At 70.6% G+C, this 54,964-nt stretch carries 57 protein-coding genes (2 of these 57 cut by a window edge); 26 read left to right on the plus strand and 31 right to left on the minus strand.

Features of this window, described 5'->3' with window-relative positions; genetic code table 11:
• Nucleotides 1-310, minus strand: partial view of a MarR family winged helix-turn-helix transcriptional regulator gene (locus tag WA670_RS12555; RefSeq protein WP_336157768.1) — the 5' portion only. The gene continues 173 nt to the left of window position 1, outside the view; only the first 310 of its 483 coding nucleotides appear in the window; it begins with the start codon at nt 308-310; its stop codon lies beyond the left edge, outside the window.
• Nucleotides 311-361: 51 nt separating this feature from the next.
• Here WA670_RS12555 and WA670_RS12560 point away from each other — a divergent pair, with 51 nt between their 5' ends.
• Complete coding sequence (locus tag WA670_RS12560) at nt 362-775, plus strand: nuclear transport factor 2 family protein (protein ID WP_336157769.1); 414 nt, start codon at nt 362-364, stop codon at nt 773-775.
• 4 nt (nt 776-779) lie between these two features.
• On the opposite strand, the gene WA670_RS12565 is transcribed toward WA670_RS12560, so the two are convergent.
• Nucleotides 780-1,637, minus strand: coding sequence for a sigma-70 family RNA polymerase sigma factor (locus WA670_RS12565; RefSeq protein WP_336157770.1), 858 nt, complete (start codon nt 1,635-1,637; stop codon nt 780-782).
• Between the two features lie 72 nt (nt 1,638-1,709).
• On the opposite strand from WA670_RS12565, the gene WA670_RS12570 reads away from it, so the two are divergent.
• Nucleotides 1,710-2,393, plus strand: a complete 684-nt coding sequence (locus WA670_RS12570; RefSeq protein WP_336157771.1) for an FMN-dependent NADH-azoreductase — start codon at nt 1,710-1,712, stop codon at nt 2,391-2,393.
• On the opposite strand, the gene WA670_RS12575 is transcribed toward WA670_RS12570, so the two are convergent.
• Nucleotides 2,383-5,022, minus strand: coding sequence for a glycoside hydrolase family 3 protein (locus tag WA670_RS12575; protein WP_336157772.1), 2,640 nt, complete (start codon nt 5,020-5,022; stop codon nt 2,383-2,385). The two genes, WA670_RS12570 and WA670_RS12575, sit on opposite strands and share 11 nt — an antisense overlap.
• Before the next feature lie 189 nt (nt 5,023-5,211).
• Between WA670_RS12575 and WA670_RS12580 the strand changes: the two genes are divergently transcribed.
• From WA670_RS12580 to WA670_RS12590, 3 genes are all read left to right on the plus strand, one after another.
• On the plus strand, nt 5,212-5,955 hold the full coding sequence (locus tag WA670_RS12580; RefSeq protein WP_037811449.1) for a dienelactone hydrolase family protein: 744 nt from the start codon (nt 5,212-5,214) through the stop codon (nt 5,953-5,955).
• Nucleotides 5,956-6,043: 88 nt separating this feature from the next.
• A complete protein-coding gene (locus WA670_RS12585; RefSeq protein WP_037811451.1) occupies nt 6,044-6,400 on the plus strand; it encodes a hypothetical protein in 357 nt (118 codons plus the stop codon).
• A gap of 11 nt (nt 6,401-6,411) precedes the next feature.
• Nucleotides 6,412-7,056 (plus strand): phosphate signaling complex PhoU family protein, encoded by a 645-nt coding sequence (locus WA670_RS12590; protein WP_134661742.1) that lies wholly within the window; start codon nt 6,412-6,414, stop codon nt 7,054-7,056.
• Here the strand turns inward: WA670_RS12590 and WA670_RS12595 are convergent.
• The 4 genes from WA670_RS12595 to WA670_RS12610 all read right to left on the minus strand — a co-directional run bounded on the left by WA670_RS12595 (nt 6,968) and on the right by WA670_RS12610 (nt 10,363).
• Nucleotides 6,968-8,224 (minus strand): phosphatase PAP2 family protein, encoded by a 1,257-nt coding sequence (locus WA670_RS12595; protein WP_336157773.1) that lies wholly within the window; start codon nt 8,222-8,224, stop codon nt 6,968-6,970. The genes WA670_RS12590 and WA670_RS12595 overlap by 89 nt on opposite strands.
• A 128-nt stretch (nt 8,225-8,352) precedes the next feature.
• Complete coding sequence (locus WA670_RS12600) at nt 8,353-8,739, minus strand: hypothetical protein (RefSeq protein WP_037811455.1); 387 nt, start codon at nt 8,737-8,739, stop codon at nt 8,353-8,355.
• Nucleotides 8,736-9,929 carry a putative lipid II flippase FtsW gene (gene ftsW / locus WA670_RS12605; RefSeq protein WP_336157774.1) on the minus strand — a complete coding sequence of 398 codons (1,194 nt, stop codon included), beginning with the start codon at nt 9,927-9,929 and terminating at the stop codon, nt 8,736-8,738. The genes WA670_RS12600 and ftsW overlap by 4 nt, the downstream gene beginning before the upstream one ends.
• A 62-nt stretch (nt 9,930-9,991) precedes the next feature.
• Nucleotides 9,992-10,363, minus strand: coding sequence for a winged helix-turn-helix transcriptional regulator (locus WA670_RS12610; protein WP_134727368.1), 372 nt, complete (start codon nt 10,361-10,363; stop codon nt 9,992-9,994).
• Nucleotides 10,364-10,459: 96 nt separating this feature from the next.
• Between WA670_RS12610 and WA670_RS12615 the strand changes: the two genes are divergently transcribed.
• Nucleotides 10,460-11,287, plus strand: coding sequence for an alpha/beta fold hydrolase (locus tag WA670_RS12615; protein ID WP_336157775.1), 828 nt, complete (start codon nt 10,460-10,462; stop codon nt 11,285-11,287).
• Complete coding sequence (locus tag WA670_RS12620; RefSeq protein ID WP_336157776.1) at nt 11,278-12,402, plus strand: hypothetical protein; 1,125 nt, start codon at nt 11,278-11,280, stop codon at nt 12,400-12,402. The genes WA670_RS12615 and WA670_RS12620 overlap by 10 nt, the downstream gene beginning before the upstream one ends.
• Here the strand turns inward: WA670_RS12620 and WA670_RS12625 are convergent.
• A complete protein-coding gene (locus WA670_RS12625; RefSeq protein ID WP_336157777.1) occupies nt 12,327-13,325 on the minus strand; it encodes a DMT family transporter in 999 nt (332 codons plus the stop codon). The two genes, WA670_RS12620 and WA670_RS12625, sit on opposite strands and share 76 nt — an antisense overlap.
• A 92-nt stretch (nt 13,326-13,417) precedes the next feature.
• On the opposite strand from WA670_RS12625, the gene WA670_RS12630 reads away from it, so the two are divergent.
• The 4 genes from WA670_RS12630 (at nt 13,418) to WA670_RS12645 (ending at nt 16,880) form a co-directional block, all read left to right on the plus strand.
• Nucleotides 13,418-14,308 (plus strand): LysR family transcriptional regulator, encoded by an 891-nt coding sequence (locus WA670_RS12630; RefSeq protein WP_240015261.1) that lies wholly within the window; start codon nt 13,418-13,420, stop codon nt 14,306-14,308.
• A gap of 72 nt (nt 14,309-14,380) precedes the next feature.
• Nucleotides 14,381-15,694: an FAD-binding oxidoreductase gene (locus WA670_RS12635; protein WP_336157778.1), complete on the plus strand. Its 1,314-nt coding sequence runs from the start codon at nt 14,381-14,383 to the stop codon at nt 15,692-15,694.
• Nucleotides 15,695-15,743: 49 nt separating this feature from the next.
• Entirely contained in the window at nt 15,744-16,100 is a 357-nt protein-coding gene (gene fdxA, locus WA670_RS12640; RefSeq protein WP_336157779.1) for a ferredoxin, read from the plus strand.
• An 87-nt stretch (nt 16,101-16,187) separates the two neighbouring features.
• Complete coding sequence (locus WA670_RS12645; RefSeq protein WP_037811472.1) at nt 16,188-16,880, plus strand: helix-turn-helix domain-containing protein; 693 nt, start codon at nt 16,188-16,190, stop codon at nt 16,878-16,880.
• 352 nt (nt 16,881-17,232) lie between these two features.
• Here WA670_RS12645 and WA670_RS12650 read toward each other — a convergent pair whose 3' ends face one another.
• Entirely contained in the window at nt 17,233-17,976 is a 744-nt protein-coding gene (locus WA670_RS12650) for a DUF2249 domain-containing protein (protein WP_037811473.1), read from the minus strand.
• 72 nt (nt 17,977-18,048) lie between these two features.
• Nucleotides 18,049-18,516 (minus strand): hypothetical protein, encoded by a 468-nt coding sequence (locus WA670_RS12655; RefSeq protein ID WP_336157780.1) that lies wholly within the window; start codon nt 18,514-18,516, stop codon nt 18,049-18,051.
• A gap of 136 nt (nt 18,517-18,652) precedes the next feature.
• On the opposite strand from WA670_RS12655, the gene WA670_RS12660 reads away from it, so the two are divergent.
• The 4 genes from WA670_RS12660 (at nt 18,653) to WA670_RS12675 (ending at nt 21,557) form a co-directional block, all read left to right on the plus strand.
• Entirely contained in the window at nt 18,653-19,651 is a 999-nt protein-coding gene (locus WA670_RS12660; protein WP_336157782.1) for a zinc-binding dehydrogenase, read from the plus strand.
• A gap of 65 nt (nt 19,652-19,716) precedes the next feature.
• On the plus strand, nt 19,717-20,124 hold the full coding sequence (locus WA670_RS12665; RefSeq protein WP_037811476.1) for a RidA family protein: 408 nt from the start codon (nt 19,717-19,719) through the stop codon (nt 20,122-20,124).
• Nucleotides 20,121-20,975, plus strand: a complete 855-nt coding sequence (locus WA670_RS12670) for an MBL fold metallo-hydrolase (RefSeq protein ID WP_336157783.1) — start codon at nt 20,121-20,123, stop codon at nt 20,973-20,975. The genes WA670_RS12665 and WA670_RS12670 overlap by 4 nt, the downstream gene beginning before the upstream one ends.
• A gap of 54 nt (nt 20,976-21,029) precedes the next feature.
• Nucleotides 21,030-21,557 (plus strand): pyridoxamine 5'-phosphate oxidase family protein, encoded by a 528-nt coding sequence (locus tag WA670_RS12675; RefSeq protein ID WP_336157784.1) that lies wholly within the window; start codon nt 21,030-21,032, stop codon nt 21,555-21,557.
• A 798-nt stretch (nt 21,558-22,355) separates the two neighbouring features.
• Here the strand turns inward: WA670_RS12675 and WA670_RS12680 are convergent.
• Nucleotides 22,356-22,865 carry a MarR family winged helix-turn-helix transcriptional regulator gene (locus WA670_RS12680; RefSeq protein ID WP_037811479.1) on the minus strand — a complete coding sequence of 170 codons (510 nt, stop codon included), beginning with the start codon at nt 22,863-22,865 and terminating at the stop codon, nt 22,356-22,358.
• A 55-nt stretch (nt 22,866-22,920) separates the two neighbouring features.
• On the opposite strand from WA670_RS12680, the gene WA670_RS12685 reads away from it, so the two are divergent.
• The gene (locus WA670_RS12685; protein ID WP_336157785.1) at nt 22,921-24,870 is read left to right on the plus strand and encodes an MFS transporter; all 1,950 of its coding nucleotides are present in this window, start codon (nt 22,921-22,923) and stop codon (nt 24,868-24,870) included.
• On the opposite strand, the gene WA670_RS12690 is transcribed toward WA670_RS12685, so the two are convergent.
• From WA670_RS12690 to WA670_RS12740, 11 genes are all read right to left on the minus strand, one after another.
• Nucleotides 24,867-25,691, minus strand: a complete 825-nt coding sequence (locus tag WA670_RS12690; RefSeq protein ID WP_238605826.1) for an HpcH/HpaI aldolase/citrate lyase family protein — start codon at nt 25,689-25,691, stop codon at nt 24,867-24,869. The two genes, WA670_RS12685 and WA670_RS12690, sit on opposite strands and share 4 nt — an antisense overlap.
• Nucleotides 25,688-26,896 carry a CaiB/BaiF CoA transferase family protein gene (locus tag WA670_RS12695; RefSeq protein ID WP_336157786.1) on the minus strand — a complete coding sequence of 403 codons (1,209 nt, stop codon included), beginning with the start codon at nt 26,894-26,896 and terminating at the stop codon, nt 25,688-25,690. Before WA670_RS12695 ends, WA670_RS12690 begins: the two co-directional genes overlap by 4 nt.
• On the minus strand, nt 26,893-28,842 hold the full coding sequence (locus WA670_RS12700) for an SUMF1/EgtB/PvdO family nonheme iron enzyme (protein WP_336157787.1): 1,950 nt from the start codon (nt 28,840-28,842) through the stop codon (nt 26,893-26,895). Before WA670_RS12700 ends, WA670_RS12695 begins: the two co-directional genes overlap by 4 nt.
• Nucleotides 28,839-29,732: a ribokinase gene (locus WA670_RS12705; RefSeq protein ID WP_275292052.1), complete on the minus strand. Its 894-nt coding sequence runs from the start codon at nt 29,730-29,732 to the stop codon at nt 28,839-28,841. Before WA670_RS12705 ends, WA670_RS12700 begins: the two co-directional genes overlap by 4 nt.
• Entirely contained in the window at nt 29,729-31,048 is a 1,320-nt protein-coding gene (locus WA670_RS12710) for an ADP-ribosylglycohydrolase family protein (protein WP_336157788.1), read from the minus strand. Before WA670_RS12710 ends, WA670_RS12705 begins: the two co-directional genes overlap by 4 nt.
• Entirely contained in the window at nt 31,045-32,205 is a 1,161-nt protein-coding gene (locus WA670_RS12715; protein ID WP_043828766.1) for an ADP-ribosylglycohydrolase family protein, read from the minus strand. The genes WA670_RS12710 and WA670_RS12715 overlap by 4 nt, the downstream gene beginning before the upstream one ends.
• A gap of 92 nt (nt 32,206-32,297) precedes the next feature.
• Nucleotides 32,298-33,578, minus strand: coding sequence for an ABC transporter substrate-binding protein (locus WA670_RS12720; RefSeq protein WP_336157789.1), 1,281 nt, complete (start codon nt 33,576-33,578; stop codon nt 32,298-32,300).
• A gap of 38 nt (nt 33,579-33,616) precedes the next feature.
• Nucleotides 33,617-34,444, minus strand: a complete 828-nt coding sequence (locus WA670_RS12725; protein ID WP_043828767.1) for a carbohydrate ABC transporter permease — start codon at nt 34,442-34,444, stop codon at nt 33,617-33,619.
• Nucleotides 34,445-34,447: 3 nt separating this feature from the next.
• A complete protein-coding gene (locus WA670_RS12730; RefSeq protein ID WP_134661721.1) occupies nt 34,448-35,398 on the minus strand; it encodes a carbohydrate ABC transporter permease in 951 nt (316 codons plus the stop codon).
• Nucleotides 35,395-36,432 (minus strand): LacI family DNA-binding transcriptional regulator, encoded by a 1,038-nt coding sequence (locus WA670_RS12735; RefSeq protein ID WP_336157790.1) that lies wholly within the window; start codon nt 36,430-36,432, stop codon nt 35,395-35,397. Before WA670_RS12735 ends, WA670_RS12730 begins: the two co-directional genes overlap by 4 nt.
• Nucleotides 36,433-36,743: 311 nt before the next feature.
• A complete protein-coding gene (locus tag WA670_RS12740) occupies nt 36,744-37,295 on the minus strand; it encodes a TetR/AcrR family transcriptional regulator (RefSeq protein WP_037811501.1) in 552 nt (183 codons plus the stop codon).
• A gap of 65 nt (nt 37,296-37,360) precedes the next feature.
• Here WA670_RS12740 and WA670_RS12745 point away from each other — a divergent pair, with 65 nt between their 5' ends.
• From WA670_RS12745 to WA670_RS12755, 3 genes are read left to right on the plus strand one after another with little or no spacing between them, the layout of a single operon-like run.
• Nucleotides 37,361-38,122: an ABC transporter ATP-binding protein gene (locus WA670_RS12745; protein ID WP_336157791.1), complete on the plus strand. Its 762-nt coding sequence runs from the start codon at nt 37,361-37,363 to the stop codon at nt 38,120-38,122.
• Between the two features lie 48 nt (nt 38,123-38,170).
• The gene (locus tag WA670_RS12750; RefSeq protein WP_336157792.1) at nt 38,171-39,499 is read left to right on the plus strand and encodes an FtsX-like permease family protein; all 1,329 of its coding nucleotides are present in this window, start codon (nt 38,171-38,173) and stop codon (nt 39,497-39,499) included.
• Nucleotides 39,500-39,523: 24 nt separating this feature from the next.
• Nucleotides 39,524-39,850, plus strand: coding sequence for a putative quinol monooxygenase (locus WA670_RS12755; protein WP_134661716.1), 327 nt, complete (start codon nt 39,524-39,526; stop codon nt 39,848-39,850).
• A gap of 75 nt (nt 39,851-39,925) precedes the next feature.
• On the opposite strand, the gene WA670_RS12760 is transcribed toward WA670_RS12755, so the two are convergent.
• From WA670_RS12760 to WA670_RS12770, 3 genes are all read right to left on the minus strand, one after another.
• Nucleotides 39,926-40,237 carry a transcriptional regulator gene (locus WA670_RS12760; protein ID WP_336157793.1) on the minus strand — a complete coding sequence of 104 codons (312 nt, stop codon included), beginning with the start codon at nt 40,235-40,237 and terminating at the stop codon, nt 39,926-39,928.
• Nucleotides 40,224-40,721: a hypothetical protein gene (locus tag WA670_RS12765; protein WP_134661714.1), complete on the minus strand. Its 498-nt coding sequence runs from the start codon at nt 40,719-40,721 to the stop codon at nt 40,224-40,226. Before WA670_RS12765 ends, WA670_RS12760 begins: the two co-directional genes overlap by 14 nt.
• Before the next feature lie 571 nt (nt 40,722-41,292).
• The gene (locus WA670_RS12770) at nt 41,293-42,318 is read right to left on the minus strand and encodes a LacI family DNA-binding transcriptional regulator (protein ID WP_336157794.1); all 1,026 of its coding nucleotides are present in this window, start codon (nt 42,316-42,318) and stop codon (nt 41,293-41,295) included.
• A gap of 138 nt (nt 42,319-42,456) precedes the next feature.
• Here WA670_RS12770 and WA670_RS12775 point away from each other — a divergent pair, with 138 nt between their 5' ends.
• Genes WA670_RS12775 through WA670_RS12785 form a run of 3 tightly spaced genes read left to right on the plus strand, consistent with a single transcriptional unit; the run spans nt 42,457 to nt 47,452 of the window.
• Nucleotides 42,457-43,791, plus strand: a complete 1,335-nt coding sequence (locus WA670_RS12775; RefSeq protein ID WP_037811512.1) for an MFS transporter — start codon at nt 42,457-42,459, stop codon at nt 43,789-43,791.
• A gap of 26 nt (nt 43,792-43,817) precedes the next feature.
• A complete protein-coding gene (locus tag WA670_RS12780) occupies nt 43,818-45,875 on the plus strand; it encodes a hydantoinase/oxoprolinase family protein (RefSeq protein ID WP_336157795.1) in 2,058 nt (685 codons plus the stop codon).
• The gene (locus WA670_RS12785) at nt 45,872-47,452 is read left to right on the plus strand and encodes a hydantoinase B/oxoprolinase family protein (RefSeq protein WP_238605838.1); all 1,581 of its coding nucleotides are present in this window, start codon (nt 45,872-45,874) and stop codon (nt 47,450-47,452) included. Before WA670_RS12780 ends, WA670_RS12785 begins: the two co-directional genes overlap by 4 nt.
• A gap of 36 nt (nt 47,453-47,488) precedes the next feature.
• On the opposite strand, the gene WA670_RS12790 is transcribed toward WA670_RS12785, so the two are convergent.
• Nucleotides 47,489-47,899, minus strand: a complete 411-nt coding sequence (locus WA670_RS12790; RefSeq protein WP_336157796.1) for an NUDIX hydrolase — start codon at nt 47,897-47,899, stop codon at nt 47,489-47,491.
• A 73-nt stretch (nt 47,900-47,972) separates the two neighbouring features.
• On the opposite strand from WA670_RS12790, the gene WA670_RS12795 reads away from it, so the two are divergent.
• Complete coding sequence (locus WA670_RS12795; protein WP_336157797.1) at nt 47,973-48,458, plus strand: HAD domain-containing protein; 486 nt, start codon at nt 47,973-47,975, stop codon at nt 48,456-48,458.
• Nucleotides 48,459-48,751: 293 nt separating this feature from the next.
• A complete protein-coding gene (locus WA670_RS12800; RefSeq protein ID WP_336157798.1) occupies nt 48,752-49,285 on the plus strand; it encodes an AAA family ATPase in 534 nt (177 codons plus the stop codon).
• Nucleotides 49,286-49,291: 6 nt separating this feature from the next.
• Here the strand turns inward: WA670_RS12800 and WA670_RS12805 are convergent, their stop codons facing one another.
• The 4 genes from WA670_RS12805 to WA670_RS12820 form a co-directional block, all read right to left on the minus strand.
• On the minus strand, nt 49,292-49,843 hold the full coding sequence (locus WA670_RS12805) for a hypothetical protein (protein WP_336157799.1): 552 nt from the start codon (nt 49,841-49,843) through the stop codon (nt 49,292-49,294).
• A 94-nt stretch (nt 49,844-49,937) separates the two neighbouring features.
• Entirely contained in the window at nt 49,938-51,098 is a 1,161-nt protein-coding gene (locus WA670_RS12810; RefSeq protein ID WP_134727391.1) for a sulfotransferase family protein, read from the minus strand.
• A gap of 10 nt (nt 51,099-51,108) precedes the next feature.
• The gene (locus tag WA670_RS12815; protein WP_336157800.1) at nt 51,109-51,888 is read right to left on the minus strand and encodes an SDR family oxidoreductase; all 780 of its coding nucleotides are present in this window, start codon (nt 51,886-51,888) and stop codon (nt 51,109-51,111) included.
• A gap of 3 nt (nt 51,889-51,891) precedes the next feature.
• Nucleotides 51,892-53,061, minus strand: a complete 1,170-nt coding sequence (locus tag WA670_RS12820; protein WP_238605846.1) for a hypothetical protein — start codon at nt 53,059-53,061, stop codon at nt 51,892-51,894.
• 85 nt (nt 53,062-53,146) lie between these two features.
• Between WA670_RS12820 and WA670_RS12825 the strand changes: the two genes are divergently transcribed.
• On the plus strand, nt 53,147-54,037 hold the full coding sequence (locus WA670_RS12825) for a helix-turn-helix domain-containing protein (RefSeq protein ID WP_336157802.1): 891 nt from the start codon (nt 53,147-53,149) through the stop codon (nt 54,035-54,037).
• On the opposite strand, the gene WA670_RS12830 is transcribed toward WA670_RS12825, so the two are convergent.
• A complete protein-coding gene (locus tag WA670_RS12830; protein WP_336157803.1) occupies nt 54,025-54,498 on the minus strand; it encodes a nuclear transport factor 2 family protein in 474 nt (157 codons plus the stop codon). The genes WA670_RS12825 and WA670_RS12830 overlap by 13 nt on opposite strands.
• 82 nt (nt 54,499-54,580) lie before the next feature.
• On the opposite strand from WA670_RS12830, the gene cysD reads away from it, so the two are divergent.
• Nucleotides 54,581-54,964, plus strand: the beginning of a protein-coding gene (gene cysD / locus WA670_RS12835) for a sulfate adenylyltransferase subunit CysD (RefSeq protein WP_336157804.1). The gene runs 534 nt beyond the window's last position; the window shows 384 of its 918 coding nt (coding positions 1-384); the start codon lies at nt 54,581-54,583; its stop codon lies beyond the right edge, outside the window.

Consider the following 54,964-nt stretch of genomic DNA (forward strand, 5'->3'; position numbering starts at 1 on the left):
AACCGCGGTCGGTGAGCTGGGCCCGGCGCACCCGGCTGTCGGCGGGATCCGGCACTCGCGCGACATAGCCGAGCCGCTCCAGTTCGAGAAGGTGCTTCGAGGCCGCCTGCTGGGTGACGCCGAGAAGACCGGCTAGTTCGGAAACGGTGGGCGACCGGTCGATCAGGTGCTGGATCACGTACCCGTGGGAGTTGCGCACGCCGGGGTGGCCCGCCTCGTGCAGTTCCTCCAGGATCGCCCGGTTCGCGGAACTGCCCGCCAGCCAGGCGAGGGTGGCGAGGTCGAGATCGGCCAGGTCCAGGGGGGTCACGGTGCCTACCATGCAATTGACAACCAATGTTGTACAATTATAGTTGTTCTTATGGCCAGCGACCCGGTTGCCCTTGCGACGTCTCTGCTGCGGGCGCTCGAGGCCGGGCAGTGCGGCGAGAATCTCCGGAAGTACTTCGCCCCGACGGCGTCGACCGTCGAGCATCCGAACCTGCTCAAGCCCGCGGGCGCTCGCGCCACCCTGGATCAGATGCTCGCGGCGTCGGAGTTCGGTGCCGGATTGATGTCGAGCCAGCGGTACGACGTGCGCTCGGCCGCGGCGGTGGGGGACACCGCGATCCTTCGCCTCACCTGGAGCGGGGTGATCGCGCGTGCCGCGGGCCCGTTCCGTCGCGGCGACGAACTCGTCGCGCACATCGCCCAGTTCGTCGAGACCGCCGACGGCCTGATCACCTCGATCGAGACCTTCGACTGCTACGAACCGTTCGACACCCAAGTCGTATAACGCCCTATACGCCATCGCAGGAGAGCGTAGCGATCTCCATCCCCGCCAACCGCTCGGCGCTCACCACTACCTCATACGCGCAGAGAAGACCCGCGCGAACCTCGATCCTCAGCACCCCTACCAACCGTCCGGCGGGAGCGAGCACCAGCCCGACATCCCCGTCGATCAGCGCGAGTTCAGCCAACCGCGCAGTCCCGGCGAACAGCTTCGTCCCCTGCGCGACCTCGTCCGCCCCGCGCAACACCGCGGCAGCTCCCGGCGGCAGCATCGCCGGATCGGTGCGCCGCACGACATCCGGAGCGAGCACGGTCAGCAACGTCGCCATGTCCCCGCCCCGGGCCGCTGCCAAGAACGCCGTCACCACTTCTCGGTGCTCAGCCAGCTCCGCCACCGCCACGACAGGTTCCCCGCGCACCCGCAATCGCGCGCGGCTGGCGAGTTTCTTGGCGGTCGCGGGCGTCCGGTCGAGGATCGGGCCGACCGCGTCGAACGGCACCGCGAACAGGTCGTGCAGCACGAACGCCACCCGTTCGGGCGGGGCGAGCCGGTCCAGGACCACCAGCAGCGCCCGCCCGACCTCGCCGGCCAGCAGGATCTCGTCCTCGGGCACAGCGCCGCCGGCGGCGTCAGGCACCGCGGAGACGGGCGTTTCGCGGCGGGCGCGCAGGGCGTCCAGGCACAGCCGGGACACCGCCGTGGTGAGCCAGCCGCCGAGGTTGTCGACGCCGGACGTGCGATTCAGCCGCAGCCACGACTCCTGCACGACGTCCTCGGCCTCGGCCGCGGAACCCAGCATGCGGTAGGCCAGGGCGTGCAGCCGCGGGCGCTCGTCCTCGAAGCGCCGCGCCAGTGCGTCGTCCATCGGTCACCTTTTCCCGTCTCGATCCGTCATGGGAGTGCCGGCCCGAGGACCAAGGACGAGGAGAGGAACCGGATGACCGTCATGCTAGCGCCCTTGCTGCACGTCGATTCGAGCGCCGACCGCGAGGCGTCGGTGAGCAGGCAGCTGGGCGCGTTGTTCGCCGACGAGTGGCGGAGCGGCGGCGGGACCGTGCGGCACCGCGACGTGTCCGCCGAACCCGTGCCGCCGCTGCGCGAGGCGTACGCGCGGCTCGGCCGCCGGGTGGAACGCAAGGGAGTGCTGTCGCTGGAAGACATCGCGACGCTGATCGCGGACGCCGACGAACAGCGCGAATGGGACCTGACGCTGCCGCTGGTGAACGAGGTGCGCGAAGCCCGCGCCGTGCTGATCGGGGTGCCGATGTACAACTTCGGCGTGCCCGCGACGCTCAAGGCGTGGATCGACCGGATCAGCTTCCCCGGCGTGTTCGCCGATCCGGAAACCGGCCGGAAACTGCTGGCGGACAAGGACTTCGTGGTCGTGAATGCTCGCGGCGGCGGATACGGGCCCGGCACGCCGCGCGAGGCGTTCGAGTTCCAGGAGTCGTATCTGCGCGCCTACCTCGCCGACAAGGGCGTGGAGCGGCTGACGTTCGTGTCCCAGGAGTTCACCCGGGTCGGCGACGTCCCCGCGCTGGACGGGCTCGAGGACCTGGCCGCCGCGTCGCGCGCGGCGGCCAGGTCCCGGGTCGTCGAGCTGGCGCGGGCTATCCGGTGAGGTCGGAGCACTTCCGCGCGTCCGGATCCTTCGCCCCGCCGGGCGACCACCGCACGTTCGCGAACGACGCGGAGAACGGGCCGTCGGTGTAGACGAGGAACGGCGTGTCGATGCTCTCGAAGTCCAGCCCGCTCGCGAAGCAGGACAACGGGATCTTCACCGTCGACTTCTGCCCGGCGGGCAGATCGCCGAACAGCTTCGTCGCGTTGACCTCCGACGAGCACGGATAGACGCAGTGCAGGCTGACGACGGTCCGGTTCACCGGCGGCGAATGCACGATCACGTCGAACTCGAGCGCGCCGTCGGCGTTGGGGTATCCGCGCAGGTCGTCAGTGCCGCCGGGATGCTGCGAATACAGCTGTGCCGCGCCGGTGCCGGTCCACGTCGCCTTCAGACCGTCGCCCTGGACGTTGACGTCGGCCGGGACCACGGTGATCTCCGGATGCGAAGCGGTGCCGTCCGCGCCGATCTCGGTGCCGCCCCAGTTCGACGCCGAACCGATGAAACTCTTGTACGGCGCGACATCCGTGCGGTCGTAGATCGGCAGGTCCTCGGTCGCGGTGCCGCCGCCGTCGGTCGCACCGCAGCGGGCCGGGCCCTCGGTCTCGTCGAGTTTGCCGACGGTGGTCCGCTGGTTCGAGGTGAGGCCGTAGCCGAGCTTGAACAGCGGGTCGTAGCCGGGACTCCACGGGTTGAGCGGCGTCTGGCAGGCACTCTTCGGCCACGAGTAGGACAGCTTGCCGCGGTATCCGCCGTGGTCCTTGCCGCGCACCAGCATGTCCGCGACGCCGCCGCCTTCAGTGCCGGGCAGCCAGGCGGCGACGAACGCGTCGGAACGGTTGAGTTCCTTGTTGACGTACAGCGGGCGGCCGCTGACGTACACCGTCACCACCGGAGTGCCCTTGCCGCTGACTTTGTCCAGCACCGCAAGGTCTTCCGGATACAGCTTCGCCGCTTCAAGGCTCTTCCGCTGCAGATCGCCGACGCCTTCCGCGTACGGAGTCTCGCCGACAACAGCGATGACCGCGTCATAACCCTTGGGGTCGACGGTGCCTGTGGGGTCGAAGGTGACGTTGGCGAGATCCTCCTTGAGCCCAGCGAGGATCGAGGTCGCTCCGGGGAAGTCCGCGTTGGTGTTCCCGGTGCCCTGCCAGGTCAGCGTCCAGCCGCCGGTCTGGTTCGAGATGCTGTCCGCGCTCTTGCCGACCACGAGCACCTTCGCGTTGCGCGCCAAGGGAAGCACGTTGCCGTTGTTCTTGAGCAGCGTCTGCGACTTCCGCACCGCGTCGCGCGCGAGTGCCTTGTCCGTCAACGCGTCCGGCGAACCGGCGTACCAGCGCTGCGAAGGCTTGCGCTCCTCGAACAGCCCAGCGCGCATTTTGACCCGCAGGATCCGGGTGACCGCGTCGTCGATGCGGGACATCGGGATCTCGCCCCCGCGCACCTGCGCGACCGTGGTGGCGATGAAGTCTTTCCAGTCGTTCGGGACCATCACGACGTCGATGCCCGCGTTGATCGCGCGCGGGCAGCTGGAGTTGGTGCAGCCGGTCACCTGGCCGATGCCGTTCCAGTCCGACACGACGAGGCCGTCGAAGCCCATCTTGCCCTTGAGGATCTGGTTGAGGACCTTGTCGCTGCCGTGGATCTTGCCCTCGTTGATGCCGAGGTCGGGGTTGGTCCAGCTGTTGAACGACGCCATGACCGTCTGCGCGCCCGCGGCGAGCGCGCCGTAGTAGCCCTGGCCGTGCAGGTTGATCATGTCCGCTTCCGACGAAGCGTTCACGCCCTGGTCCTGGCCGTTGGTCGTGCCGCCGTCGCCGATGAAGTGCTTGGCGGTGCCGATCACGCCGTTCGCGCCGATGCGCAGGCGGGCCCCGGCTTGCAGACCGTTCATGGCCTCGTACCCGTAGGCGCGGGTGATGCGCGGGTCCTCGGAGAAGCCTTCGTACGTACGGCCCCAGCGGTCGTCCTGCACGACGGCGAGAGTCGGCGCGAACGCCCAGTCCTGGCCGGTCGCGCGGATCTGCCGTGCGGTCGAGTTCTCGACATCGCGCACCAGGCACGGATCGTGCGCCGCGCCGAGCGCGATGTTCTGCGGGAAAACAGTGGAGCCGTACACATTGTTATTCCCGTGCACGGCATCTATGCCCCAAATTACCGGAATCTTTGTCCTCGTGGCCTTGGCCGCGTCCCAATAGGAATCCGCGAGCTTGAGCCAGTCCTGCTGGCCGGCGTGCTTGTTCCCGCCCGGCCACGAGCCGCCGCCGTTGAGCACCGACCCGATCGAGTACTGGGTGACCTCGGCCGGCGTGATCGCGGCGATCTCGGGCTGGGTCATCTGCCCGACTTTTTCCTCCAGCGACATGCCGGAGACGATCTGCCTGATCCGCCATTCGTCGACCGGGTTCTTCGGCATCGCGCTGCGCACCTTGGGCCAGTCGGCCAGCTGGGGCAGCGAGTCTTCGATGCGGGCGCACCCGTTGCGGTCGAGCGCGGGACGGCCGATCTCCGGCTGGCGCGGGGGAGGGGCGGCCTGGGCGGTCTGGGCGGGAACGAGCCCGCCCAGGAGGACGAGCGCGGCGAGCGCGACCCGGTTCCGGGCGCGCGGGGAACGTGGAGGTCTGGCCATCGACAGTCCGTTCTGCGGAGGGCGGCCCGGAGCGGGCCCGGTGATCCTGACCGGGCAAACCGGACTCCGTCAATCCGCCGACCGCAGTGGTTCAGTCCAATAACCGGACAGGAAACGGGACATTCGCGCGGCGCGGGCGCAGGGATAGATTGATCTCGTACGCACTGCAATCAATGGAGGACAAAGCGGATGCGCAAGGAAAAGCCAGACGTTCCGGCCGCTGACGGGACCGCGGACGCGTACTTGGCCGTGCCGGACGGCGGGCCGCATCCCGGGGTGCTGCTCTTCCCGGACGCGTTCGGGCTGCGGCCGCGGATCGAGGAGATGGCCGACCGCATCGCCGAGAAGGGCTATGCCGTGCTCGCGCCGAACCTGCTCTACCGCGGCGGCCGGACGCCGCTGGTGGACTTCGCCGCTCTGGAAGACCCGGAGCGACGGGGCGAGGTCTTCGGCAAGCTGATGCCCATGATCGAGGCCTTGGACACCGAGGCGATCACTCGCGACGCGGAGAAGTACCTGGACTGGTTCGCCGCGCAGGACGGCGTCGCGCCGGGACCGGTCGTGATCACCGGGTACTGCATGGGCGGCACGAACGCGCTGCGCGTGATCGAGGCGTTCCCGGACCGGGTCAAGGCGATCGCGTCGTTCCACGGCGGACGCCTCGCCACCGACCAGCCGGACAGCCCGCACCTGCGGGTCGGCTCGATCACCGGCGAGGTGTACTTCGGGCACGCCGACCAGGACCCGTCGGCCACCGCCGAGCAGATCAAGACGCTCGAGCACGCGCTCGACGAGGCCGGGGTGACCTACCGGTCGGAGGTGTACGAGGGCGCGTCGCACGGGTTCACGATGTCGGACACGGCCGCGTACCACGCCGAGGGCGAGAAGCGGCACTGGGAGAACCTGTTCGCGCTCCTGGAGCGGGTGCGCTGACCTGCGGAAGAGCAGGGCCCGGCACGCGGGACGCGCGCGCGGCCGGGCCCTGCGCGCGGAATCGGCGGCGGCCGTTTACGCTGGCCGCATGGCCGAAGGTGCGCTGTGCCGCGAACCGGTGGAGCTGACCGGGCGCGAGCGCTCGGTCCTGCGGAGCGTCGCGGTCCGCGGGACGGAGCCCGAGCTGTTCTGCGAGCTGGAGGCCGGGCACGGCCACGAGCACGCGACGCCCGTCGGCGGACGCGGCGAGGAGCCGCTGATGTGGCTGCGCTGGTGGCCCGGCCGCCGCGTGCTGGAGACCCGCGCGCGATGCGGCGCGGAGTCCGACGAGGGCGTTTTCTGCCGGGTGCCCGGCGGGCACGAGGGCAGCCACAGCTACGAGCTGGCCGAGCCCGAGGAGGCCTGGCCGCTGGCCGACGCGGGCCTGTTCGCCGGCCGCCGGTAAAGTCGCTCGACATGCGCGAAGGCTTCCAGGACGACCTGAAACAGCTCGACGGGCGTCTGGCGGCGATGGCCGAGGCGGCGGCGGAGGCGATGCGCCGGGCCACCCGGGCGCTGCTGACCATGGACCTGCCGCTGGCCGAGCAGGTGCTCAGCGGCGATGCCGACCTCGACGACCAGCGCGCCACCTGCGAGGACGAGGCGTATTCGCTGCTCGCCCTGCAAGCCCCGGTGGCCGGCGACCTGCGCGCCGTGCTGGCCGCGGTGTACTGCGCGGAGAAGCTCGAGCGGATGGGCGATCTCGCCGCGCACATCGCGGGCACCGCGCGCCGCGGCCACCCGGAGCCGACCGTTCCCGCCGACCTGGAGGCGGTGTTCGCGGAACTGGGCGAGGTCACCTCGGCGATGGCCGAACGGCTCGCCGACCTCGTGCACGGCGAGGCCCGCGGCGGCTACGCCGAACTGAGCCGCGCCGACGAGCGCGTGGACGAACTGCACGCCCGCGTGATGGCGACGGTCACCGCCCCGGACTGGACGCAGGACCAGCGGATCGCGGTCGCGCTGAGCCTGCTCACCCGTTTCTACGAGCGTTTCGCCGACCAGGCGGTGTCGGTCGCGAAGCGCCTGGAGTTCGCCGCGACGGGCGATCTCCCGGGCTGACCTCCGGCGGCGGACCGGCCTGGGCCTGGTTCGACGGACGCGGCGGCGGCGAACCCGCGGCGCGGCCCTGCGGCGGACCGGCCGGACGCGGCTGCTGCCGAGCCGGACGGACCGGCGGCTGCGCGGGCGGACGGTTCTGCGGCGGGCCGTCGACGGGCCGGGCCTGGGGCATCGGCTGCGAGTTCTGCCGCCCCGGAGCGGGTGCGTCCGTTCCACGAGGCGGCGGAGTCATGCGGGGCGGCTGGGGGTTTTGCCGTCCGGGAACCGGGACGTCCGCCGCACGGGGCTGGGGCGCGGCCGTGCGGATCGGCTGGGAGTTCTGCCGTCGCGGCGCCGGTGCGTCCGCCGCGCCCGGTTGTGGCGCGGCGGTGCGGAGGGGCTGCGAATTCTGCCGCCGGGGCGGCCGGACGGGGCGACCGCTGGCGTCGCGGGCTTCGGGCGGGCTGACGCGGCGAGTGGGAGGCGCACCCGCGTCGCGAGCACCCGGCCGAGCACCTGCGGCCTGGCCTGGCGAAGCGTCGCCGTCCGGATCGGGCCGGGCCGTCGCAGCCTCCGCACCTTCCGGTGCCACGCCCAGCAACCCGAACGGCACTTTGCCCGCGAACCGCCGCACGAGTCCGGCGGCCGGACCCAGCGCGTATCGCTGCAGCAGCAACGCCATCCCGGCCCCGAGCGCGAGCCCGATCAGGACGTCGTGCGGGTAGTGCGCCCCCACGAACACCCGCGAGAAGCCCATCGTCGCCGCGAAGGCCGCGAGCCACGGCGCGCCCTTGTGCCAGGCGAAAGCCCCGCCGAGCGCGACCGCGGCCGCGATGGTGGAGTGGTTGCTCGGGAACGACCAGTCGCCCGGCGGCGGGCAGGCGCCGACGATCGCGTCCGGCGGAAGTCCCCGGCAGGGCCGCTGCTCGTGGACGAAGGCCTTGATGATCTCGCTGAGCACGTAGGCGACCACGGTGGCCGCCGGAACGAGCAGCGCCGCGGCCATCCGCTCGGGCGAGCCGGTCCCGCGCGCCCGCCACCAGAGCCACGCGAAGAACGGGGCCACGAGGACCAGGCCGTAGTGCGTGTACGCCAGCACGAGAGACTGCACCCAGCCCGGCATGGCGTGGGCGAAGTGGGTGATCGCGTCGTACGTCTCGCTGCTGGAAGCTCCGGCCGTGGTCGCCATACAACCCCTCTCCGGTCCGCCGGTTCGCCTGGCGGCCATCTCGCGTTCACCCGAAGGTCACGAGCGTACCGAGCGGCGGAGGGGAGCCGGCGACGCCCCGCGAGTCCGCGGGGACGCTCCGGGACGGGTCAGGAGTCGGTGGTGTGCTCGCAGGTCACCGGCTTGCCGGGACCGGGAGCGCTCGCCTTGGCGAGTTCCTTCGTCTTGTCCAGCAGGATCCGGCAGCGCAGCGTCGCGGCGGTCGACGGCGTGGCGGTGACCGAGGCTTTCTGTCCGGCGCTGACCACGACGTCCTGTTTCCACGGCAGCCCGAGCGGGCCGGTGAGCTGGTGCGGCGCGACCTTGTCCTCGTAGCGGTTGCCGGATTCGCCGTAGGCGACGCCGGTGGCCGTGGTCTGCTGGTCGGAGGTGATCTCGTAGGTGATCGCCCACGACTTGCCGGTCGGGTTGGAGCACGCGGCGAGCCCGGCGAGCGCGACGGCCGCGCAGGTGGCGGAGAGTGCCTTGGTGATCACGCTGGGACTGTACCGGAGCCCTTCTTCCGCAGCCCGGCGAGGAACGTCCGCGCGGCCGGTTCCTCCCGCGCGGCCTGGGCGAGGATGCCGAACTGCAGCATGGTGACCACGAGCGACGTGCCGCCCGCGGACACCAGCGGCAGCGTCACGCCGGTCACCGGCAGCGCGCCCGCGACGTAGCCGATGTTGATCAGCGCCTGCGCCACCAACAGCAGGGTGGTGGTCCCGGCGACGAGCCGCACCCACGGATCGGCGACCCGCGCCGCGGTGCGCAGGCCGATCACCGCCAGGTAGCCGAACAGGCCCAGCACCACGAGACAACCGGCGAACCCTAGTTCCTCGCCGACGAGCGCGAAGACGAAGTCGTTCTGGACGTCCGGCAGATAGCTCCACTTCGCCGCGCCGCGGCCGAGGCCGACGCCGAACCAGCCGCCGTCGGCGAGGGCGTATTGCGCCTGCTGTGCCTGGTAGCCGCTGCCGCTCGCGTCGGGATTCGGCGAAAGAAAAGAAAGGATGCGCGCGAGACGATAACTGGCGAAAAGGGCGAGTGCGACGATTCCGGCGACCCCGCCGGCGAGAATGGCGGCGAACAACCGCTTCGGCGCGTCGGCGAACCACAGCAAGCCCAAGGTGATCAGCGCGAGCGTGACTGTGCCGCTGAGATTCGGCTGGGCCAGCAGCAGTGCGCACAACGCGAGCGTCACCGGGATCAGCGGCACCAGCAGATGCCGCCAATGGTGCAGCACCTTCTCTTTTGACACGAGCAAATGCGCGCCCCAGAACACCAGCGCGACCTTCGCGATTTCCACCGGCTGCAGGGTGAACGGCCCGGCGGAAAGCCAGCGTTGCGCGCCGCCGTGATCGGAACCCAGCGGGGTCAGCACCAGAAGCAGCAGCACCACCGCGGCGGCGAGCGCCGGGGTGGCGGCCTTGCGCAGCCGGGAAAACGGGACGCGCAGTCCGAGCACGAAGGCGACGACGCCGAACGCGACGAACGTCAAATGCCGGAGAAAGGCTTGGTACACCCCGGTTCCAGGGGCAGGGGAGGACGACAGCGCCATCACCGCGCCGAGCAGCGTCAGCAGCGCCCAGATTCCGACGATGATGCGGAACGACGCGAGCGGATGCGCGAAAAACTGCCCGATTGCGTGCCGTGCCGGTTTGCGGTCCCGTTCGGTTGGCGATTCCACTTGCGCGAGTGTGTGCCGTATCCGCTTCGCGGTGGCCGACCGACTCGCCGGTGTGCGGAAAATTACCGCTCCGATTTCCGATTGGCCTCGTCGACCTCGGCCATGTGTTCTTCCGCCCACGTGCGCAGCGCCGCGAGCGCGGATTCCAGCGACGTGCCCAGGGCGGTAAGCCGGTAATGCACCCGCGGCGGCACCGTGTCCTCGACCCGCCGCGTGGCGAGGCCGTCGCGGACGAGGCTTTGCAGCGTCACCGAGAGCATTTTCTGCGACACCCCGGGGATGCGGCGGCGAAGATCCGCGAAGCGCACCTCGTCCGGCGCGGCCTCGGCAAGGATCTTGACCGTCATCGACGTCCACTTCGTCCCGATCCGGTCGAGCAGTCGCCGCGTCGGGCAGGCCGGGTCGAACAGATCGCCGCGGGCGGAGGGGGTCACCTCGGGCTCACCACCTGTCGGGAAAGTGCCGTCTTGGCGGCATCCTTGGAGTTACCTACCGTGTGCTGGTAACCAATGGTAACCACAGGAGGCACGATGAACGCGGTGCGGCAGGTCGAAGCGAACGGGGTCCGGCTGAACGTCGCCGTCGGCGGGAGCGGGCCAGCGCTGGTGCTGCTGCACGGATTCCCGCACACCTGGCAGCTGTGGAGCAAGGTCATCCCGACCCTCGCCGAGCGGTACCGGGTGCTCGCGCCGGACCTGCGCGGGCTGGGTGCGAGCAGCCGTCCCGAGAGCGGCTTCGACGCTGGGGCGGTCGCCGCTGACGTCGCGGGCCTGCTCGACGCGCTGGGGGAGCCGGATGCCGAGGTGGTGGCCATCGATCTGGCGGTTTCGAGCGCGTTGCTGCTGGCGTTGCGGCAGCCGGAGCGAGTGCGCCGTCTGGTGCTGATGGAGTCGCTGCCCTGGGGTTTCCCGGCGAGCCCGCCGTGGTGGTTCGGTTTCCACGCGGTGCCGGGACTGGCCGAGACTGTCCTTAATGGACACGAGGCGGAGTACGTCGGCTGGTTTCTCGAGCAGGGCACGCTCGGCCGCGGTGTTCCGGCGGAGGTCCAAGCGGCCTTCGCCGAGGCGTACACCGGCACCGACGCGCTCCGTTGCGCCTTCGAGTACTACCGCGCGATGCCGGAAAGCGCCCGGCAGCTGACCGAAGCGGCAGCCAAGCGGCTGACCGTCCCGACGATGGCGATCGGCGCGAACCCCGTGGGCGATGCGCTGGAGCAGCAGTTGCGCCCGATCGCCGACGACCTCACCGGGCACGTGCTGGCGGACTGCGGGCACCTGATTCCGCTGGACCGTCCGCGCGAGTTCCTCGATCTCCTGCTGCCGTTCCTGTCCCGGGAGATACTGGCCGGGTGTCGTTGACGTCCGAACTGGCCGACCCGCGCGGGAAACTCTCGCGTTGGTGCGCCCGCGTCTTCACCGGCACCGCAGCGGCCGCGCGCCGGGTCGAGGAGGCGACGAACGGCGTCCGCCCGGTCCGTCCGGCGCTCGCGCGGCCGCCGCGGCAGCACTGGGCCGAGATCGGCGGTGCGTTCGGCCAGCGGATCGCGGATCTCGTGCAGCCCGCGCCGCCGTACTACGCGCTGCTCGGCATGGTGCGGGCGCAGTGGGGCAGCGGCCCGTGGGCGCACGCGCAAGCCGCCCAGTACCCGACGCACGACGAGCTTCCGCCGGAGTACCAGGCGCGGGCGCTCGGGATCCGTCCGGCGGCGGCGACCTGGCTCGACCTCGGCGACGGGCTGCCGGACGGCGGTGCGCTCCCGGGCGCCGAGGAGCTGTGGGGCGAACTGCTGGGACGCGCGCGCCGCTACCAGGCGCAGCACGCCCCGCCCGGCATGCTCGGCGGACCGGGCGCGGAAGCCGGACTGGCGCGGACGAACTGGGTGCTGTCGGCGTGCGAGGACATCTACCGCTCCGGCCGCATCGACCCTCGCCTCGCCCGGGTCGTCGACGGCGGCGGCACGATCGCGGACCTGCGCGCCCTGCCCGCCGACGCACAGGTGACCGAGCTGGCGGAACTCGCGAAACGCTTACACGACAACGGCGCGCTGTGGGAACTGCGGCGGCTCGGTGGTGCCCCGCCGGAGGGCTATCCGCTCGGGATCGCCGGGCCGACCATCGTGCCCGGCTGGGCCGACGGCGACCTCTTGCTCGGGAAGCTCGACCCCGAAGCGGGGATCGCCGACGGCACGCTGCTGGACGTGAAGACCGTGCTGACCGTCGGCGATCCGGACCGCGCCGGGCGCTGGCTGTGGCAGATCCTGCTGTATGCCTGGCTCGACGTCGCCGACCTCTACCGGATCCGGGAGGTCGGGCTGCTGCTCGGGCGGCACGGCAAGCTGGTCTGCTGGCCGGTCGACGAGCTGGCGGCGGACCTGCTCGGCGGCGACGGCCTGGTCGATCACCGCCGCGACGAGTTCAGGGACATGGCGCGCGGGCTGCTCGACTCGGCCGGGCTGAGCTTGGCCGACGGCTGAACCGCGGGCTTCTTCCCCGCGCCGCGGCCGGCGAAGCACACCGCGCCGAGCACGATCACGCAGCCGACGAGCTGCAGCGGGCCCGGCCGTTCGCTCAGCAGCAGGAAGCCGAACGCGACCGCGCCGACCGGCTGCAGCAGCATCATCGTCGCGCCGGTCGAGGCCGCCAGCCGCGGCAGCGCCCCGGCGATCAGCAGCCACCCGACGACCTGGCCGACCAGGGCGAGCGCGGCGAACCAGCCGAGCGAGGGCAGGCTCGGCGCCAGGTCGAGGCGGCCGAACGGCAGCCCGAGCACGACGGAGACGAAGCCCGCCGACACGGTGGCCAGCGACAGCGAGCGGACCTGCGTCGCGGGGGTGCTGCTGAGCCGGAGCAACAGCAGGTACGCCGAGTAGCCCGCTCCCGCGGCGAGCGCGAAAACCATGCCCAGCACCGGGTTCGAGCCGGTCATCGACGAGCCGAACACGCCGCCGGCGAGCACGATCCCGCCGATGAGCGTCGGCGCGACGAACTTGAACCGCGGGTCCGGCCGCTCCTTGAGGAACACGAACGCCAGCAGCGGCACGATCACCACCTGCACCGAAAGCAGCATGGTCGCGACGCCCGCGCCGACGCGCGGGATCGCCTCGCCCCACAGGACGAAGTCGAGCCCGAGGCCGAGCCCGGCCAGCAGCGGCAGCAGGATCTTCGCGCGCTTGCGGGTCCGCCGCGCCTCGCTGAACGCCAGGACCGCGAGCAGCGGCAGCGCGAGGGCGCAGCGCCAGAACGCGCTGGTCGCGCCGCTGGCCCCGGAAACCTTGATGAGCACCGAGGTCAGCGCGATGCAGAGGCAGCCCGCCGCGGCCAGCAGCCGGGGGTCGGCGCGGCCGGTGAGCGCGGCGATCGGGCCGGCGGCAGGCAACGAGGCGGATTCGGTGGTCATGCCTTCTATGGTGGGGGCGCTAACTATCAAGGACAAGTGAATGTTCCTGCGGAAAATCCGGTAGCATCACTACCGTGTTCAGTGTGGATCGGATGCGCGCCCTGCACGCGGTCGCGCAGCACGGCTCGGTCGCCCGCGCGGCGGCCGCGCTGCACGTCACGCCGTCCGGGGTGTCGCAGCAACTGGCGAAGCTCGAACGGGAAGCGGGGCTGGCGCTTTTGGAGCCGCGCGGCCGGACTGTGCGGCTCACGCGCGCCGGGCAGGTGCTGGTCGGGCATGCCGAACGCGTGCTGGCTCAGCTGGCCGAAGCGCGCACGGATCTCGAGCGGCTGCGCGAGGACGTCTTCGGGCCGTTGCGGATCGGGTCGATCGCGACGTGCGTGCACGCGCTGCTGCCGCCCGCGCTCGCCATGCTCACCGAACAGCACCCGCGGCTGAACGTGACGCTGGGCGAGGGCGAAGCCGAACAGACGCTGCCGAAGGTGCTCGCCGGGGACCTCGACGTGGCGGTGTTCGAAAGCTGGGCGGACCGGCCGACCGTGGTGCCGGCGGGGATCACGCAGGTCACGCTGTTCTCCGACGTCGCCGATCTCGCGCTGCCCGCCGGGCACCGGCTCGCGCACCGCCGCACGGTCGATCTCTCCGAGGTGGACGATGTGTCGTGGATCAGCTGGACCGGCCGTTCGGGCTGCTACGAATGGCTCGTGCACGTGCTCCGTTCGCAGGATCTGGAGCCGCGGATCAGTTGCACCATCGGGAGTTACGTGACGCAGCTGGCGCTCGTCGCGGGCAACGTCGGCGCCGCGCTCGTCCCGCGGCTCGCCCGCGGACCGGTGCCGGACGGCGTCCGGATGCTCGCGACGCGGCCGGTGCTGAACCGCACGATCATCGCCGCGTGCCGGTCCGGCGAGGAGGCGCACGGCGGGGTCCGGGCGGCGCTGGAGGCGCTCGGCGAGGCGTCGGCGGCTTATGTGAACCGCTGAATCTCGGTGCGCGGCTGCCTTTTCCGGCCGGTTCGGCCCTAGAGTCGGAATCGACGAGCAGGGGAGCCGCCCATGACTGCCGAGGATGCCGCCCGTGCCTTGCGGGCCCGACTGCCCGCCGGGCAGGTGCACACGTCCGGCCCTCAGTACGAATCGGCGGCGGCGGTCTGGAACGCCGCCGTCGTCGCGCGTCCGGCGGTGGTGGTCGAATGCCGGCGCACGGCGGATGTCCAGGCTTCGGTGCGTGCTGCGCGCGAGCTGGGTCTGCCGCTGTCGGTGCGCAGCGGCGGACACGACTGGGCCGGACGCGCGATCGCGGACGGCGGGATCACGCTCGATCTGCGTCCGCTGAACCGGGTCTCGGTCGATCCAGGACGGCGCGCCGCGGTGGTCGGCGGCGGCGCCCGGGCCAACGATGTGCTGGCGGGAGCGGAGGCGCACGGCCTGACCGCCGTCGTGGGCACGATCGGCACGGTCGGGTTCGCGGGGCTCGCGCTCGGCGGCGGATACGGTCCTTTTCTGGGCAAGTACGGGCTCGCCTCGGACAATCTGCTCGGCGCCGAGGTCGTGCTCGCGGACGGCGAAGTCGTGGTCGCCAACGCTTCGCGGCTGCCGGACCTGTGGTGGGCGCTGCGGGGCGGTGGCGGGAATTTCGGCGTGGTGACCGCGCTCGGCGTGCGCTTGCACGAGGCGCCGCAGATCACGACCGGCCCGGTCTGGTACCCGGCTTCGGACGCGGCCCGGGTTTTCGCTGCGGTAGCCGAAATTCAGGCCGACGCGCCGGACGAACTCACCGTCCAGACCGGTGTCCTCGCCGGTGCCGACGGCTCGCTGTGCGTGCTGGTCTGGCCCACCTGGTGCGGGGCCGCGGATCCCGAGGGCTTCCTCGCCCGCCTCGGACCCCCGCTCGCCTCGCAAATCGAGCCGGTGTCGTCCTATGCGGCGGAGATCGCGCGACGGGACGCGATGTTCCCCGACGGCCGTTCAGTCACCATCCGCACGCGGTCGCTTGCGGCGTTCACTCCCGAGGCTGCGGCAGTGCTCGCCTCGGCCGAGGAAGTCCGGACCTCGCCGATGTCCGGACTGTCGATCCACCACTTCCACGGCCTGGCCGCCCGGATTCCGGCCGCGGACACGGCGTTCCCCGTGCGGGAGGACCACCTCATGGTCGAGATCCTCGGGCTGGGGGAGGGCAACGACGACCGAGCCTGGGCGGATGCCACCTCGGCGGCGTTGGCTCCCCACGCGTTGCCCGGCGCGTACGCGAACCTGCTGGGCCCGGACGTCCCTTCGGCGAACGTCTTCGGCCCCAACTCGGCCCGGCTGCGGGACGTCAAACACCGCTACGACCCGGACGGGGTTTTCCGCGCCATTCCGCTGGGCTGACCTTTTTGCCGAGTACATTGGTGAAAAAGACGGCGGAAGGAGGCGGGCCGTGGCGTATGTGATCGCGGAGCCGTGCGTGGACGTGATGGACCGGGCGTGCGTGGACGAGTGCCCGGTGGACTGCATCTACGTCGGCGAACGCTCGCTCTACATCCATCCGGACGAGTGCGTCGACTGCGGCGCGTGCGAACCGGTGTGCCCGGTCGAGGCGATCTATTACGAGGACGACCTTCCGGACCGCTGGCGCATCTACGCCGAGGACAACGCCCGGTTCTTCAGCGAAACCCTGCCCGGCCGCGACGCGCCCCTCGACAGCCCCGGCGGCGCGGTGAAGCTCGGCGACCTCGGGGTGGACACGCCCTTGGTCGCCGGGCAGCCACGACCGGACCTTTCCGCCCAGCAGTAGTTCGCCCCGCACGCTTCTGCGGGATCGACCCGCCGTACCCCGCTTCTGGCGGAGAAAACCTCATTCAACTCGGTTAAACTGGTCCGCATGAGCGAGCAGACGCTGACCGATCCGCCCGCCTCCCGCGCACTGGGCGAGAGCCGGGCCCGGGTGCTGGCCGCACTGCGGTCGGCGGACGCTCCCGTAGCGGTGCAGGACGTCGCCGAACAGGTCGGCCTGCACGCCAACACCGCGCGGTTCCACCTGGACGGCCTCGTCGAATCCGGCCTCGCCGAACGCCGAACGGAAGACCGCACCCGCCCCGGCCGCCCGCGGACGGTCTACGCCGCGATCGCCGAGGAAGCAGCCGAGGGCCGCCGCAGCTACCGCCTGCTCGCCGAAATGCTGACCGGCCTGATCGCGGAAAACGTCGCCGACCCCGGGAAAGCCGCGGAATCCGCAGGCGAAGCGTGGGGCCGCTACCTGGCCGACCGCCCGCCCCCGACCCGCCGCGTCGACGAGGCCGAAGGGATCCGCCGACTGTCCGCTGTGCTGAGTGACGCCGGTTTCGCTCCGGCCCCGTCGGGCTCTCCGGAGCAGCCGGTGATCCGGCTGCGGCACTGCCCGTTCCGAGAGATCGCGGAAGAACGCCGGGACGTGGTGTGCGGCCTGCATCTCGGGCTGATGCGCGGGGTGCTGGAGGAGGTACGAGCGCCGTTGACGGCGGAGCGGTTGGAGGCGTTTGTCGAGCCGTCGTTGTGTTTGGCGCATTTGAAGCCTGTTGGTAAGCGTCGTCGCTGACCATGCGCACTGTTTGCCGGTTCGACGCTGGATTTTCCGCGGCGGGTCGCAGATTCGCGGCGGCCGGATGACCGTTTTCTGTTGCACGGCAATCAGTTCGCGATGGCCATGGGCTTTCCGTCCGAGTGTCGTGGCTGGGCGGGGGTTTCTGATGCACCAGCAAGCCCGTCCGCACCGGCCAGTTAGGCGCGAGGCACCAATTCGCGGCAGCCAACGCAATTCCGCCCGCAAAGCGCAGCAGCCGGGTGCGCGTTTCCCGTTGCGCAGCAAGCCGGTCCGCGGCGGCCGGGGCGGGGGAGACCGGCCGCCGCGGGGAGGCGCGCCGAAGGGGGGTCGGCGCGGGTATCGGGGGTCAGGCCGGGACCGCGGCGCGGCCGATCCGGACCTGCCACTTCTCCGGCCCGGATTCCACGTACTCCCACGTGAAATCCTCGCCGTGCGTGGCGGTGAACTCGCGGCGCAGCGGCTTCGGGTCGTGGTTGTTGACGAGCACGAACGATTCCCCGGGCGCGAGCCGCGCGTAGCGGCCGAAGATGCGCGGATGCCGGGTGCCGTGCGGGATTTCGCGGACGTCGAGGACTTCCGCGCGGTCCAGTTCGCCGCCGTCGAGGAGGGTGCGGAGGTCGTTGACCAGGATGGGGACGTCGGCGCCGGGGAGATCGGCCAGCGCGGGCAGCAGGACGCTGGTTTCGGCGTCGAGATAAGCGCCGAGAAGCGCGTCCAATGCCTGCGCGGCATGGCTGACCTGGGCCGAGGTGTCGGATTCCCGCAGTTCCTCGACGGTGCGGAGCACGGCGTCCTGAATCCGCCGCAAGGCGCGGACCAGCAGGCGCGTCGCGGGGGCGCCGGCGGCGGTCGCGTTGAGGACGCGGTCCGCGGCGGACAGGTACTCGGTCAACCGGCCCGTCGCGAACTCGATCAGCCGGGCGTTGGCCTCCTCGCGGGCGCTGCCGTCGAGCTGAAGTTCCGTGACCACGGCGGCTTTTTCCCGGTACTGGGCCAGCACCCGGCCGGATTCGGCGCGGAGGGCTTCGCTGGCGCGGAACGCGGGGTCGGTGCTGGTGCCGCTGATGTACACCTCGGACGAGCCGGTCACGGGAACCTCCCGGAAAGAGTATTTACGAGAATACTAGTGCAAAAGAACGGGCTTGCGGGCGTGACCTGGGACTCAGGTCGGGCCGATCCGCGCGAGGACGAGTCCGACCGGGATGCTGACGAGCAGCAGCACGACGAGCGCCTGGAAACCGTGCCGGACCCACCGGGTGCGACCGTCCGGCGAACTGCCGCGCACGCCGAGAACCAGCAGTGCCAAGCCGACGACCAGAACCGCGCCGCCGACGTCCACCACGGGCGTCACCCCGGAGAGCGTTCCGCCTAGTACGACGGCATTTCCAAGATTCCAAGCCGCGACCTGGGCGGCGACTAGCCGACGGGACGGCAGCGCCGGGGCGAGCAATGCCTGCCCGACCCCGAGTCCGAGTTGGGCGATCCCGCCAACGAGGACCAGATAAGCGACCGCCCACGCACCATGCGGCGTCGGCTGCGGGGCGATGACCGCGGACGCCAGCCCGCCAGCGATCGCGCACCCGAGGCCGAGCACGGCGAACGGGGCCGCGGCGGCGGTGCGAGGAGTCATAGATCCAAGTTAGCCTAGTGAAAAAAGAACGGCTCGGACCGGTCGGCGTACTGCGGGCTGGACCGGAAAATTCCCTGCTGTGACGGGATTCGCGCCAGGTCGGCAGCGGGTGCGGGCGGCTGTTAGGTTCGCGGACGTGACAACAAACGCGATGCGGGCAGTCGTCCACGAGGGCGCGGCGGGAGTCGGCGGGGTGCGGGTCGCGGAGGTTCCGGCACCGGCGCCCGGTCCGGATGAAGTGCTGGTCCGGCTGAAGGCGGCCGGGCTGAACCACCGGGATCTGTTCATCGTGGACAGTCGCGGCCCGGCTGACCCCTGGGCCGTGCTGGGCTCGGACGGTGCCGGAGTGGTCGCCGCCGCGGGGGCGGACGCCGCCGTCGAGGTCGGCGCCGAGGTCGTCATCAACCCGTCTCTCGACTGGGCGGAGCCGGACGTGGTCCCGGAAATCCCCGCCATTCTCGGAGTGCCGACGAATGGCACGCTGGCCGAATACGTCGTCGTCCCGGCGGGCAACGTCGTGCCGAAACCCGAGCACCTGAGCCGGACCGAAGCCGCCGCCCTCCCGTTGGCCGCGCTCACCGCCTACCGGGCGCTGTTCACTCGCGGCGGGCTGACCGCAGGGGAACACGTGCTGCTGCCGGGCATCGGCAGCGGAGTCGCGACGTTCGCCCTCGCCATGGCGAAAGCTGCGGGCGCGACGGTCAGCGTCACCTCCCGCAGCCCCGAAAAGCTCGCCAGGGCAACGGAACTGGGCACCGACCGCGCGATCGGCAGCAGCGGCGACTGGGCCGCCGAACTTGGCGCACCAGTGGACCTGGTCGTGGACAGCATCGGTTCGGCGACCTTCGACGCCTGCCTCTCCGTCCTCCGCTCCGGCGGCCGGATGGTGACGCTCGGCGCGACCACCGGCCCGGACGTCGAGCTGTCGCTGCGCAATCTTTTCTTCCGGCAGATCAGCCTGCTGGGCACGTCGATGGGCAGCGCGCGGGAGTTCGCGCAGATGGTCGCGCTGGTTGCGGAACACCGCGTACGTCCGGTGGTGCACCACGTCTACGACCTGGCCGACGGGCCGCGTGCGCTGGCCGATCTGGCGTCGGGGGACCAGTTCGGCAAGCTGGTGGTCGCGATCGGCTGACCTCGGCCGTTTTTGTCGGTGCCTCGTGGTGAACTGTGGGCACGAACCAAGGGAGGGGAACCCTGATGAGCAAGCGCTGGAATCCCGAGACGGTCGCGGGCCCGGTCGGCCGCTACAGCCACCTCGCGCAGATTCCTGCTGATCACGAGCTGGTCGTGGTGGCCGGGCAGATCGGCGCACGACCGGACGGCACGCTCGCCGGGCCGGACGCGGAAGCACAGACGCGCGAGGCGCTGGCGAACATCGAACGCGTGCTCGCCGCGGCCGGCGCCGGGCCGGAGCATCTGGTGAAGATTTTCAGCATGGTCGCCGGCACCGAGCACCTGCCCGGTTTCCGCGCCGCGACGGGGGACGTGTTCAGCCGCTGGTTCCCGGAGAGCGACTGGCCGACGCAGTCGCTGATCGTGGTGTCCGCGCTCGCGAAACCGGAGCTGGCCGTGGAAATCGAGGCGATGGCCGCGGTGCCCCGATGACCGTCACGCTCGGGCCGCTGCGAATCGATGCGGTCACCGAACTGGACCACTGGCCCTTCGCCCCAGCGGAACTGTTCCCGGCTGTCACGCCCGAACAACTGGGGGACCACCGCGGCGACCTCGACCTGTCGATCACCACGTACCTGGTGCGCACGCCGGACCAGACGGTGCTTCTCGACGCCGGGAACGGCAATGCGAAGGAACGCCCAGTCCTGCTGGCACATCACCAGTTCGACACGCCGTACCTGGACCGCCTGGCCGCGACGGGTGTCATGCCGGAGGACGTCGACGTCGTCATCGCGACCCACCTGCACCCAGACCACTGCGGCGGCTTCACCCAGCTGGTCGACGGTTCGTGGGACCCGGCTTTCCCGCGCGCCCGGTACCTGATCGCGGCCGACGAATACGGCTGGCTGCAAGAGGTGCACGCCGCGGCCCCCGAAGGCGGGGTTGCTGCCGACCTGGCGAGGACATTCGAAGACAGTGTCCTCCCGGTAGTGGAGGCAGGCCTGGTCGAACTGATCGACCTCCCATACGAGGTAACGGAGGGAATCACCCTGCGCTCCCTGCCCGGGCACACCACCGCCCACCTGATCGCCGAACTCAGCGGCGGCGGTCAGCACGCGCTGGTGAGCGGGGATGTGCTGCACCACCCGTTCCAGTTCTCGGACCTGACACTGGCCCAAGGTGGCGACGTAGACCCAGTCGCTGCCGCGGAGTCCCGACGGACCCTGTGCGAACTGGCCGTCGAACGGGACGCCCTTCTCCTGCCCGCGCACTTCGGGCCCGGACGAATCGACCGAGCCGGCGACGGTTTCCGCTACCACCCCGCCTCGTTAGGGGCCGCCTGACCTTTTGCTCGCGGGGCCGTGTCGATTAGATGCCGCCCCGTTCGACGCATAGGCATGACTGACTACGAACCGACCTCGACCCGCAACCTCGACCGCTACGGGAACGCCCCGCTGCCGTGGAGCCGAGCCCGCGATGTCCTGGCCACCGACACCCCGACCGCCGACCTGACGTTTTTCGTCGCGACCGTCCGCCCAGACGGCCGCCCCCACTCGGCGGGCGTAGGCGCGGTCTGGGTGGACGACGCCCTGTACTTCGTCGGCGGCCCGGGCACGCGCCGCTCGCGGAACCTCGCGGCCAATCCGGCATGCAGCATCTCAGTACGCGTGCGCGGCCTGGACCTGGTCCTCGAGGGCGACGCCCACCGCGTCGTGGACACCGGCACCGTGGCGCATCTAGCCGAGGTCTACCGCTCCGGTGGCTGGCCAGCGACGGCGTCCGGGGACGCTCTGACGGCACCCTTCAGCGCTCCGAGCGCAGGCCCGCCGCCGTGGCACCTGTACCGGCTCACCCTGCGCCGCGCGGTGGGAGTCGCTTCGGAGGAACCACACGGGGCGACGTGCTGGGAGTTCGCCGGAGCTTGAGGCCGCAGCCCGACCCCGCGGCGGGTGTCGTCGGCGGAGCTGTCTACCGGGAGTTCGCGGGCGCCGACGGGCGTCTGCCGGACGACGAGCCGTCGCCGACTTGGTTGCTGCCGTGTGCAGGGAACCTGTCTGACGGCGAGGCTGACACAGTCCGCGCGCGAGACCGCGGTGGCGTTGGCCGGTCCCGTGCGCGGCGAGTCTGCCGGGTGCCGAGAGCCGCGTGCGGGGAGTCTGCGGGACACGGAAGCGCGCCGCGGCAGGCGGGCTGTGGCCGCGTGCGCGTGACGATGAGTCTGTCGTGACGGTGATGGCGGCTGCCGCGTGCGAAGTGGCCGTGGCGGGGCGGGCTGCCGTGGCGTGCGGGTGGCGGCGAGTCTGTCGTGGCGGCGATGGCGGCTGTCGCGTGCGGAGTCTGCCGGGTCGGGAGGTTGGCCGTGGCGGGGTGAGTTGCCGTGGCGTGCGGGTGGCGGCGAGTCTGTCGTGGCGGCGATGGCGGCTGTCGCGTGCGGAGTCTGCCGGGTCGGGAGGTTGGCCGTGGCGGGGTGAGTTGCCGTCGCGTGCGGGTGGCGGCGAGTCTGCCGTGGCGGCGATGGCTGCCGCCGCGTGCGGAAGCCTGCCGGGTGAGGGACTTCGCGCTAGCGGGTGCGCTGCCATCGTGTGCAGGGGAGTGCGCGTGGCGGCGATGGCTGCCGCGGCGTGCGGAAGTCTGCCCGGCTGGGAGCTTCGCGGCACCGGGTGCAGGTGAGCGCGCGTGACGGCGCATCCGCCGTGGCGACGATGGCTGCGGCCCCCAACCGATCACCCCCGCCCGTCAGGTCCTTCCCAGTCCAGCAGCAACTCCCGCAGCCCGGCATTCATCCGCTCCTGCTCCGCGCGCGGCAAAACCCCCAGCAACCGTGCCTCCGTCTGCGTCTTCATCCCGAACACCTCCTGCGCCCGCGCCAGTCCCTCGTCGGTGAGGCTCACCAGGATCTGCCGTCGGTCGGCCGGGTCGATGTCGCGGCGGACCCAGCCTTTGCGTTCGAGTCCGGCGACGCGTTTGGTGACCCCGCCGGACGTCAGGCGCATGCTGTCCAGCAGTTGCCCGGCCGAGAGCCGGTACGGGGGACCGGCTCGTTTGAGGGCGCCCAGCAGTTCCACTTCCCACAGGCCGACCCCGAAGGCGTCGAATTCGCGGCGCAGTTCCGTTTCCAGCAGCCGGGCGGCGCGCAGCAGGCGGAAGCTCAGCGCCTTGCTCACCCGGTCTTCCTCGCGCACGCCGGTGATCTGCGCCATGACTCCGTCGACGTGGTCCCGCTCCGCTGGCATGGGCGAGTATTCTAACACCAGTAATTATCTTACCGGTCTCGAATCAGGACGGTCCGTGCACGCTTCGCCTTCATCCGAGCCCGATCCGCAGCGCTGGCGCGCCTTGTGGGTGTGCCTCATCGCGGGGTTCATGACGCTGCTCGACGTCAGCATCGTCAACGTCGCGCTGCCCTCGATGGAGCACGGGATCGGCGCGACGCCCGCGGATGTCTCGTGGGTCGTGTCCGGCTACGCGCTCACGTTCGGGCTCGCGCTGGTGCCGTCGGGGCGGCTCGGCGACGACTACGGGCGCCGCCGGATGTTCCTGCTCGGGCTGGCGTTGTTCGTGGCTACCAGCGTGCTCTGCGGGGCGGCCCCGAACGCGACCTGGCTCGTCGTCGCGCGGCTGGGGCAGGGCGTCGCGGGCGGGTTGCTGAACCCGCAGATCATCGGCCTGATGCAGCAGCTGTTCTCCGGGCGCGAGCGGGGCAAGGCGTTCGGCGCGTTCGGGGCGACGGTCGGGCTTTCCACCGCGATCGGGCCGGTGCTCGGCGGGTTGCTGATCCAGGGCATCGGCGTCGACCAGGGGTGGCGCTGGGTCTTCTACGTCAACCTGCCGATCGGGATCCTCGCGATCCTGTTCGGGCTCCGCCTGCTGCCCAAGGACGCGCGCAGCGGCCGGAAACGGACGCCGGACCTGGTCGGCAGCGTGCTGCTCGGCGTGGCGGTCGTGCTGGTGATGCTGCCGCTGATCGAGGAAGAGGAACAGGCGGCCGCGCCGCGCTGGTGGCTGATGGGCGTCGCGGCCGGGCTGCTCGTGCTGTTCGTGCTGTGGGAGCGCTGGCTCGGCAACCGCGGCAAGCAGCCGCTGGTGAACCTGAAGCTGCTGACCGTGCGCAGCTACTCGATGGGTTCCGCGCTCGGCATGGTCTATTTCGCCGGATTCACCGGGATTTTCCTGGTCCTGACGCTCTTCTTCCAGCAGGGCCTCGGCTACACGGCACTGCAGGCCGGCTCGGCGATGCTCGCGTTCGCGATCGGTTCGGCGATCTCGCCGACCATCGGCGGGCGGCTCGTGCACCGGTTCGGCAGGCCGATGGTCGTGCTCGGCACGCTGCTCGTGGCGATCGGGCTCGCCGCGACCGCGTGGCTCGTCCGCGACTACTCCGGCGCGAACACCGCGTTCGTGCTGGCCGGGCCGTTGTTCGTCGGCGGGTTCGGCAGCGGGCTGGTGATTTCGCCGAACTCGACGCTCGCCCTGGAAGAAGTCCCGCCCGCGGAAGGCGGCACCGCGGCCGGCGTCCTGCAGACCGGTCAGCGGATCGGTTCCGCGGTCGGCACCGCGCTCGGCGGGTCGCTGTTCTTCGGCGAGCTCGGGCGTTCGCACGGGGACTACCACTCCGCGACCGCGCTCGGGCTGATCGGGTCGACCGCGCTGGTCGGGCTCGCGTTGCTGTTCGGCGTCGTGGACATCCTGCTGTCGCGGACGCGCAAACGCCGCAGCACAACGCAAAGCGCGCCGCCCGCGGCGATTTCGGGTGCGGTGAGCGGCCTCGCGCCTGCGGAAACCGCGGCTGTTTCGTTGACGTCTCTAGAGACCCACGAAGTACGCCGCACCACTACCGGCGCGGACAACACGTTCGCGCTCGACGCTCCGGCGGGCTCGTATCTGCTGCTGGTCCAGGCGGGCGGCCGGGAGCCGGTGGCTCGCCATGTCCAGGTGGGCGCCGAGCCGGTGCGCGAGAACTTCGAACTGGCGCGGTCGGTCCGGCTCACCGGCACTGTCCACGCGGTCCGGGGTCCGTTCCCGGGCGCGCAGGTCGCGGTGCTGGACGCGAAGGGCCAGGTCCAGCGCGTCACCGTGACAGACGAGGCGGGCCACTACACCGTCGAGGACCTGTTCCCCGGCGAGTACACCGTCGTCGTGACCGGATATCAGCCGGTCGCGGAACCGGTGCAGCTGACGACCGAGGGCCCGGCCCGCTTCGACCCGTTGCTGCGCTTGGTTTCCGCGGACAAGGCCTAGTCGGAGACGAGCGCCAGCACCGCGAGGGCCTGGTCCCGCATCGCGACGTCCAGGAACGTCCCGTCGGCGAGCGCGATCGCGCCCACCCCGGCCTGAGTAGCACCGTCCATTCGGGACAGCACCTCCCGCGCCCGCGCGACCTCCTCCGCCGTCGGCAGGAAAGCCGCGCGGATCGTCAGCAGCTGCATCGGGTGTATCGCCGTGCGGCCGCGGAAACCTAGCGCGCGCCCGGCCCGGCAGCTTTCCGCCAAGCCGTCGAGGTCGCGGACGTTCGCGTACACCGACATCGCCGGCGGGGGCAGCCGCGCGGCGCGGGCGGCGTTCACGATCCGGCTGCGCGCCCAGGTGAGCCCGGCTTCGTCGGCGAGCCGCAGGTCGGACCGCAGATCCGCCTCGCCGAGCCCGAGCGACGCCGTCTGCGGGGAAGCGAGCGCGATCTCCAGCGCCCGCTCCACCCCGAGCGCCGACTCGATCAGCGGGTGCAATTCCCGCCCCGGCAAGGCATCGGCGTGCGACCGGACATCGAGCGAACTCTCGACCTTCGGCAGCCGCGTGCCCACCCATGTCGGCAGTGCGGCGACCGCGGCCACGTCCGCCGCGTGCCACGGCGTGTCCGGGTGGTTGATCCGCACCTGCACCGGCCGCGACGCGGGCACCTCGGCCAACAGCCGCATCGCGTTGTCCCGTGCGGCGTCCTTCTGCGCGGGAGCGACGGCGTCTTCGAGGTCGACCAGCACGACGTCGGCGTCCGAGGCGAGGGCTTTGGCGACGCGGTCGGGTCGGTCGGCGGGGACGTAGAGCAGGGTCAGCGCGGGCGTCATACCGCTCCTTCCGCCCGAAGCTCGGCGATCCGCGACGCCGTGAAGCCCAGCGAACCGAGCACCTCGTCGGTGTCCGCGCCGTGCGGACGTCCGGTGAAGCCGATGACGCCGTCGTTGTCCGACAACCGGAACAGCGGCCCCTGCATCAACGTCGTGCCCAGTTCCGGGTCCTCGATCTCGTGGATCGTGCCCAGCGCACGAAACTGCGGGTCGGCGACGATGTCGGCCGCGTCGTAGATCGGCGCGACCGCCGCCTGCGCTTCCTCGAAGGCCGCCACGACCTCGTCCCGCGTGTGCTGCGCGATCCAGCCGCCGACAGCCTCGTCCAGCACATCCGCGTGCGCCGCCCGGTCCGCGCCGGTCGCGAACCACGGCTCGTCCGCGAGTTCCGGACGGCCGACCAGCCGCATCACGCGTTCCGCGATCGACTGCGCCGACGTCGACACCGCCACCCATTGCCCGTCGCTCGTGCGGTAGGTGTTGCGCGGCGCGTTGTTCGTGGACCGGTTGCCGGTGCGCGGCTGGACCGTGCCGAGCTGGTCCCATCGCGTGATCTGCGGTCCGAGCATGGCGAGAATCGGCTCGATGATCGCGACGTCCACGACCTGGCCGCGGCCGCTGGCGGTCCGCCCGGCGAGCGCGACCATGATCGCGTACGCGGTGGCCAGCGACGCGACCCCGTCGGCGAGCCCGAACGGCGGCAGCGTCGGCGGCCCGTCCGGTTCGCCGGTGGCCGCGGCGAATCCGCTCATCGCCTCGGCGAGCGTGCCGAAACCGGGGCGCGGGGAGTACGGCCCGAACTGGCCGAAACCGGTCACCCGCGCGAGAACCAGCCCGGGGTTGCGCGCGGACAGCTCCTCGTAACCGAGGCCCCAGCGTTCGAGCGTGCCCGGCCGGAAGTTCTCGATCACCACGTCCGCGGTCTCGGCGAGCGCCAGGAACACCTCGCGCCCGCCGTCGCTGCTCAGGTTCGCCGTGACGGTGCGCTTGTTGCGCCCCAACGTCTTCCACCACAGGTTGACGTCGCCCTTGGCCACCCCGTGCGTGCGCGACGGGTCCGGTCGCGACGGGTGCTCGACCTTGATCACCTCGGCGCCCATGTCGCCGAGGTGCATCGCGGCCATCGGACCGGCGAACAACGTCGACGCGTCCACCACCCGCAGCCCGGCCAGCGCCCCGGCGGACGCCTCCCTCGACACGGTCATCGCGTCACGTCCCACGCACAGCGGAAGCCGACCGTCGCGCCGCGCGCCAGCCCGAACCCGGGCAGCAGCAGCTTCACGCTGTAGTCCGGCGCGTGCCGTCCGCCCTCGACGTACCACTCGGAACCCTCGGCGCGGTAATCGCTGCCGCCCTTGAGCATCACGAACCGGGTCCTCCCGTCGGAGTGTTCGCTTTCGGTCCAGTTCCACACCGCGGGCGTGCCGCGCCGCAGCCCGCCGGTCTCCCCGGCGAGCTGCCATTCGTCCTCGGTCGGCAACCGGCCGCCGCGCCACGCGCAATACGCCCGTGCGTCGTCGAGGTCCACAAAGGTCACTGGCTCGTCCGGGGCGAGCGGACGGCCGTCGGCCCAGTGCGCGAGGAACCGGTGCGGCTCGACCGGCTGGTATCCCGTAGCGGCAAGGAATTCCGCGAACTCGCCGTTCGTCACCTCGGCAGCGGCGACCGCGACCGGCGACGCCAGCGAACCGTCGCGTTGCAGCGTCCGGGCGTCGTGCAGCCGAGGCGGCAGCGGCTTCCACTCGTCCACATACGGCGCGCCCTGGTACATCCCGGTCTCGCGGCCGCGGTACCGGACCGTCAGCACATACGGCCCGGCAGGCACCACGACCGCGTCGTCCTCGGGCGTGCCGCTCGTCGGCTGCGGCTGGACCCGCGACGCGAGCCGATGCGGGAAACGCGCGTCCGGATCGTGGGGGAGCGTTGCCACCTGAGACAGCCACGACGGCTCCGTCGCGCCATCGGCGACCCGCAGCAACGCCGAAATCCCGCGCGCGGGCACGCGTCCGTCGGCGAACAGATCGATGACCGGACCGTCCACAACAGACCCGAGATAGTCCGAGTCGGAGCGGTTCACCACCGTCCACAGTGTCCAGTCGCCGAGTTCCCAGCGCGACGCGTAAACCCCGGCGGCTTCGGCTTCCGGCGTCAGCAGAGCCAGCGGCGTCCACTCGCCCTCGCGCAGCAGTTCACCCGCCGCACGCTGCACAGACACCATCCGGCGCACCGTCGCCGCGTCCCGCTGCGACCAGCCGACCCACACGCCGAACACGACTTCCCACACCATCACGCCGACGCCGTTCAGCCACGCCGACTGCAGTTCCTCGGTGTGGTCGCGGTGCCATCGCCGCACGTGGTGCTGCATGTGCCGCCGCTCGTACCAGTGCGAACGCAGCACGCCCGGGACCGGCGAATCGGCGAAGAACTGCGCCCACGACGCCGAATGATCCTCGATCCGCTCGACCGGCAGCTTCGATTCGCCCTCCAGCACGACCCCGGGCCGCGCGCGTTCGAGCTGCTCGACCAGCGCGGGGTCAGCCTTCTTCAAGGTGTCCAGGAAGACGCCGTCCGCGCCGAAATCGGCCAGCACCGCGGACAGTTCCACGGCGTCGTCCTCGCCGCGGCGCGTGCCGACGTCCCACGGGTTGTAGTCCACGAACACCCGCACGCCCGCCGAGTGGAACACCTCGACCAGTTCGCGGAGACCGGGCACGTCGCGGTAGAAGTCCCACTGGTTTCGGTCGTCGAGACCGATCACCGGGTACGCGTGCCACAGCACGACCGCGTCGAGGCCGCCGAACCGCTGGTGCGCGTCGGCGAGGAACCGCTCCGGCGTGAACCGGTGCTCCTCGAACGAATACAGCAACTCGTCCCACAGCCATACCTGCGCGACCGTGTGGCATCCGGCGGCCCACGCGGCTTCCGGCCGGTCGTAGGCGCGGCCGTGGTAGCTGTGCCGCTCGTGCGCGTCGGCACGCCACTGCCGCAGCCGGGCGCGCCATTCCGGCCGGTCGGCGGGATCCGCCGGGCCGACGAAGATCTTGGCCTCGTCCAGCGCCGCGAGCTGCTCGGGGGAGAGCGGCGCGCCGAGCGGGACCTCGGTCGGCCGGTCGATCGGGCGCGGGACGAGCGGGTCGAACACGTACGTCATCGGGCGTTTCCTCCGGCCGCGAACTCGGCGACCTCTGCGACGGTCGGGACAGCGGATTGCGCGCCGGGCCGGGTCACGGCGAGCGCCGCGGCGGCCCCAGCGCGTTCGGCGGCTTCGCGGAGCGGACGCCCCTCGGCGAGCGCCGCCGCGAGCACGCCGCAGAACGTGTCCCCCGCCCCGGTGGTGTCCACCGGGGACACTCGGAAGCCGGGCAGGTGCACGATTTCCTGCTCAGCGACAACACAACCGGCCGCGCCGAGCGTGATTACCACGGCGGGTGCGCGCTGCTGCAGAATCCGGGCCAATTCCTCCGGCGCACCGGACGCACCCGCCAGGTCGGCCGCCTCGTGCTCGTTGACCACCAGCACGTCGAGATCGAGCTCTGGCAGCGGTCGGGACGGCGCGGCGTTGAGCACCATCCGGGCACCAGCTCGCCGGGCCGCGGCGGCAGCGGTCACGGCTTCGAGCGGAATCTCCAGTTGCGCGAGCACGACGTCCGCCGCGGCGATCCGCTCCAGTTGCTGCCCGGCGAGCGAGAGCCGCGAGTTGGCCCCGGGCGCGACCACAATGGAGTTCTCGCCGTCCGGCGACACCATGATGAACGCGGTCCCGGTCGCACTGTCCACTCGCGACACCAGGTCCGTCCGCACCCCGGTGTTGGTCAGCGACGCCAGCAGAAAGTCCGCGCCGTCGTCCGGACCGAACGCGCCGAGGAACGTCGTCTCCGCGCCACCGGCGAGCGCAGCGGCGACTGCTTGATTGGCTCCCTTGCCACCCGGACTGCGCCGCAAATCGCCGCCGAGGACGGTCTCGCCCGCGCCCGGGTGCCGCGGAACGTCGACCACCAGATCGACATTCGCGGACCCGACCACGACCACTCGCCCGGTCATCGCAGCACCTCGGCCGTCCGTGCCGCGAGGTCGGTGATCCGCTGCTCGCCGCCAGGCAACGACGTCGCGATCCGGTTGTCGAGCGGCTTCGTCCACTGCTCGCCGATGCCGTCGACCCCCACCAGCGCACCGACCACGCCGCCGACCGTCGCGGCCGCGGAATCCGTGTCCCAGCCAGCCGTGACAGCGAGCGAGATGCTCTGTCCAAAGTCGCCATCGCCGCGGGCCAGCGCGTACGCGATCACCGCCGCGTTGTTCAGCACGTGCACCCAATGCAGGTCGCCGTAGCGAGCATGCAACCGGTCCAGACCGTCTTCGTAAGCAGCAGCCTCCCGCCCGAACCGCACCGCTTCAGCCAGCCGACTGTCCGGCGGCAGAACGGTTTCCGCCGCATCGAGGACACTGTGGACGGAATCGCACACCATCGCCGCCGACGCGAGCGCAGCCGCCCACATCGCGCCGTAAATGCCGTTCCGGGTGTGGCTGAGCCGCGCGTCCGCCCACGCCAGCCGCGCGGCACCGCGGACGTCGCCGGGGGAGACCCAGCCGAAGACGTCGGTCCGGATCAACGCGCCGATCCACTCGCGGAACGGGTTGAGGTGCGTCGCGGTCTCCGGCACCGGTCGCGCGTCCAGCAGGTTCCGGTACGCGGCGCGCTCGGCGGTGAACACCCGCCCGGCCGGAAGCTGCTCCAGCCAGAGCTGCGCGACGTCGTCCGCGGTGAACTCGCGGCCGTGCCGTTCCAGCAGCGTGAGCGCGAGGATCGGGTAGTTGAGGTCGTCGTCCTCCGGCATCCCGGAGATGTTCTCCTCCAGCGAAGTCGGCGCCGACCGGCGGTTCCACGGCCACCGCGCCGCGACGTCGTCCGGCAGGCCGACCGCGGTGAACCAGCGGTCCAGCGGCCAGCGTCCGGTCGCGCGCAGGATCTCCTCGATGCCCTCGCGCGGGATCTTCTCCACCGGCTTGCCGAGCAGGCATCCCGCCGCACGGCCGGTCCACGCGCCGAGCGCGCGGTCCGCGGCAGGGGCCGGGAGCACCGGCGCGGGCGGGAGCAGCGCGACGATCTCGTCCCATCCGTCGGGCTCGTACGGCGCGGGCGGGCAGGGGAGCGTGGCCAGTTCGTCCAGCAGCGTCCGGGCCAGCGCCCGCAACGCTGAGGGCGCCGGCCGCGGTCCTGCCCCGCTCACCGCGGGCACCGGATCACCGCCGGCGGCGATCCAGCGCTCCCGCACCGAGGTCACGTCCTTGCCCTCCACAGTGGACTGGACGAACTCGTGCGCGAGCAGGTCTTCGGGCTGCGCCCAGGTCAGCCTCATGCCGCGGCCAGCGCGTCGAGAGCGGCGAGCCGCGCCTGGACGCGCGCGCGGTCGGCTTTGACGATGTCCGTCGCGGCCGAAGCGAGCAGCCGCCCGGTCTCGCGCAGGTCCATTTTGCTGGCCTCGCCGATCGGGTCGATCCACTCGTCCGGCACCGAGGCCGCCCCGCCGAGACCGGCGCAGAGCGCACCCGCCATCGACGCGATCGAATCGGCGTCCCGGCCGTAGTTCACCGAAGCCAGCACCGCACCGCGGTAATCGCCCTGATGGCCCAGCACAAATCCCAGCGCGGCGGGCAATTCCTCGATCGCCTTGGTCCGCGACGGCCGTCGCGCGTCCATGGACATCTGCCGGTACTCCGGCCCGACCGAATCGAACGGCGCGACCACCTCGCGGATCTTCCGCGCGAGCGCACGCTCTTCGTCGTCGGTCTTGGGCGCGGCGTTCCACCCCTGGAAGGCGTCGACCACCGCCCGCATCGCCGCCAACGTCCCGTCGTGCGACACCGCGAGCGCAGCTTGCACGACGTCGTCGATCGAGGCACCCGGCGCGACCGAGGCGGCGACCATCGCGGCCAGCACCCCGGCGGCCTCCCGGCCGTAGCTCGACTGGTGCGGCGCGGTCAGGTCGATCGCCTCGGCGTACGCGGCCTGCGGATCACCCGGGTTCACCACCCCGACCGGTGCGATGTACATCGCCGCACCGCAGTTCACGATGTTGCCGACGCCCGCCTCCCGCGGGTCCACATGCCCGTAATGCAGCTTCGCGACGATCCACTTCTCAGCGAGGAAAACCCGCTGCAGCAACAGCGCCGTCGACTCCAGCTCCGGCACCCAGCGCGGTTCGCCGATCATCAGCGGAACCAGGTCCTCGGCCATCGAGTACGCGTCGAGATGCGCGCGGCGCTTCGCGTACACCTCCACGATCGCGCGGGTCATCAAGGTGTCGTCGGTGATGTGCCCGTCGCCCTTGTGATACGGCGCGATCGGGCGCGCGTCCCGCCAGTTCGGGTACCACGGCGGGACGATCCCGGTCACCCGGCCGCCGTGGCGCTCCTCGATCTGCTCGGGCGTCCACCCTTCGGTCGCGCCGCCGAGCGCGTCCCCCACTGCCGCGCCGGTGATCACTGCCACCGCGCGGTCCTCCAGCCAGGTCACCGGCTTGTCCCTTCATTCCCCGGCACGGGCATGCGGCCCGCGCCTGTCGTGCGCGCCGGGACCGGAGCAAGAGTCCGGCCCCGGCGCGGCGGTCACTTGCCGACGCTCTTCCAGCCGTCCTTCAGCTGCTGCGCCAGCGTGTTCGTGTCGATCTGGTTCGCCAGGAAGCGCTGGTAGGCAGGCGTCGCGACGGTGTCCTTCCACTGCGCGTACTTGCCGGCGAACAGATACGGCGCCGAGGTCAGGTACTTGCCCGAGGCCAGGATGGTGCTCCAGCCCTTCTTGGCGCCGAGCTTCTTGTCCAGCGCTTCGCGGGCGGAGTTGCTCGCCGGGATCAGCGTGTCGGCCTCGTTGAGCGCGGCGAGGTTCTCGGTGCTGGTGAAGAAGTCCAGGAACTTCGCGGCCTGCTCGACGTGCTTCGAGTCCTTGTTGACCGACAGCGTCTGCGGGTTCGCCGCCTGCGCCGGCCCGGCCGGGCCCGCGATCGGCGGCAGCGCCACCCAGTCGAGGTCCTTCGGCGCGTCCTTCTCGATGTTCGCGGCCTGGTAGGAACCCTGGACGGTCATCGCGACCTGGCCCGCATAGAACGGGGCCAGCGCCTTGCCGCCGGACTGGGTCAGCGTCACCGGCAGGATCGAGTGGTCGGTCGCGTTCATGTCGTGCACGAGCTGCGGCAGCGCCATTTCGCCCTGGCCGACGGTGATCTGCGCCTGGTCGCCGGTGCCCTCGAAGTACTTGCCGCCGAACGCCGGGGCCATCGCCACGAACGTCGCGGTCGGGCTCGACAGGCCCCAGCCCAGGCCGTACTTGCCGTCCTTCGTGGCGGTCTTGGCCATCTGGCGCAGCTGGTCCCAGGTCATCGTCTCGCCGGTCGGGAGCTGCGCGCCGGACTGCTCCAGCAGCTTCTTGTTCGCGAAGACCACATAGGACTGCAGCTCGGTCGGGTAGGCGACGACCTTGCCGTCGACCGTCACCGAGTCGAGCACGCCCTTCGGGATGTCCGCGCGCTTCTGCTCGGACAGATACGGGGAGAGGTCGGCGAGGTAGCCGTCGGTCGCGAACGGGCCGATCCCGGCCGCCTCGTAGTGCACGATGTCCGGCGCGGTGCCCGCGTTGAACTGGGTGATCAGCTTGTCGTAGGCGCTGTCCCAGCCGGCCTGGACGACCTTCACCTGCGTGTCCGGATGCGCCTGGTTCCACGCCCCGACGATCTTGTTCGTGGCGGCGATCGCGGCGGGCTGGTCCGACAGGGACTGGAACGTGAGGGTGACCGGGCCGCCGTCCCCGCTGTCCCCGCCGCTGCCGCCGCACGCGGCGGCGAGCAGGCTGGTGAGGGCGAGGCTGGCGGCGACTGCCGCGCGTCGTGTCTTCATCGACCGACCTTTCGAACTGTTTCCGATGGGGTTGGGGCTCATCCCTTCACCGCCCCGGCCATGAGGCCGCCGGTGAGCCGCTTCCGCAGCAGGCTGAAGAAGGCGATGCTCGGGATCGCCGCGAGCACCGCGCCCGCGGCCAGCGGACCGAGGGCGACCTTGCCCTCGCCGCCGATGAACATGGTCAGCGTGATCGGCAGCGTGTAGTTCTCCGGCGACTGCAACAGCACCAGCGCGAAGAAGAACTCGTTCCACGACGACACGAAGCTGAACATCGCCGTCGCGACCACGCCGGGGGCCAGCAGCGGGAACACGATGGTGCGCAGCACGGTGAACCGGTTCGCGCCGTCCATCGCCCCGGCCTCCTCGAGTTCCACCGGGATCGCCGCGACGTAGCCCTGCAGCATCCACAGCGCGAACGGGAGGATGTAGGTGGTGTGCACGAGCGTCAGCCCGACGAGGCTGTCGGCGAGGCCGAGCGTCCGCAGCACGAGGAACAGCGGCAGGATCACCAGCACCACCGGGAACACCTGGCTGACCAGGATCCAGGTGACGCCCGCGACGCGCAGCTTGCCCTTGAGCCGCGCCAGCACGTAGGCCGCGGGCACCGAGATCAGGATCGCGAGTACCGTGCTGGCCAGCGCGACCAGCAGGCTGTTGAACGCAGAATGCAGCAGGCCCTGGCGGGAGAGCGCCTCGCCGTAGTTGTCCCAATGCCATTCGCTCGGGATCAGGTTGACCGACAGCGAGTTCAGCTCCGCCGACGACTTCACCGACGCGGAAATCAGCCACAGCAGCGGAAAACCGAGGAACAGCAGGTACAGCACGAGAGCCAGGTACTGCGCGGGGCGCACGGACCAGCGCATGGATCACCGCCCCCTTTCCGGGCGGTCGCCGCGGAACTGCGACCGCAGGTAGATCGCGAGCAGCGCGACGACCACGATCACGAGGACCAGCCCCATCGCGGCGGCGTAGCCGATTTCGCGGTTCTTGAACGCTTCGAGGTAAACGAACAGCACCGGAACCATGGTTTTTCCGCCCGGGCCGCCCGCGGTGAGCACGTAAACGAGCGAGAAGGAATTGAAATTCCAGATAAAATTGAGGGAAGTGATCGAACTGACGATCGGGCGCATGCTCGGCCAGGTCACCGCGGTGAACCGCCGCCACGCCCCGGCTCCGTCCACCGCTGCCGCCTCGTGCAGTTCAGCCGGGATCTGTTGCAGGCCAGCGAGAAGCGTCACGGTGGTCTGCGGCATGCCGACCCAGACGCCGACCACGATCACCGCGGGCAGGGCGGTGTTGAAATCGCCGAGCCAGTTGATTCCGTCCGGCAATCCGATGCTGCCGAGGAACGCGTTGAGCGGACCGCCGTTGGCCGAGTAAATCATTTGCCACATGATCGCGACGACCACCGGCGGCATCGCCCACGGAATGAGCGCGAGCACCCGCGTGAGGCCCTGGAGCTTGAGGCCGGAATTGAGCAGCAGTGCGAGACCCATCGCGGCGGCCAGCTGCAGGACGGTCACTCCGACCGTCCAAATCAGACCGATCCGGAGCGAGTCCCAGAACAGCGAGTTCCCGCCGAGGCGGACGAAGTTGTCGATCCCGGCGAAGCCGAAGTCCGGATGCCGCACCAGGCGGGTGTCGGTGAAGGCGAGCACGATGCCGATCACCAGCGGGGCCACCGACAGCACCAGGATCGGGATCAGCGACGGCATCACCAGCGCGATCGCCTCGCGCCGGCGGGTGCGGGCCTGGGTGGTCTTCTTCGGGCGCGGCGGGGGAGCGGGGGCGACCCGCGGCTGCGTCGCGGTGGTCATTCTGCGTCCTCCGCGGTCTGGTCCGGAGTGGATTCCCGGGTGGATTCCCGGACGAACAGCTCGGTCCCGACCGAGATCTGCTGCGCCGGAGCCTCCGCGTCGTCGGTGAGCCCGAGCATGAGCCGGGCGGCGGCGCGCCCGCGCTCGGCCGAACCGAGGGACACGCTGGTCAGCCGGGGCAGGAAAACCTGCCCGAGCTCGGTGTCGTCCATCCCGGTGACGGCGACGTCGCGCGGGATGCTGAGCCCGAGTTCGTGGGCGGCGCGGATGGCTCCGATGGCGAGCAGGTCGTTGGCGGCGACGATGGCGTCCGGCCGTTGTGGACGGGCGAGCAGCTTCCGCGCCGCCTCGATCCCCGCTGCGACGGTGAAATCGGCGGCGACCTCGACGTCCGTCTGCGCGGCGAAGTCCTTTGCGGACACTGCCTCGTCGAATCCGCGCTGGCGCGAAGAGCCCGGCGTGGTGTCGAGCGGCCCGTTGAGGAACCCGATCCGGCGACGGCCCAGCGAGACCACGTGCTGCACCGCCGCGCCGATCCCGGCCGCGGAATCGGTGGAGACCGAACTGATCCCGCGGTCGCTCATCGCCCGGCCGATCACCACGACCGGCACCGGGGCCCGGCCGATCTGCTCGATCAGCTCGTCGTCGGTGCGCAGCGGGATCACGATCATCCCGTCGACGAACCCGCCGTGCAGGCTGTGCATGAGCTCGGCGGTCGACGCCGCGGTGTCCCCGGTGGACATCACCACGACCCGGTACCCGTGCGGCGCCAGGACCTCGTGGATGCCGCGCATGATCTCGACGTAGACCGGGTTGCCGATGTCCGCCACCGCGAACGCGATCTGCGACGTCTTCTTCAGCCGCAACGACCGCCCGATCGCGTCCGCGCTGTACCCGAGCTCCGCCGCGGCGGCCCGCACACGCTCGACCATCGCCTTGCTCGCGCCGGACCCGTGCAGCGCGCGCGAGGTCGAAGCCAGCGACACGCCGGCGCGCTCGGCCACCTGGATCAGCGTGGCTCGGGTTGACGTCATCGTCCCTCCCAGTCGGACACAGCAACAGCGGCGGAAACCGCCGTTGGAAACGTTTCCAAGCTACGCTCTGGATGGTTTGGAAACGTTTCCAAGCGGTGGCGGAATCATGTCACCCGGATGGCTGACGTGTCAACGGAGCAGCCGCGGGGGCCGGGGATCCGTGACGTCAGCGTGATGTGTGCCGGTTTGGCGGCGCGACGGTCGGCCGCGGCTCCGCGCGGGACGCACTCGGCTGCGGACGGCGGGATTTCCTCGGCTAGTTCGGGTTGTTCGCCTTGCCGGTCGTCGACGAGACCCGCGCTTGTTCCGGGTTAGACCGATCGCCAGTCGGCGCGGACGACGTCCGCCGCCGAGGGAGCGTTCTCCGGATCGGTCAGCCACTGCAGTGCGGTCCCGACGAGCAGCGAGTAGTAGTGCGCGCCGATCGCGTGGACGTCCTTCGGGTCGGCGTCCGGTCCGAGGTCGCCGAAGGCCTTCGCGAGCGAGACGCGCGCCTGTTGCTGGCCCTCCGCGTTGATCTTCCGGATCGTCTCGTCGTGCTGTAAGTAGCTGACGCTCTCGAAGTTCACGAACCACAGTTCGCGGTGCTCCTGAATGGACTCGATGATCCGCGCCCAGCGCCGCTCCGGACCGGCTTTCTCGTCGTCCAGGTCGGAGAGGACGGCGAACAGCAGCTCGCCCCACTCCGCGTTGAGGTCCTGCAGCGCCTGCGTGAGCAGCTGTTCTTTCGACCCGAAGTGGTAATTGATCGACGCCTGGTTCGCCCCGGAGGCGGCGACGAGGTCGCGCACCGTAGTGCGCGCGTAACCGGCCTTGAGAAGGCATTCCCGGGCGGCGGTGATCAGGTTCTCGCGGTGTCCCACGCGTGCTACCGTATCAGGTAAACGTTCGTTTTAAACGATCGTTCATAACTCTGGGAGGACTCGAGATGACCGCACCCGCGATCCGCACCCGGCGGCTGCGCTGCCGCTTCGACGGCGAAGGCGGTCCGGTCGACGCACTGCGGGGCGTGGACCTGGACGTTCCGCGCGGTGCTTTCGCCGCGATCATGGGCCCGTCGGGCTCAGGGAAAACCACGTTGCTGCACTGTGCGGCCGGTCTGCGCACCCCGACCGAGGGGACCGTCGAACTGGACGGCACGGATCTGTCCACTTTGGATGAACCGCGGCTGGCGGAACTGCGCCGTCAGCGGATCGGTTTCGTGTTCCAGCAGTTCAACCTGCTGCCCGCACTGACCGCGGAGGAGAACATCGAACTGCCGCTGCGGTTGGACGGCCGCGCTCCGGACCCGCAGCGCACTGCGGCGTTGCTGGCGCAGGTCGGCCTCGCGCAGCGCGGGGGACACCGGCCGGGACAGCTTTCCGGCGGTCAGCAGCAACGGGTGGCCGTGGCCCGGGCGCTGGTGACGGACCCGGAGGTGGTGTTCGCCGACGAACCGACTGGCGCGCTGGACATCCGCAGCGCGCGGGAAGTGCTGGGGCTGCTGCGGCATCTGGCGGACCGGGGACAGACGATCGTGATGGTGACGCACGACCCGGTAGCCGCGTCTTATGCCGACGCGGTCCTGTTCCTGGCCGACGGCCTGGTTGTCGACCAGCTGGCCCGGCCCACCGCGGCGGCGGTGGCGAACCGGATGGCGGTGCTGGTCGAGTCCGCGGAGCGAGCCGCGAATGCCGTGGGCGCTCGGTGATCCGGCGCGAATGTCCGGTGACCACAGCAAGATCGAAGGGGGATTGACATGCTGAGACTGGCTCTACGGCTCTTCGGCCACCATCGGGCCGCCGCGGTGGCCACCGGTCTGGTCGCGCTCGTCGGGATGGCGCTCGTGGTCGCGATGACCGCCCTGCTCGGAACTGGCCTCTCCGGCGGCACCGCCGCTGCCGATCGGGGCTTCCTCACTCAGTTCCCGCTGATCCTGGGCGGCTGGGTGGTGGCGATCGTCGTGTTCGCGATGGTGTCGACGATCGGCGTCACGCTCGCCGGGCGGTCCGGCGAGATCGGCGGATTGCGGCTGATCGGTGCGGCGCCGCGGCAGATCCGCGTGCTCGTTTCGATGGAAACCCTCGCGATCACCGCCGTAGCCGCGCTGCCCGGACTGGGGCTCGGCTACCTGCTCGGGTTCCTGCTGCTGACCGGCGTGCGGTCGACCGGGCTCACCTCGCCGCGTACGTCGTACGCACCCGGCATCGGGCTGCCGCTGCTCGGTGTCGCGGTGGTGCTGCTGGCCGGAGTTCTCGCCGCGTGGATCGGCAGTCGCGGCCCGGCTCGGCGGAGCCCGGTGGAAGAGGCGTCGTCCGGCCCGCGCCGGGCCAGGTCGGCTCGGCCGCGGCGGATCTCCGCAATGGTGTTGCTGGCAGCGGGTTTCGGCTCGGCAAGTGCGGTACTCGCCCTGCCTGCCGACAGCATCGCGACCACCGGCCTGACCGGTCCGGCCGTAGTGCTTTGCTCGATCGGGTTCGCGATTCTTGCCCCGGAACTGATCGCCGCGGCCAACCGGATCGTCGGCCGGCTCTCGCGCGGGGCGAAGAACGCCGAGGCGCACCTGGCGGGCGTGAACCTGCGCGCGGCTCCGGAACGCGCCCGTCCGATCGTCACTTTTCTGACCCTGCTGGTCGGCGTTTCCTCGGGCACGCTCGCCATGCAGGGCATCGAAAACCAGCACAGCGTCCCGGGCAGCACCGCCGAGGTGCTGGCGTCGATCAACTACCTGGTGGTCGTCCTGATCTCGCTGTTCATGGCGATCGCGCTGACCAACAACCTGGTGGCCGCGATCGGCGACCGGCGGACGGAGTTCGCGACGCTGTCGCTGATCGGCTCGACCGTCCGGCAGGTCCGCGGCATGCTCCTGCGCGAAACCGCCGCCGCGGCCGGGCTGGCGATCGTCGTCGCGGTCGTGGGCTCGGTGCTGTGCGTGCTGCCGTTCTCGATCGTCAAGACGGGCAGTCCGGCAGCCGCGTTCAGCCTCTGGCCGTTCCTGGCGAGCGCGGTGTTCGGGGGAGGAGTGGTGCTGCTGGTGACGGCTTTGGCCGGGGCACGGGTGATTCGCGCCGCAGCGGTCGCTGGGTAGCCGGTCGCTTGCGATACTCGGGGCATGATCTTGATCGTCCTCAAAGCACAGATCCGTCCCGAGAAGCGAGCCGAGTGGCTGGAAGGCATCGAGCGCTACACCGCGAACGTGCGGAGCGAACCGGGCAACATCTCGTTCGACTACTACCAGAACGGCGGCGACGAGAACGAGTTCGTCATGGTCGAGGTCTTCGCCGACAGCGCCGCCGGGGACGCGCACGTCGCGACCAAGCACGCGCAGGAGTTCTTCCCGTTCATGTCGACGGTCGTCGCGAAGAAGCCCGAGATCAACTACCAGAACCTCGACGGCGCGGCCTGGTCGGAAATGGCCGAGGTCACGCCGGTCGACTAGCCGGACGGCCGATCGCGGTGGCCAGCAGGTCGCCGCGATCGGCCGTTTACTCCACAGTGGACACTTCAGGGAGACTCAGCCGCGGCGTTCCGCCCGCTGCGACTGCTCGACGATCTGATTCAGTGCCGCGATGTGCGCACGCAGCGCCTGGTGCCCGGAACCGCTGAGGTTGAGCCAAGTTCGCGGCCGTTTGCCCACGTATCCCTTCTTGACTTCGACGTATCCGGCGTTGGTCAGGTTCGCGATCTGCTTGGACAGCGCGGAATCCGACAGCCCGGCCGAGTCGCGGACCCAGCTGAACTCCGCCCACTCGGTCCCGGACAGCAGTGCCGCGATGGACAGCCGGGTGGGGTCCAGCAGGAGCGGATCCAGATCAGGCATGGCCATGCGGCGCGCCTCCCGAACGGCTGCGCCGGATCAGCGCGGCCAGCCCTCGCCGCAAGTGCTGCCCGAACCCGATCAGCACGATCGCCAGCACCGCGCCCAAGATTGTGTTCCCGTAAGGGATCTGCACGTGCAGCAGCGCCAACGCGACTGCCACCGCCACGCACGCCACGACGAAGACGAGCGCGATGGCGAACCTCGGCCGGATCGCGGACTTGTCCACTCGCACGCGGTGACCCAGCACCGCCGCACCTCGGCGGGTGCGCAGCATCAGCACGTAGCCCACGACGAGCACGGCCAGGACGAGGCCCTTCCACTCGGCGGCGCTGGGCAGGAAGTCCGCCGAAGCCAGATACAGGAAGACGACGAGCGCGAAGACGACGTCCACCCACTTCGCGCCGTGCAGTTCGTCCAGTGCCTGATCCCTGCGGTGGTCGACGTCCCGCAACGCGCGGGCTGCCTCTTCCGGGGAGGGTTGCTCAGCCATGGCTGCCTCCTTGACTGTTCGAGAGTACTTGCCTGAGGAGAAAGTACCCCGACACTTTCCTCTTAGGCAAGTACTGGCCTGGCGGGGAACAGTGTTGGGCTGGCGCGGTTCGCCGTGGCGGCGGCTGGGGATGACCTGCTGATGAGGTGCGCGCGGTCCCGGACCGGCAGCTGAAGGCGGCGGCCAGGCTTGACCTGGCGAGTGCTGGAGGTGCTGCGAAAAGCGGCGGCGGGAACTGGCGGCTGCCAGGTTCGACCTGGCGAGTGCTGGACGCGCCTGGGAAAGCGCGGCTCATCTCGGCGGCGGGAACGGGCGGCCGCCGGGCTCGCGCGTGTTGGAGGTGCGGCGAAAAGCGGCGGTGGGAACTGGCGGCCGCCGGGCTCGACCTGGCGAGTGCTGGACGCGCCTGGGAAAGCGCGGCTCGTCTCGGCGGCGGGAACGGGCGGCCGCCAGGTTCGCGTGTGTTGGAGGTGCGGCGAAAGCGCGGCGCATCTCGGCGGCGGGAACTGGCGGCCGCCAGGCGCGCGAGGACTGGACGCGCTGCGAAAAGCGCGGCGCATCCCGTCGGGAGTCAGCCCCCGCGCCGAGTCGACCCCCGAAGCCGCAGTTCCGGAGTCAGGAACACCGGCCCCGCAGGCGTCTCGGCACCGGACAGCCTTGCCAGCATCAGGTCGACCGCGCGTTCGGCCAAAGCTTCGTGCGTCAGGTCCATCGCGGTGATCGGCGGGGTGCTCGTGCGGGCGTGTTCGCTGTCGGTCAGCGCGGCGAGCAGCAGATCGTCCGGGATACGCAGGCCCTGTGCTACCGCTGCGTCAGCGATGAGCGGGGCGAAATCGCTGGTCGCGACCACGATCGCGTCCGGCCGGTCCGGGCCGGACAGCAAGGGCTGCACCAGTTCGGGCACGTCCCCGGGAGTCAGGCCCTCGCTGAGCAAGGCCGTCCGCGGCGGCAGTGCGCGCCGTTTGCACCACACGAGGTAGGTTTCGCGCGGCCGCCGGTTCCAGGCGTTGTCCTCGGTGCCCGACAGCAGCAGCACGTCGCGCGCGCCCTGGTCGTAGAGGTGGTCCAGCAGCGCCTCGACCACCGGCGGGTAGTCCAGCCGCACCGCCCACGGCAGGTCCGGCTGTTCCGGGTCCTCCTCGACGGTCACCACCGGCAGGCCGCGGCCGAGCAGTTCGGCCAGAGCGGTGTCGCCGCCGTAGGGGTGGGCCACGATGCAGCCGTCCATGGGCACGCTCGCCACCGCCGGGTCGTGCAGGTCGGGGACGTGGATCAGGCCGGTCTTGTGCCGCAGCATCTCGGTCGCGATCGAGCCGACGAGCCGGTTGAACGTCTCGGCGCGGTCGGGCGTGCCGGCCACCGCGTAGCGCGGCCGCAGGATGAGCCCGACCAGCCCGGACCGGCCGGTGCGGAGCGAGCGCGCGTTCGGGTTCGGGTCGTAGCCCAGCTCCGCCGCGGCCTCGCGCACCCGCGCCTTGGTCGCCGCGGAAATGGGCCTGCGCCCGGAAAGCGCGTGCGAGACCGTGCTGATCGAAACCCCGGCGCGCTCGGCGACCTCCCGGATCGTCACCGGCCGTTTGCCGCCCTCGGTCTCCACCGTCGTTCCCCTTCGCGCTGCCTCCGGACGGCCCAGTATCGCCCACCGGCCGGCCCAGGAGGGCTTGACACCGCACCGGCGCGCGGGTTTGATGCCGCGAAAGCTCATCAAAACGTTTTGATGATGATAGGAGGCGCCATGGCCGCCCCGCACGAGCCCGCCCCGCCCACCGCCGCCGCGCCGACCGTCGGCGACGTCTGCACCGGGATGGGGCTGACCCGACGGCATTGGCTCGCCGGATCGGTGCTGTTCTTCGCGTTCGTCGTCGAAGCCTGGGAACAGGTCGGGCTGGTCTACGTCTCGAACGGGATCGCGGGCGAATTCGGCGTGGACAACACGAAACTGGGCTGGGCCCTGTCCGCGGTCGCGTTCGGCATGGTGCCCGGCGCGCTGCTGTGGGGCGGGCTGATCGACCGGCTCGGCCGCCGCCGCGTGACGGTCGCGAGCCTGCTGATCTACGCGGTCCTCGCGCTGGCGGCGGGACTTTCGCCGGCGTTCTGGCCGTTCGTCGTGCTGCGGTTCCTGTCCGGCGTCGCGTTCGGCGGGGTTTACGCGGTCACGTTCCCGTACTTCCTCGAACTGCTGCCGACCGCTCGCCGCGGCCAAGGCGCGGTTGCGCTCAGCATCGGGTTTCCGATCGGCACGCTGCTCTGCATCGGCGTGAGCCAGTCCCTCGGCACGATCAGCTGGCGTGCGGTCGCCGTTGTCGCCGCGCTCGCCGGGCTGTGGGCGTTCGCCGTGCTGCGCTGGGTGCCCGAATCGCCGTACTGGCTGGCGCGGCGCGGGCGGCACGCGGAGGCTGCCGCGGTGTTGCGGGGTCTCGGTGCGGAAATCCCGGCCGACACAACGTTTTCCGTCGAGGACGCCGACCGCAAGGCGGGCGCGGTGCGCAACCTGTTCCGTTCGCCGGTGCGCCGCCGGTTCCTGCCGATGCTGCTCACGTCGTTCACCTTCAGTTGGGGTTATTGGGGTTTGCAGACCTGGCTGCCGGTCCTGCTGCAGAACCGCGGGCTGAGCGTGTCCGGCGCGCTGTGGTTCGTCGCGGTGACGCAGGTGGTGTCCGTACCCGGCTATCTGCTCGCCGCGTGGCTGACCCGACGGCACGGGCGCAAGCGGATCTTCCTGCTCTTCGCGCTGGCCTCGGCGGTCGGCGGGGTGCTGTTCGGCCTCGCTACCGGTTCCACGCAGCTGTACGCGGGCAATCTGATCCTCGCGTTCTTCTCGCTCGGCGCCTGGGGCATCTGGAACACCTGGTCGGCCGAGGTGCTGCCGACCGGGCTGCGCGGCGTCGGCTACTCCTGGTCCACCTCGGCGATCCTGCTGGCGAACACCGTTTCGGTGCCGGTGATCGGCGCGATGATGGACCACGGGGTGGCGTCGTCGCTGACCGTCGCGTCGATCGTCGCCTTCCTCGTCGTGGCGCTGCTCGCCGTCCTTCCGCTGCCCGAGACCGAGGGTCGCGCGCTCACCTGATTTCCCTTACCCGACAAGGAGTTCCCATGACCTACCGGGTCGCCATGGACATCGGCGGCACCTTCACCGACGTGGTCGTCCACGACGGCGCGACGCAGCGGCTGCGCGCGGGCAAGGTGCTTACCACCCCCGACGACCTCGCGCGCGGCGTTTTCGGCGCGCTGGAAGGGTTCGACCTGCCGTTCGCGGAGATCGAGTTCTTCGTGCACGGCACCACGCAAGGCCTGAACGCGCTGCTCGAACGGCGCGGCGCGAAGGTGCTGATCCTGACCACGAAGGGAATCGGCGACGTCTACCGGATCGCGCGCGGCAACCGGAACCGGCTGTTCGACCTGCATTACCGCAAGCCCGCGCCGCTCGTCGGCCCGGAGGCGGTCGCGGAGGTCGCCGGACGGCTCGACGCCACCGGCGCGGAGCTCGAACCGCTGGACGAGGACGCCGTGCGGCTGGTCGCGAAACGCGTGCGCGAAGAGGGTTTCGAGGCCGTCGCGGTGTGTTTCCTGTTCTCCTACCTGGATTCCGGGCACGAACGCCGCGCCGGGGAGATCCTGCGGGACGAGCTCGGCGACGACGCGCTGGTCGTGCTCTCCCACGAGGTCGCGCCGGAATGGCGGGAGTACGAGCGGACGTCGACCGCGGTGCTCGAGGCCTACACCGGCCCGTCGGTGCACCGCTATCTCGACCGCATCGAAGCGCGGTTCACCGAGAAGGGCCTGCACGTCCCGGTGCACGTCATGCAGTCCTCCGGCGGCCTGGTCAATGCGGGGTTCGCGCGGCGGCATCCCTTGCAAACCCTGCTGTCCGGCCCCGTCGGCGGCACCATGGGCGGCGTCGCGGCAGCGAAGCTGCTCGGCCGTCCGGACCTGATCTGCATCGACATGGGAGGGACCTCGTTCGACGTCTCCCTGGTCATGGACTACGCCGCTGACGTTTCGCCGGACGGCGAGGCGGAGGGTTTCCCGCTGCTGATGCCGCTGGTCAACCTGCACACCGTCGGCGCGGGCGGCGGTTCGCTCGCCTACGCCGAGGGCGACGCGCTGCGGGTCGGGCCCGAATCGGCGGGCGCGGTGCCCGGTCCGGCGTGCTACGGCCGCGGCGGCACACAGGCGACGGTCACCGACGCGAACTGCGTGCTCGGCCGCGTCGATCCCGAGTCGTTCGCCGGCGGCGGGATGCCGCTCGACCTGGGCGCCGCGCGCACCGCCGTCTCGACGCTGGCGCAGCAGTTGAGCATGGACCCGATCGAGCTGGCGTCGGGGATCTGCGACGTCGGCAACGCCAAGATGGCGCAGGCGATCCGCACTCTGACCGTCGAGCACGGTCGCGAGCCGGGCCAGTTCGCGCTGCTCGCGTTCGGCGGTGCCGGACCGATGCACGCGGCGTTCATCGCGCAGGAAATCGGCATCACCGAGGTGATCGTGCCGCGGTTCCCCGGCGCGTTCTCGGCGTGGGGCATGCTGGAGGCGGACGTCCGGCGGGACTTCACCATGCAGTTCTTCGCCAACGGAGCGGAACTCGACACGCGCGCGCTGCGGGTGGCGCTCGATTCGCTGCGCGATCAGGCGCTTGAAGCGTTGCAGGAGCAGGGAATCCCCGAGGACCGGCGCTCGGTGACGCACGGCGTCGACATGCGGTACGAGAGCCAGGATTACACCCTGACCGTCTCGATCCTGGACGACGACCCAGTCGACAGCCCTGACTTCCTGCCCGCCGTCGAAGCGCGGTTCGCCGAGATCCACCACCAGCGGTACGGGCACGCGACCCCCGGCGCGCCCGTGCAGTTCGTCGCGCTCCGCACCACCGGACACGGCGTCGTCGACCGTTCCGCGGCGGCTGCCGAAGCGAGCGCCGAACGGCCGGATCCGGTGGTCCGCGACGTTGTCTTCGCCGGACGGCCGGTGCCCACCACGATCGTGGCGCGCTCGTCGCTCGCCCCCGGCAGCCGGTTGTCCGGACCCGCGATCGTGCACGAGGAAACCGCCACCACGGTCGTCCCGCCGGACGCCGAACTCGCCGTCGACGACCGCGGCTTCCTGGTCGTCACCCTCGCGGCCGCCGGCCACCTGCAGGAGGAACACGCGTGAGCATCAGCCCCGTCACCACCGAAATCATCCGCTCGGCGCTGATCCAGGCAGCCGAGGACATGAACATGACCCTGATCCGGTCGTCCTACACGCCGACGATCTACGAGGGCAAAGACTGCGCCGTCGCGCTGCTGGACCGGAATCACCGGGTCCTCGGCCAGTCCTCGGGGCTGCCGATTTTCCTGGGAAACCTGGAGATCTGCACCAGCCACACTGAGGATCTGTTCGGCGCGGACGTCTGGCAGCCCGGCGACGTGTGGGTGCTCAATGACTCCTACATCGGCGGCACGCATCTCAACGACTGCACCGTGTACGCGCCGATTTTCGTCGGCGACGAACTGGTCGGCTTCGCGGCTTCCCGGGCGCACTGGATCGACATGGGTTCCAAGGACCCCGGCGGTTCGATGGATTCGACGAACATCTACCAAGAGGGCCTCCGGATGGGTCCGACGCGAATCGTCGCGGGCGGCGTCGAATGCATGGACATCCTGCGGTTGATCGAGACGAACGTGCGGTTTCCGTACGTGACCCTCGGGGACATGCGCGCGCAGATCGCCTGTGCCCGGATGGGCGTGCGGCGCCTCGGCGAGTTGTTCGCCCGCTACGGCGCGGAAACCGTCGACGCCGCGCGCGAGCAGATCTTCGCCCAGACCGAGCGGCTGGAACGCGAACGGATCGCCGCGATCCCGGACGGCGAATACGAGGCGACCGGGTACCTGGACAACGACGCGATCGACCCGGACACGCCGCTGAAGGTGCGCGTGCGGGTCGTCGTCGAGGGCGAATCGATGACGATCGACCTCACCGACTGCGCCGACCAGGCCACCGGCCCGGTCAACTGCGGCCGCTCCCAGGCGATTTCCGCCGCGCGGGTCGGGTACAAGCTGCTGATCTCGCCGCAGGTGAGCCTGAACGGCGGTTCGTTCGCGCCGCTGGACGTCCAGGTCCGCGACGGGTCGATGCTCGGCGCGCGGGAACCGGCGGCGTGCCAGTACTACTACTCGAGCCTCGGCATGCTGATCGATCTCGTGGTGGCCGCGCTCGCGCCCGCGATGCCGGACCGCGTCGCCGCGGCCAGCTACGGCGATTCGATGATCGTGCAGTTCGCTGGCGACCACCCGCGGACGGGCGAGCCGTTCGTGACCCTGGAAGCGACCGTCGGCGGCTGGGGCGCCTGGGAAGGCGGTGACGGGGAGACGGCGCTGATCAACAACGTCAACGGCTCGCTGCGCGACCTGCCGGTGGAGGTGGTCGAAACGCTGTATCCGGTGCGGGTGAACGAATACCGCATCCGCACGGGCTCGGGAGGCGCGGGCCGCTGGCGCGGCGGGGACGGGGTGATCCGGGAGTACGTGATGGAAGCGGATCAGGACCTGTCGCTGTGGTGGGAGCGATCGGTGACCCCCGCGTGGGGCCTGTTCGGCGGGTCGTCCGGTGCGCCGCCGCGGGTGGTGCTGAATCCGGGGACGCCGGAGGCGCGGGAGATGTTGAAGGTGAACAGCCTCCGGGTGCGGCGCGGGGACGTGCTGCGGTGCGAGTCTGGCGGGGGAGGGGGGTTCGGGGTGCCGGAGGCTTAGCGGGCGCTTTCCACTCCAGGCGCGCGCGACGAGTGTCTAATGTGGAGCGTCAGCTAGCAGGCCGGTCTCGCGCAGGTGGTCGAAGATGACCTGGTCGACCGGGGACACCTGGCTCCGGTCGGCGTAGGTCAGCCAGACGATTTCCTCGATCTCGCTGCTGGGGGTCAAGGCGCCGCGGTAGTCGGCGGTGTAGCAGGTCATCCGGACAAGGGTGCCTGCTGCGTGGCCGTGCGCCTGGGCTTGGAAAGTGCCGAAATGCTTCGCGCTTTCGGGTGTGATGGCGACGGCGAGCTCCTCGTCGATTTCGCGGACGAGAGTCTGGAGATCGGTCTCGCCGGGTTCGCGTTTGCCGCCGGGGAGGTAGTAGACGTCCTTGCCTCGGGAGCGGGTGCTGAGGATCCGGCCCGCGTCGAACCGGATCCAGGCGATCTTGTCGATGACCGTCACGGGCATCCCTCCGTTCGCCGGTGAACGTAGCTGCGACGGTGATGCCGGTTCAACTGGATAAGCTGGCGCCGCGATGAAATCTTCCCTGGATCGCCGTTCGGTGCTCTTCCTTGACGTCGACGGGACGCTGCTTCCCTTCGGACCGGGCTGCGAGCAGCGCGAGGCGGATCCGCTGCGGCGGCTCGATTCCCGGTGGGGGATCCGGCTCGCCTCGCTGCCGGTCGAGCTGGTGTGGGCGACGACGTGGGAAGACGAGGCCAACACCGAGCTCGCGACTCGGCTCGGGCTGCCGCCGCTGCCGGTCGTGCGCTGGCCGGAGCGCTCGCCGGCGGAGGAGCGCGAAGACCAGTGGTTCGGCATGCACTGGAAGACCCGGACCTTGGTTGCCTGGGCCGACGGGCGTCCGTTTGTCTGGGTGGACGACGAGATCACCGACGGCGACCGGGAGTGGGTGCTCGCTCGGCATCCCGGCCGTGCGCTGCTGCACCGCGTCGAGCCAGGACGTGGTCTCGCGGAGGAGGATTTCGCGGTTATCGGCGACTGGCTGAAGGCAAGCTGAAAACTGGCGCTCAGCGTGGTGCCCCGGAGCGGCCGAGGCCGGTTTGGCGGACCTACCGGAACGCGACGGACACGGTCGCCCCACGGACACTCCGGTGACTCCAGGGGTGCCACCGACTGGTCCGCCGAGCACGCCGCCGCTGGCCTCGACAGGCACGCCGGTACGGAATCTGCTGGCAGGCTCGCTCTTCAGCCTGCTCACCGGCTTCGTCCTGCTGGTTGCCGCACGACGACGCGGGAAGCGAAGCTGAAAATCGTTGGCGGACCGGCGGTGAAGAAGGCAGGGTCCGCGGCGTGACGATCTTCCTGGTGACCGGCATCCAAGCGGCGGGCAAGTCGACGGTGGCGCAGGCGCTCGCCGAACGGCTGCCGAAATCCGCGCACGTGCGGGGCGACGCGTTCCGGCGGATGGTGGTCAACGGCCGGGTCGAGATGGGTCCGGCCGACCCGCCCGCCGAGGCGGTCCGCCAGCTGCGGCTCCGGTACGCGCTCGCGGCGCGGGTCGCGGACGGGTACGCCGACGCCGGATTCACCGTGGTGCTGCAGGACATCGTGCTCGGCGAGCACCTGACCGAGATGGTCGGCGCGCTGCGCACGCGCCCGTGTTACGTCGTGGTTCTGGCGCCGAGCGCCGAGGTGGTGGCACAGCGCGAGGCGACGCGGGGGAAGGTCGCGTACCAGCCGGGCGACACCGGGATCGCCGGGCTGGACGCGTACCTGCGGGAGAAGACCCCGCACCTCGGGCTGTGGCTGGACACGTCGGAGCTGACCGTCGAGGAAACCGTGGACGCGATTCTTGCCCGCGCCGAAGCCGAAGCGGCGGTCTGACCGGCGTCAGTTCGGCGGCTGCTGCGGTCCCTCGCTCGGGTTGGACTGCGGCGGCAGCGGCTGGGAGTAGCCGGACTGCTGACCGGGGTCCTGCTGGGGATAACCAGGCTGGGGCTGTGCGGGATAGCCCGGCTGCGCGTATCCGGCCTGCGGATACCCGTACCCGGTCTGCGGATACCCGGGCTGTCCGCCCGTCGGGTACCCGCCCGGCGCGAAACCGGGCTGCGGCGCGCGGCCGCCCTTCGCGATGCCGAGGACGACCAGCAGCCACGACAGCACTTCGAGCACGCTGAGCGTGAGGCCCACGATCGTGAAGATCGTCGTCATCTCGGAGGTGCTCAGGTGGTCCGACGCCATCCACGACGCGACGTTCGCCAGCATGATCCGCCAGGCGATGTCCAGCGCCGTGGTGACGAGCATGACCGCGAACGCGGCCACCATCAGCCCGGAGCCGCCGCGCGAGCGCCGGTTGATCGAGAGGATCAGGCCGAACAGCCCCACGATCAGCAGCAACGCCTGCGGGAGGATCTGGAGCACAGTGTTGGTGAAGGTCGTCATGCCTGCTCTCCGCTCGAGGAACGTCGGGCAGATCCTAGGGCGCGGTCCCGTCCGGCGCGGCCGGTTCGCCGAACATCCCGGTCTCGAAACGGCTTCAACTTCGGTGCGCGGGACGGTATCCGGCGAACCGCTCGTCGACCTCCCCGGCGGTCAGGCCGAAGTCGGCGAGGTCGTAGCGGTGCCGCGGTTTCGCGTCTCCGGTGCGGCTCCGCTCGTGCAGCGCGGTCATCGCTTCGCGCGCTTGCGGGGCGAGATTCAGGCCGAAGTGCTGGTAGACGCCCTCGACGGTGCCGATCGGGTCGGCGACGAAGTCCTCGTACCGGACGTCGCAGAACTGCGCGGGATCGTGCCGGGCGCGGGCGGCGGCGAACTGTTCCGCGCCGCGGGCCCACAGGTCGAGCTGGCTGCGTCCGACGACCTCGCCGCGGAAGGTGTCCGACCAGCCCTCCGACGCCTGCTCGGTGAGGCTGCAGACCGAGGCGATGATGGTGCTGGGCGCGCGGTGGGTCTGCACGATCAGCGCGTCCGGGTAGACCTCCAGCAGCGCGTCGAGGGCGAACAGGTGGCTCGGGTTCTTGAGCACCCAGCGGCGGCCGGCGTCGGGCAGGCCGATGAGCTGGAGGTTGCGCCGGTGCCTGCGGTAAGCGTCGGTCCAGTCCTGTCCGTCGAGCCAGCGCGAGTAGCCAGGCACGTGCGCGAGGCATTCGTACGAGACGGATTTCAGCGACTGCCGCAGCAGCTGCCAGCATTCCTCGACCTGATCGGCCGACATGTGATGCAGACCCATGAACTCGGGATGCTCGACGTGGTGCTGTTCGTATCCGGCCTGGATCGCTTGGAAGACCGGATTGTCCGGCCACGTCTCGCGCGGCGGGCGCGGCTGCGGCATTTCGGTCAGCCACACCTCGAGGCCCTGGTGCGCCGGGTCTTCGGTCAGCAGCCGGTGCAAGGCCGTAGTCCCGGTGCGCGGCAGGCCGGTGACGAAGATCGGCCGGTCGATGGGCACGTCGGCATACTGCGGATGCTGTTTCCACGAGGCTTCGCTCAGCAGCCGCGCGACCAGCGCGCCGCGCAGGAAAGCCCGGTGGACTTTGTTGCCGTACGGGGTCAGATCCGCTTCGGTGGCATAGGAATCGAGCAGCACGCGGAGGCCTTCGAGGTGGTCGTCGCCGCCGAAATCGTCGAGGCCGGTGAGTTTCGCGGCGGACGCGTGGAGGTCTTCGACCGTGCCGACGCTGTCTCGTCCTGGACGCATGCTCTTCCCCTCAGTGATGGTATTCGCCGGCGTTGACGTCGAGGCATTGCCCGGTGACGCAGCGGGCGAGCGCGGACGCGAGGAACACGACGGTGTCGGCGATCTCGTCCGGTTCCGGGAGACGGCGCAGGTCGATCGTCTCCGCCGTCTCCGCGTACACCTGCTCCGCGGGCACGCCGCGTTCCTTGGCCAGGTAAGCGAAATACCACTTGAGCGAGTCCGCCCAGATGTAGCCCGGGGCGACGGAATTGACCCGGATCCCCTGCGGGCCGAGTTCCGACGCGAGGCTCTGCGCGAGCGCGAGCAGACTCGCCTTGGCCATTTTGTACGCGCCGAAAGTGCGGCGGGAATGCCGCAGCACGGCCGAGTTGATCATCACGACCGAACCGGCGCTTTCGGCGAGCGCGGAGGTGCAGAGCCGGGTCAGCCGGAGCGCGGCGAGCACGTTGGTCTCGAATCCGGCGCGGACCGCGTCGAGGTCGACTTCGGCGAGGTCGGTGATCGGCGGGATCGCGAAAGCGTTGTTCACCAAGGTGTCCAGCCGCCCGAACTCGTTCAGCGCGGTTTCGACGAGCTTGGTCGCCGAGGCGTCGTCGGTGATGTCGGTCGGCACCTGGACTGCGCGGCGGCCGAGCGCTTCGACTTCGGCGGCGACCTCGGCGAGCCGCGATTCGGTGCGGGCCGCGAGCACGACGTCGGCCCCGGCGGCGGCGGAACGCAGGGCGATGGAGCGGCCCAGCCCGGGGCCGATTCCGGACACGAGAACGACTTTGCCGGTCAAAAGGTCCATGGGTCAGCCCAGCATCCTGGCCGCCACGGCGGCCTGTCGCGCGGCGATCCGCTCCGCCCATTCCTCGGGGGTCACGCGAGCCTCCTTGTGGTACGGCAGCCGGTCGGCGAGTTCGCCGAACTTCACGACCTCGACCTCCGGACCGTCTTCTGCGGTCAGTTCCCGGGAAAGCCGCTGCCAGCGGATCTGGACGTAGCCGCGGTCGTGCCCGGTGCGTTCGAGCCAATTCGCGACGCCAGGGTCGCGTTCGCTGATCACGAACCGCATCCTGCCGTCCGGGTCGACGCGAGCCTGGTCGGCGGTGAGGCTGGTCTGGTGGTTCAGGTAGTCCAGCGAGACATACCAGGTGCTGCCGAGCTGAATGCCCTGGTACGGCGCGTCCGATCGGGGCACGGTGACGATCATGACCTCGTCGTCGGCGAGTTCGTAATGCCCGGCCGAGGAGTACTGCGTGGGCAGGCCGCCGGGCGTGCTGCGCGGTTCGGTCATCGTGTTCACCGGCAGGTTCAGGTAGAACCACTTGGGAAAGGCGAGGAACGTCTTGATCCGGCTGAGCAGGATTTTTCCGGTGACGCCGTAGCGTTTCTCCATCGCGGTGCGGGTCAGCGCGGGCGGCGCCTGGCCGGTGGTATCGGCGCAGCGGAGCTGGATCGTGCCGCGGCGTTCGGTCGCCCAGTCGCTGTAGACCTCGCGGACGACGAGCATCGACGACCCGGGGCCGAGCACGAAATAGCCGGGCTCCGGGTCGGGTTTCGCCGGGCCGAAGCGGATTTCGAAGGAACCGTCGGCGGCGATGGGGATCTCGCGGTCGTCGAACGCGGTCATGCTGTCGGGCACCTCGACCGGCGTGTAGTCCCCGTTGAGGACCTGGAAGCTGAGGTCGGCGGTGGTGCCGCGGGTGCCGGTGACGACGTACTCGCGGTCCTCGCGGATGTTCGCGTTGAAGTACAGGGTGTCCGGGTTGTCCAGGCCCATTTTCGTGTACGGGCCGGTGGAGAGGGTGAAGTACGGGAAGTCCCGGTCGTAGGCCCACGCGGTCTGCACCGAGGCCCGGATGCTGCCGGCGAGGTAGTCGTACCCCTCGACCAGGTCCTGTTCGGTCCGGACGTGCGGCGCCTCGGCGATGATCTTTTCGGCTTCGGCGATCGCGCCGGCGAGCGGTTCGGTCAGCACCGGAGACTCCTCACTGGTCCAGATCTGTACCGGAGTGGTACGTTCACGGTCGGTTGAGACTAGAACGCGTTCTAAGGACGGGTCAATGGCGGTTACCCGGCGCTCGCCGCCGACGCAGCGGGTCGTGCGGCTGCTGGACTATTTCGCGGCCCGGCCGGGCCAGCGCTTCGGACTGTCCGCGCTCGCTCGCGAACTGGACCTGAGCAAGCCGACCTGCCTCGGAATCCTGACCGAGCTGACCGCGAGCGGTTACGTGGTCCGCGACCCGAGGACCACGACGTATCGCCTCGGGCCGGCGATGATCGCGGCCGGGCGCGCGGCGGGAGAAGGCTTCGGCGCCAGCGAAATCGCCCGCACGCACCTGGAAGAACTCAGCGCCCGGTACGAGGCGACGTGCACCGCGTCGGCGGTGGTCGACGGGCGCATCCTGATGCTGCAGAGCGCCGGGCCGGGCAAAGTGCGGCTCGGCGAGACGTATCCGTTCGCGCCGCCGGTCGGGCTGATGTACGTGCTGTGGGACGCCGATTCCGCCTTCGACGCGTGGCTCGCGACGCCGCCCGCGGTGCCGGTCCGGCTGGACGAGGCGTACCTGCGGCGCGTGGTCGCGGAGTGCCGGGAACACGGGTATCTGGTGGAAAGCCTGACGTCGGCGGGCCGTCGGCTCTACACGCTGATGGCCGGGGTGGCGGCCGGGGATCTGCCGCCCGAGGTGCGCGGACTGGTCGGCGAGCTGGTGTCGAGCCTGGGGGAGCGGGTGTACCTCGGCGCGGACCTGGAGCCGCGGAAGAAGCACGCGGTGAGCCTGCTCGCCGCCCCGACCTTCGACGCGGCGGGGCGGCAGGAGCTGGTGCTGACGTTGTCGGTCGGGGAGCCGATCACCGGTGCGGAAATCGCGCGGCGGGGCGCGGCGCTGGCCGCGGTCGCGGACGCGGTGACCGCCGAGGCGGGCGGCGTCCGTCCTGATCAGGCGGGCTGACCCCACATGTTCGCCGTCAGCTTCCAGCCCGGCTGGTCCTTCATCGAGACCAGCGTTTCGTACAGCCGCTCGTACCCCGTGCTGTTGATCCGCCAGACGCCGTCCTCGCGCCGGTAGGTGTCCTCGTAGTACGCGGCGCCCTCGATCACCACCCGGTGCTCGGCGACGATCACCTTGTCCTGGAACAGCCACCGCCCGGTCGCGGTGTCGCCGTCGATCTCGATTTCCGGGTGGCCGGCGAAGTGCATCGTCGTGATGCCGGGGCCGACTGTGGTGCGCAGGAACTCCATCAGCGCGTCGCGGGTGTCGAACTTCAGCGGTTCGCCGTAGGAGGGCGTGCCGTAGTGCACGCGCGCGTCGGCGGTGAGCGTCTCCGCCATCTCGTCCCAGCGCTTCAGGTCGAGGCACCGGAGGTAGCGGAATTTCACGCGGCGGATGTCTTCGAGTGCGGCCAGGTCCATGCGCTCAGGGTCCTCCGCCGCTTGACCGAGTGCAAGAACCTGTTCTACTTTTCTGTCCTCGAACCTCGGAAGGGCGGATCCGATGGCGACCCAGGCACCCCCGGCCTACGAGCTGAGCCACCTCGGTGTGCTCGAAGCCGAAGCCGTGCACGTCTTCCGCGAGGTCGCGGCCACCTTTGAACGGCCGGTGCTGCTGTTCTCCGGCGGGAAAGACTCGATGGTGATGTTGCACGTCGCGGCGAAAGCGTTCTGGCCCGCGCCGTTGCCGTTCCCGGTCATGCACGTCGACACCGGGCACAATTTCGACGAGGTGATCCGGTTCCGCGACGAAACCGTTGAGCGCTACGGGTTGCGGCTGCTGGTCGCGAGCGTCCAGGACGACATCGACGCGGGCCGGAGCGTCGAGGATCCGAAAGCGGGCCGGAACCGGCTCCAGACAGTCACATTGCTGCGGGGCATCCGCGAG

The sequence above is a fragment of the Amycolatopsis sp. VC5-11 genome, from assembly GCF_037034185.1.
Lineage (GTDB): Bacteria > Actinomycetota > Actinomycetes > Mycobacteriales > Pseudonocardiaceae > Amycolatopsis > Amycolatopsis nivea.

Bases quoted from the DNA above. Each gene is read 5' to 3' on its own strand.
- WA670_RS12560 (WP_336157769.1), top strand. From the start codon at position 362: ATGGCCAGCGACCCGGTTGCCCTTGCGACGTCTCTGCTGCGGGCGCTC.
- WA670_RS12565 (WP_336157770.1), bottom strand. From the start codon at position 1,637: ATGGACGACGCACTGGCGCGGCGCTTCGAGGACGAGCGCCCGCGGCTG.
- WA670_RS12570 (WP_336157771.1), top strand. From the start codon at position 1,710: ATGACCGTCATGCTAGCGCCCTTGCTGCACGTCGATTCGAGCGCCGAC.
- WA670_RS12575 (WP_336157772.1), bottom strand. From the start codon at position 5,022: ATGGCCAGACCTCCACGTTCCCCGCGCGCCCGGAACCGGGTCGCGCTC.
- WA670_RS12580 (WP_037811449.1), top strand. From the start codon at position 5,212: ATGCGCAAGGAAAAGCCAGACGTTCCGGCCGCTGACGGGACCGCGGAC.
- WA670_RS12585 (WP_037811451.1), top strand. From the start codon at position 6,044: ATGGCCGAAGGTGCGCTGTGCCGCGAACCGGTGGAGCTGACCGGGCGC.
- WA670_RS12590 (WP_134661742.1), top strand. From the start codon at position 6,412: ATGCGCGAAGGCTTCCAGGACGACCTGAAACAGCTCGACGGGCGTCTG.
- WA670_RS12595 (WP_336157773.1), bottom strand. From the start codon at position 8,224: ATGGCGACCACGGCCGGAGCTTCCAGCAGCGAGACGTACGACGCGATC.
- WA670_RS12615 (WP_336157775.1), top strand. From the start codon at position 10,460: ATGAACGCGGTGCGGCAGGTCGAAGCGAACGGGGTCCGGCTGAACGTC.
- WA670_RS12625 (WP_336157777.1), bottom strand. From the start codon at position 13,325: ATGACCACCGAATCCGCCTCGTTGCCTGCCGCCGGCCCGATCGCCGCG.
- WA670_RS12630 (WP_240015261.1), top strand. From the start codon at position 13,418: ATGCGCGCCCTGCACGCGGTCGCGCAGCACGGCTCGGTCGCCCGCGCG.
- WA670_RS12635 (WP_336157778.1), top strand. From the start codon at position 14,381: ATGACTGCCGAGGATGCCGCCCGTGCCTTGCGGGCCCGACTGCCCGCC.
- WA670_RS12645 (WP_037811472.1), top strand. From the start codon at position 16,188: ATGAGCGAGCAGACGCTGACCGATCCGCCCGCCTCCCGCGCACTGGGC.
- WA670_RS12655 (WP_336157780.1), bottom strand. From the start codon at position 18,516: ATGACTCCTCGCACCGCCGCCGCGGCCCCGTTCGCCGTGCTCGGCCTC.
- WA670_RS12665 (WP_037811476.1), top strand. From the start codon at position 19,717: ATGAGCAAGCGCTGGAATCCCGAGACGGTCGCGGGCCCGGTCGGCCGC.
- WA670_RS12670 (WP_336157783.1), top strand. From the start codon at position 20,121: ATGACCGTCACGCTCGGGCCGCTGCGAATCGATGCGGTCACCGAACTG.
- WA670_RS12675 (WP_336157784.1), top strand. From the start codon at position 21,030: ATGACTGACTACGAACCGACCTCGACCCGCAACCTCGACCGCTACGGG.
- WA670_RS12680 (WP_037811479.1), bottom strand. From the start codon at position 22,865: ATGCCAGCGGAGCGGGACCACGTCGACGGAGTCATGGCGCAGATCACC.
- WA670_RS12690 (WP_238605826.1), bottom strand. From the start codon at position 25,691: ATGACGCCCGCGCTGACCCTGCTCTACGTCCCCGCCGACCGACCCGAC.
- WA670_RS12695 (WP_336157786.1), bottom strand. From the start codon at position 26,896: ATGACCGTGTCGAGGGAGGCGTCCGCCGGGGCGCTGGCCGGGCTGCGG.
- WA670_RS12700 (WP_336157787.1), bottom strand. From the start codon at position 28,842: ATGACGTACGTGTTCGACCCGCTCGTCCCGCGCCCGATCGACCGGCCG.
- WA670_RS12705 (WP_275292052.1), bottom strand. From the start codon at position 29,732: ATGACCGGGCGAGTGGTCGTGGTCGGGTCCGCGAATGTCGATCTGGTG.
- WA670_RS12710 (WP_336157788.1), bottom strand. From the start codon at position 31,048: ATGAGGCTGACCTGGGCGCAGCCCGAAGACCTGCTCGCGCACGAGTTC.
- WA670_RS12720 (WP_336157789.1), bottom strand. From the start codon at position 33,578: ATGAAGACACGACGCGCGGCAGTCGCCGCCAGCCTCGCCCTCACCAGC.
- WA670_RS12725 (WP_043828767.1), bottom strand. From the start codon at position 34,444: ATGCGCTGGTCCGTGCGCCCCGCGCAGTACCTGGCTCTCGTGCTGTAC.
- WA670_RS12730 (WP_134661721.1), bottom strand. From the start codon at position 35,398: ATGACCACCGCGACGCAGCCGCGGGTCGCCCCCGCTCCCCCGCCGCGC.
- WA670_RS12735 (WP_336157790.1), bottom strand. From the start codon at position 36,432: ATGACGTCAACCCGAGCCACGCTGATCCAGGTGGCCGAGCGCGCCGGC.
- WA670_RS12745 (WP_336157791.1), top strand. From the start codon at position 37,361: ATGACCGCACCCGCGATCCGCACCCGGCGGCTGCGCTGCCGCTTCGAC.
- WA670_RS12750 (WP_336157792.1), top strand. From the start codon at position 38,171: ATGCTGAGACTGGCTCTACGGCTCTTCGGCCACCATCGGGCCGCCGCG.
- WA670_RS12755 (WP_134661716.1), top strand. From the start codon at position 39,524: ATGATCTTGATCGTCCTCAAAGCACAGATCCGTCCCGAGAAGCGAGCC.
- WA670_RS12760 (WP_336157793.1), bottom strand. From the start codon at position 40,237: ATGGCCATGCCTGATCTGGATCCGCTCCTGCTGGACCCCACCCGGCTG.
- WA670_RS12765 (WP_134661714.1), bottom strand. From the start codon at position 40,721: ATGGCTGAGCAACCCTCCCCGGAAGAGGCAGCCCGCGCGTTGCGGGAC.
- WA670_RS12775 (WP_037811512.1), top strand. From the start codon at position 42,457: ATGGCCGCCCCGCACGAGCCCGCCCCGCCCACCGCCGCCGCGCCGACC.
- WA670_RS12780 (WP_336157795.1), top strand. From the start codon at position 43,818: ATGACCTACCGGGTCGCCATGGACATCGGCGGCACCTTCACCGACGTG.
- WA670_RS12795 (WP_336157797.1), top strand. From the start codon at position 47,973: ATGAAATCTTCCCTGGATCGCCGTTCGGTGCTCTTCCTTGACGTCGAC.
- WA670_RS12805 (WP_336157799.1), bottom strand. From the start codon at position 49,843: ATGACGACCTTCACCAACACTGTGCTCCAGATCCTCCCGCAGGCGTTG.
- WA670_RS12810 (WP_134727391.1), bottom strand. From the start codon at position 51,098: ATGCGTCCAGGACGAGACAGCGTCGGCACGGTCGAAGACCTCCACGCG.
- WA670_RS12815 (WP_336157800.1), bottom strand. From the start codon at position 51,888: ATGGACCTTTTGACCGGCAAAGTCGTTCTCGTGTCCGGAATCGGCCCC.
- WA670_RS12825 (WP_336157802.1), top strand. From the start codon at position 53,147: ATGGCGGTTACCCGGCGCTCGCCGCCGACGCAGCGGGTCGTGCGGCTG.
- WA670_RS12830 (WP_336157803.1), bottom strand. From the start codon at position 54,498: ATGGACCTGGCCGCACTCGAAGACATCCGCCGCGTGAAATTCCGCTAC.